At 74.0% G+C, this 56,048-nt stretch carries 51 protein-coding genes; 28 read left to right on the top strand and 23 right to left on the bottom strand.

Annotation, left to right across the window (positions count from 1 at the left end; all coding sequences use genetic code 11):
- Positions 1 to 3: 3 nt before the first annotated feature.
- From ABTX81_RS30105 to ABTX81_RS30080, 6 genes are all read left to right on the top strand, one after another.
- Positions 4 to 1,254, top strand: coding sequence for a glycosyltransferase (locus tag ABTX81_RS30105; protein ID WP_350552026.1), 1,251 nt, complete (start codon positions 4 to 6; stop codon positions 1,252 to 1,254).
- A complete protein-coding gene (locus tag ABTX81_RS30100) occupies positions 1,254 to 1,907 on the top strand; it encodes a D-sedoheptulose-7-phosphate isomerase (protein WP_350552023.1) in 654 nt (217 codons plus the stop codon). Before ABTX81_RS30105 ends, ABTX81_RS30100 begins: the two co-directional genes overlap by 1 nt.
- Positions 1,908 to 1,977: 70 nt before the next feature.
- The gene (locus ABTX81_RS30095; protein ID WP_350552020.1) at positions 1,978 to 2,976 is read left to right on the top strand and encodes a glycosyltransferase family 9 protein; all 999 of its coding nucleotides are present in this window, start codon (positions 1,978 to 1,980) and stop codon (positions 2,974 to 2,976) included.
- Positions 2,973 to 3,875, top strand: coding sequence for a glycosyltransferase family 2 protein (locus ABTX81_RS30090; RefSeq protein ID WP_350552017.1), 903 nt, complete (start codon positions 2,973 to 2,975; stop codon positions 3,873 to 3,875). Before ABTX81_RS30095 ends, ABTX81_RS30090 begins: the two co-directional genes overlap by 4 nt.
- Entirely contained in the window at positions 3,872 to 4,786 is a 915-nt protein-coding gene (locus ABTX81_RS30085; RefSeq protein ID WP_350552015.1) for a glycosyltransferase family 2 protein, read from the top strand. The genes ABTX81_RS30090 and ABTX81_RS30085 overlap by 4 nt, the downstream gene beginning before the upstream one ends.
- Before the next feature lie 451 nt (positions 4,787 to 5,237).
- Positions 5,238 to 6,443: an MFS transporter gene (locus tag ABTX81_RS30080; RefSeq protein WP_350552012.1), complete on the top strand. Its 1,206-nt coding sequence runs from the start codon at positions 5,238 to 5,240 to the stop codon at positions 6,441 to 6,443.
- Positions 6,444 to 6,505: 62 nt separating this feature from the next.
- Here the strand turns inward: ABTX81_RS30080 and ABTX81_RS30075 are convergent, their stop codons facing one another.
- Positions 6,506 to 7,219: a glycosyltransferase gene (locus ABTX81_RS30075; RefSeq protein ID WP_350552010.1), complete on the bottom strand. Its 714-nt coding sequence runs from the start codon at positions 7,217 to 7,219 to the stop codon at positions 6,506 to 6,508.
- 220 nt (positions 7,220 to 7,439) lie between these two features.
- On the opposite strand from ABTX81_RS30075, the gene ABTX81_RS30070 reads away from it, so the two are divergent.
- The 4 genes from ABTX81_RS30070 to ctaF all read left to right on the top strand — a co-directional run bounded on the left by ABTX81_RS30070 (position 7,440) and on the right by ctaF (position 12,058).
- A complete protein-coding gene (locus ABTX81_RS30070) occupies positions 7,440 to 8,402 on the top strand; it encodes a glycosyltransferase (RefSeq protein ID WP_350552008.1) in 963 nt (320 codons plus the stop codon).
- Positions 8,399 to 9,823: a PfkB family carbohydrate kinase gene (locus ABTX81_RS30065; protein ID WP_350552005.1), complete on the top strand. Its 1,425-nt coding sequence runs from the start codon at positions 8,399 to 8,401 to the stop codon at positions 9,821 to 9,823. The genes ABTX81_RS30070 and ABTX81_RS30065 overlap by 4 nt, the downstream gene beginning before the upstream one ends.
- 223 nt (positions 9,824 to 10,046) lie before the next feature.
- Positions 10,047 to 11,672, top strand: a complete 1,626-nt coding sequence (gene ctaD / locus ABTX81_RS30060; protein WP_502892893.1) for an aa3-type cytochrome oxidase subunit I — start codon at positions 10,047 to 10,049, stop codon at positions 11,670 to 11,672.
- Positions 11,669 to 12,058 carry an aa3-type cytochrome oxidase subunit IV gene (gene ctaF / locus ABTX81_RS30055; RefSeq protein ID WP_350552003.1) on the top strand — a complete coding sequence of 130 codons (390 nt, stop codon included), beginning with the start codon at positions 11,669 to 11,671 and terminating at the stop codon, positions 12,056 to 12,058. Before ctaD ends, ctaF begins: the two co-directional genes overlap by 4 nt.
- Positions 12,059 to 12,084: 26 nt before the next feature.
- On the opposite strand, the gene qcrB is transcribed toward ctaF, so the two are convergent.
- The 13 genes from qcrB to ABTX81_RS29990 form a co-directional block, all read right to left on the bottom strand.
- Positions 12,085 to 13,722, bottom strand: a complete 1,638-nt coding sequence (gene qcrB / locus ABTX81_RS30050; RefSeq protein ID WP_350552000.1) for a cytochrome bc1 complex cytochrome b subunit — start codon at positions 13,720 to 13,722, stop codon at positions 12,085 to 12,087.
- Between the two features lie 200 nt (positions 13,723 to 13,922).
- Positions 13,923 to 14,108 carry a CsbD family protein gene (locus ABTX81_RS30045; RefSeq protein ID WP_350551997.1) on the bottom strand — a complete coding sequence of 62 codons (186 nt, stop codon included), beginning with the start codon at positions 14,106 to 14,108 and terminating at the stop codon, positions 13,923 to 13,925.
- 29 nt (positions 14,109 to 14,137) lie between these two features.
- A complete protein-coding gene (locus ABTX81_RS30040; RefSeq protein ID WP_350551994.1) occupies positions 14,138 to 14,473 on the bottom strand; it encodes a gas vesicle protein K in 336 nt (111 codons plus the stop codon).
- Positions 14,474 to 14,547: 74 nt separating this feature from the next.
- On the bottom strand, positions 14,548 to 14,793 hold the full coding sequence (locus tag ABTX81_RS30035) for a gas vesicle protein (RefSeq protein ID WP_350551991.1): 246 nt from the start codon (positions 14,791 to 14,793) through the stop codon (positions 14,548 to 14,550).
- Positions 14,790 to 15,590, bottom strand: coding sequence for a GvpL/GvpF family gas vesicle protein (locus ABTX81_RS30030; RefSeq protein ID WP_350551989.1), 801 nt, complete (start codon positions 15,588 to 15,590; stop codon positions 14,790 to 14,792). Before ABTX81_RS30030 ends, ABTX81_RS30035 begins: the two co-directional genes overlap by 4 nt.
- Positions 15,587 to 16,036 carry a gas vesicle protein gene (locus tag ABTX81_RS30025; RefSeq protein WP_350551987.1) on the bottom strand — a complete coding sequence of 150 codons (450 nt, stop codon included), beginning with the start codon at positions 16,034 to 16,036 and terminating at the stop codon, positions 15,587 to 15,589. Before ABTX81_RS30025 ends, ABTX81_RS30030 begins: the two co-directional genes overlap by 4 nt.
- A gap of 9 nt (positions 16,037 to 16,045) precedes the next feature.
- The gene (gvpO, locus tag ABTX81_RS30020) at positions 16,046 to 16,510 is read right to left on the bottom strand and encodes a gas vesicle protein GvpO (protein WP_350551985.1); all 465 of its coding nucleotides are present in this window, start codon (positions 16,508 to 16,510) and stop codon (positions 16,046 to 16,048) included.
- Between the two features lie 4 nt (positions 16,511 to 16,514).
- Positions 16,515 to 16,766: a gas vesicle protein GvpG gene (locus ABTX81_RS30015; RefSeq protein WP_350551983.1), complete on the bottom strand. Its 252-nt coding sequence runs from the start codon at positions 16,764 to 16,766 to the stop codon at positions 16,515 to 16,517.
- Entirely contained in the window at positions 16,757 to 17,566 is an 810-nt protein-coding gene (locus ABTX81_RS30010; protein WP_350551981.1) for a GvpL/GvpF family gas vesicle protein, read from the bottom strand. The genes ABTX81_RS30015 and ABTX81_RS30010 overlap by 10 nt, the downstream gene beginning before the upstream one ends.
- Complete coding sequence (gvpJ, locus tag ABTX81_RS30005; RefSeq protein WP_350551979.1) at positions 17,563 to 17,991, bottom strand: gas vesicle protein GvpJ; 429 nt, start codon at positions 17,989 to 17,991, stop codon at positions 17,563 to 17,565. Before gvpJ ends, ABTX81_RS30010 begins: the two co-directional genes overlap by 4 nt.
- 6 nt (positions 17,992 to 17,997) lie before the next feature.
- A complete protein-coding gene (locus tag ABTX81_RS30000) occupies positions 17,998 to 19,185 on the bottom strand; it encodes an SRPBCC family protein (protein WP_350551976.1) in 1,188 nt (395 codons plus the stop codon).
- 5 nt (positions 19,186 to 19,190) lie between these two features.
- Entirely contained in the window at positions 19,191 to 19,994 is an 804-nt protein-coding gene (locus tag ABTX81_RS29995; protein WP_350551974.1) for a histone protein, read from the bottom strand.
- Positions 19,995 to 20,360: 366 nt separating this feature from the next.
- Entirely contained in the window at positions 20,361 to 20,750 is a 390-nt protein-coding gene (locus ABTX81_RS29990) for an STAS domain-containing protein (RefSeq protein WP_350551972.1), read from the bottom strand.
- Between the two features lie 311 nt (positions 20,751 to 21,061).
- Between ABTX81_RS29990 and ABTX81_RS29985 the strand changes: the two genes are divergently transcribed.
- The 3 genes from ABTX81_RS29985 to ABTX81_RS29975 are packed head-to-tail and all read left to right on the top strand — an operon-like array spanning position 21,062 to position 24,735.
- A complete protein-coding gene (locus ABTX81_RS29985; RefSeq protein ID WP_350551969.1) occupies positions 21,062 to 22,357 on the top strand; it encodes a glutamine synthetase family protein in 1,296 nt (431 codons plus the stop codon).
- Between the two features lie 4 nt (positions 22,358 to 22,361).
- Positions 22,362 to 23,546, top strand: a complete 1,185-nt coding sequence (locus tag ABTX81_RS29980) for an amidohydrolase family protein (RefSeq protein ID WP_350551966.1) — start codon at positions 22,362 to 22,364, stop codon at positions 23,544 to 23,546.
- Positions 23,539 to 24,735 carry a M20 metallopeptidase family protein gene (locus ABTX81_RS29975; protein ID WP_350551964.1) on the top strand — a complete coding sequence of 399 codons (1,197 nt, stop codon included), beginning with the start codon at positions 23,539 to 23,541 and terminating at the stop codon, positions 24,733 to 24,735. The genes ABTX81_RS29980 and ABTX81_RS29975 overlap by 8 nt, the downstream gene beginning before the upstream one ends.
- Positions 24,736 to 24,797: 62 nt before the next feature.
- Here the strand turns inward: ABTX81_RS29975 and ABTX81_RS29970 are convergent, their stop codons facing one another.
- Both ABTX81_RS29970 and rocD read right to left on the bottom strand, forming a co-directional pair.
- Positions 24,798 to 25,655, bottom strand: a complete 858-nt coding sequence (locus ABTX81_RS29970; protein ID WP_350551961.1) for a MurR/RpiR family transcriptional regulator — start codon at positions 25,653 to 25,655, stop codon at positions 24,798 to 24,800.
- 115 nt (positions 25,656 to 25,770) lie between these two features.
- Positions 25,771 to 27,045, bottom strand: coding sequence for an ornithine--oxo-acid transaminase (gene rocD, locus ABTX81_RS29965; protein ID WP_502892892.1), 1,275 nt, complete (start codon positions 27,043 to 27,045; stop codon positions 25,771 to 25,773).
- Between the two features lie 211 nt (positions 27,046 to 27,256).
- Here rocD and ABTX81_RS29960 point away from each other — a divergent pair, with 211 nt between their 5' ends.
- From ABTX81_RS29960 to ABTX81_RS29950, 3 genes are all read left to right on the top strand, one after another.
- Positions 27,257 to 28,603, top strand: coding sequence for a M20 family metallopeptidase (locus ABTX81_RS29960; protein ID WP_350551958.1), 1,347 nt, complete (start codon positions 27,257 to 27,259; stop codon positions 28,601 to 28,603).
- A 149-nt stretch (positions 28,604 to 28,752) separates the two neighbouring features.
- A complete protein-coding gene (locus ABTX81_RS29955) occupies positions 28,753 to 30,198 on the top strand; it encodes a purine-cytosine permease family protein (protein WP_350551955.1) in 1,446 nt (481 codons plus the stop codon).
- Positions 30,199 to 30,428: 230 nt separating this feature from the next.
- Positions 30,429 to 30,887: a hypothetical protein gene (locus ABTX81_RS29950; protein ID WP_350551952.1), complete on the top strand. Its 459-nt coding sequence runs from the start codon at positions 30,429 to 30,431 to the stop codon at positions 30,885 to 30,887.
- A gap of 13 nt (positions 30,888 to 30,900) precedes the next feature.
- Here ABTX81_RS29950 and ABTX81_RS29945 read toward each other — a convergent pair whose 3' ends face one another.
- The 3 genes from ABTX81_RS29945 to ABTX81_RS29935 form a co-directional block, all read right to left on the bottom strand.
- Positions 30,901 to 33,840 carry a tetratricopeptide repeat protein gene (locus tag ABTX81_RS29945; RefSeq protein WP_350551948.1) on the bottom strand — a complete coding sequence of 980 codons (2,940 nt, stop codon included), beginning with the start codon at positions 33,838 to 33,840 and terminating at the stop codon, positions 30,901 to 30,903.
- A gap of 105 nt (positions 33,841 to 33,945) precedes the next feature.
- Entirely contained in the window at positions 33,946 to 35,025 is a 1,080-nt protein-coding gene (locus ABTX81_RS29940) for a hypothetical protein (RefSeq protein ID WP_350551945.1), read from the bottom strand.
- 13 nt (positions 35,026 to 35,038) lie between these two features.
- Positions 35,039 to 36,175, bottom strand: coding sequence for an S-adenosylmethionine:tRNA ribosyltransferase-isomerase (locus ABTX81_RS29935; protein WP_350551942.1), 1,137 nt, complete (start codon positions 36,173 to 36,175; stop codon positions 35,039 to 35,041).
- Positions 36,176 to 36,724: 549 nt separating this feature from the next.
- Here ABTX81_RS29935 and ABTX81_RS29930 point away from each other — a divergent pair.
- Both ABTX81_RS29930 and ABTX81_RS29925 read left to right on the top strand, forming a co-directional pair.
- A complete protein-coding gene (locus ABTX81_RS29930) occupies positions 36,725 to 38,050 on the top strand; it encodes a DUF6271 family protein (protein WP_350551939.1) in 1,326 nt (441 codons plus the stop codon).
- Positions 38,047 to 38,544, top strand: a complete 498-nt coding sequence (locus ABTX81_RS29925) for a GNAT family N-acetyltransferase (protein ID WP_350551936.1) — start codon at positions 38,047 to 38,049, stop codon at positions 38,542 to 38,544. Before ABTX81_RS29930 ends, ABTX81_RS29925 begins: the two co-directional genes overlap by 4 nt.
- A gap of 32 nt (positions 38,545 to 38,576) precedes the next feature.
- Here the strand turns inward: ABTX81_RS29925 and ABTX81_RS29920 are convergent, their stop codons facing one another.
- Both ABTX81_RS29920 and ABTX81_RS29915 read right to left on the bottom strand, forming a co-directional pair.
- Positions 38,577 to 39,641, bottom strand: a complete 1,065-nt coding sequence (locus ABTX81_RS29920) for a substrate-binding domain-containing protein (RefSeq protein ID WP_350551933.1) — start codon at positions 39,639 to 39,641, stop codon at positions 38,577 to 38,579.
- A gap of 145 nt (positions 39,642 to 39,786) precedes the next feature.
- Complete coding sequence (locus ABTX81_RS29915; protein WP_350551931.1) at positions 39,787 to 41,586, bottom strand: glycoside hydrolase family 35 protein; 1,800 nt, start codon at positions 41,584 to 41,586, stop codon at positions 39,787 to 39,789.
- Between the two features lie 286 nt (positions 41,587 to 41,872).
- Here ABTX81_RS29915 and ABTX81_RS29910 point away from each other — a divergent pair, with 286 nt between their 5' ends.
- Entirely contained in the window at positions 41,873 to 42,976 is a 1,104-nt protein-coding gene (locus tag ABTX81_RS29910) for a substrate-binding domain-containing protein (RefSeq protein ID WP_350551928.1), read from the top strand.
- A 188-nt stretch (positions 42,977 to 43,164) separates the two neighbouring features.
- Positions 43,165 to 43,548, top strand: coding sequence for a hypothetical protein (locus tag ABTX81_RS29905; RefSeq protein WP_350551926.1), 384 nt, complete (start codon positions 43,165 to 43,167; stop codon positions 43,546 to 43,548).
- Positions 43,549 to 43,594: 46 nt separating this feature from the next.
- Here the strand turns inward: ABTX81_RS29905 and ABTX81_RS29900 are convergent, their stop codons facing one another.
- Positions 43,595 to 44,377 (bottom strand): sugar phosphate isomerase/epimerase family protein, encoded by a 783-nt coding sequence (locus tag ABTX81_RS29900; RefSeq protein WP_350551923.1) that lies wholly within the window; start codon positions 44,375 to 44,377, stop codon positions 43,595 to 43,597.
- Positions 44,378 to 44,726: 349 nt separating this feature from the next.
- Positions 44,727 to 46,655 (bottom strand): DUF2264 domain-containing protein, encoded by a 1,929-nt coding sequence (locus ABTX81_RS29895; RefSeq protein ID WP_350551921.1) that lies wholly within the window; start codon positions 46,653 to 46,655, stop codon positions 44,727 to 44,729.
- Positions 46,656 to 46,980: 325 nt separating this feature from the next.
- On the opposite strand from ABTX81_RS29895, the gene ABTX81_RS29890 reads away from it, so the two are divergent.
- From ABTX81_RS29890 to ABTX81_RS29855, 8 genes are all read left to right on the top strand, one after another.
- Positions 46,981 to 48,333 (top strand): ABC transporter substrate-binding protein, encoded by a 1,353-nt coding sequence (locus ABTX81_RS29890; RefSeq protein WP_350551918.1) that lies wholly within the window; start codon positions 46,981 to 46,983, stop codon positions 48,331 to 48,333.
- Positions 48,330 to 49,274: a carbohydrate ABC transporter permease gene (locus ABTX81_RS29885; protein ID WP_502892891.1), complete on the top strand. Its 945-nt coding sequence runs from the start codon at positions 48,330 to 48,332 to the stop codon at positions 49,272 to 49,274. Before ABTX81_RS29890 ends, ABTX81_RS29885 begins: the two co-directional genes overlap by 4 nt.
- Entirely contained in the window at positions 49,271 to 50,176 is a 906-nt protein-coding gene (locus ABTX81_RS29880) for a carbohydrate ABC transporter permease (protein ID WP_350551915.1), read from the top strand. Before ABTX81_RS29885 ends, ABTX81_RS29880 begins: the two co-directional genes overlap by 4 nt.
- Before the next feature lie 113 nt (positions 50,177 to 50,289).
- A complete protein-coding gene (locus tag ABTX81_RS29875) occupies positions 50,290 to 51,270 on the top strand; it encodes a hydroxyacid dehydrogenase (protein ID WP_350552084.1) in 981 nt (326 codons plus the stop codon).
- Positions 51,271 to 51,340: 70 nt separating this feature from the next.
- Positions 51,341 to 52,492 (top strand): Gfo/Idh/MocA family protein, encoded by a 1,152-nt coding sequence (locus tag ABTX81_RS29870; protein ID WP_350551913.1) that lies wholly within the window; start codon positions 51,341 to 51,343, stop codon positions 52,490 to 52,492.
- A 99-nt stretch (positions 52,493 to 52,591) separates the two neighbouring features.
- On the top strand, positions 52,592 to 53,749 hold the full coding sequence (locus tag ABTX81_RS29865) for a dihydrodipicolinate synthase family protein (RefSeq protein WP_350551910.1): 1,158 nt from the start codon (positions 52,592 to 52,594) through the stop codon (positions 53,747 to 53,749).
- Entirely contained in the window at positions 53,746 to 54,600 is an 855-nt protein-coding gene (locus ABTX81_RS29860) for a sugar phosphate isomerase/epimerase family protein (RefSeq protein WP_350551908.1), read from the top strand. Before ABTX81_RS29865 ends, ABTX81_RS29860 begins: the two co-directional genes overlap by 4 nt.
- Positions 54,597 to 55,679 carry a glycerate kinase gene (locus ABTX81_RS29855; RefSeq protein ID WP_350551905.1) on the top strand — a complete coding sequence of 361 codons (1,083 nt, stop codon included), beginning with the start codon at positions 54,597 to 54,599 and terminating at the stop codon, positions 55,677 to 55,679. The genes ABTX81_RS29860 and ABTX81_RS29855 overlap by 4 nt, the downstream gene beginning before the upstream one ends.
- The last annotated feature ends 369 nt before the right edge of the window (positions 55,680 to 56,048 follow it).

Genomic DNA, 56,048 nt, shown 5'->3' with positions numbered 1-56,048 from the left:
ACGGTGAACCGGCCCCTGACCGTCGCCCTGGTGTCCGAACACGCCAGCCCGCTCGCCGTGCTGGGCGGAGTGGACGCCGGAGGTCAGAACGTCCACGTCGCCGCACTCGCCGGCGCCCTGGCCGACCTGGGCCACCGGGTGGTCGTCCACACCCGGCGCGACCGCGCCGGATCGGCCGAGGAGGTCGTGATGCGCCCGGGCGTCGTCGTCCACCACGTGCCGGCCGGACCGCCCCGCCCGGTCCCCAAGGACCAACTCCTGCCCTACATGAGCGAGTTCGGTGACCATCTGGCGCGCTACTGGACCCGCCGCAGACCGGACGTCGTGCACTCGCACTTCTGGATGTCGGGGCTGGCCGCCCTGCGCGGAGCACGGCACCTGGGCATACCGGTCGCCCACACCTATCACGCACTCGGTACGGTCAAGCGTCGGCACCAGGGCCACGAGGACAGCAGCCCCGCCCAGCGGATCGCGCTGGAGTCGCACCTCGGCCGCACGGCCACGCGCGTGATCGCCACCTGCAGCGACGAAGTGGCCGAGCTCCTCGCGATGGGTGTGCCCACCGACCGCATCAGGATCGTGCCGTGCGGTGTCGACCCGGACCGGTTCACCCCCCAGGGTGACGTGGCACCCCGCTCGGCGCCGCACCGGCTGCTGATGGTCGGGCGGCTCGTCGCGCGCAAGGGCGGTGCCACCGCGCTGGAGGCACTCGCCCGGCTGCCCGACACCGAGCTGGTGGTCGCCGGCGGTCCCCCGGCCGATCGGCTGGGCACCGAGCCGGAGTGCCGGCGGCTGCGCGCGCTGGCCGTCGACCACGGCGTGGCCGACCGGCTCGTCCTGCTGGGCGGCGTGCCCAACACCCGGATGCCGGCGCTCCTGCGCAGCGCCGACCTCGTGGTCTGCCCCGCGCGCTACGAGCCGTTCGGCATCGTCCCGCTGGAGTCGATGGCCTGCGGCGTGCCGGTGGTCGCCACCGCGGTCGGCGGGCACCTCGATACGGTCGCCGACGGCCGGACGGGCCTGCTGGTGCCCGCCGGGTCCGGTGCGGCACTGGCCGCCGCAGCCGCCAGGCTGCTCGGTGACCAGCGGCTGCGCCGTGACTTCGGGGCGGCCGGGCGCCGGCGCGTCCTCGCCTTCTACGGCTGGGACCGGGTCGCGGCGAGCACCGAGAGGATCTACCGGGAGGCGGTGCGCCCCCACCCGGTGGCCCTCGAACCGCCGACCCGTACCGCGGCGCCGTCGGGAGGACTGTGATGAGCGCCCACTTCCACGAGTCGGCGCACGACCTCGCGGAGGCCGAGCGGCACTGCACCGCGCTGGAGGACGCGGTGCGGGCCCTGCGCGGCGGGCAGCTTCCGCTGCTCACCGGCTGGGGCCAGGCCCTGGCCGGCCTGCTGCCGGCCGGTGGGCGCCTGCTCGTCGCGGGCAACGGCGGCAGTGCCGCGCAGGCCCAGCACCTCACCGCCGAACTCGTCGGCCGCTACCGCGTCGAGCGGCCCGCGTTCTCCGCGCTGGCCCTGCACGCCGAGACGTCCGCACTGACCGCGATCGGCAACGACTACGGCTTCGAGGAGGTGTACGCACGCCAGGTGGCCGCGCACGGAAGGCCCGGCGACGTCCTGGTCCTGATGTCGACCTCGGGACGCAGCGGCAACCTGCTCAGGGCCGCCGACGCCGGCCGCGGGTCAGGTCTCGGGGTGTGGGCGATGACGGGCCCGGCACCCAACCCGCTCGCCGAGCGGGCCGACGAGACCCTCGCCGTCGCCTGCGAGGCGACCGCCACCGTCCAGGAGGTCCACCTGATGGCGCTCCACCTGATCTGTGAGGCCTTCGACGCGGCGCTGACCCGCCGCACCGTCGGGCACGCCCCGGCCGACGGCGTCCAGCCGGCGGGTGAGGTCGCGTGAACGGGCCGCTCGTGGTGGTGGAGCGGGCCGCCGCCGGCTGCGGCGGGCCGGGATCCGCGCGGGCGGGCGCGTGAGCGCCGCCGACGGCCGGCCGCGACTGCTCGTCCTGCGCGCGCTGGGCCTCGGCGACCTGCTCACCGGGATCCCCGCCGTACGGGCACTGCGCCGCCACCACCCCCGCCACGAGCTGGTCCTGGCGGCGCCCGGCCGCCTGGCCCCGGCGGTGGCGGCCACCGGCTGCGTCGACCGGCTGCTGGCCACCGACGCCACCGGGCGCCGGGTGCCGGGCGAACTGCGCTGGGACGGGCCGGCGCCGGCGCTGGCGGTCGACCTGCACGGCCGCGGCGAGGAGAGCCTGGGACTCCTGCGGGCCCTGGAGCCCCGCCGGCTCATCGGATTCGCGGCAGGTGGGGCCGGCAGCGCCAGGTGGCACGCGGACGAACACGAACGGGACCGCTGGTGCCGGCTGCTGCGCTTCCACGGCATCCCCGCGGACGCCACCGACCTGCTGATCCGACGACCGGCGGTTCGTTCCCCCGCGCCCGGAGCAGTGGTGCTGCACCCGGGCGCCGACGCGGGGGCACGCCGGTGGCCGGCCGCCCGCTTCGCCGCGGTGGCCCGCGAACTGCGTCGCTCCGGCCGGCCGGTGGTGGTCACGGCCGGCGCGGGCGAGGCGGAGCTCGCCTGTGAGGTGGCCGCCCTCGCCGGCCTGCCCGCGGGATCGGTTCTCGGCGGGACCGCGGACGTGCCGTTCGAGATCCTCGCGGCGCTGGTCGCCGAGGCGAGCGCCGTGGTCGCGGGGGACACCGGCCTCTCCCATCTCGCCACAGCCCTCGGCACCGCCTCGGTCACCCTCTTCGGCCCGGTGTCGCCCCGCCTCTGGGGACCGCCCGCCGACGACCGCCACCGGATCCTGTGGCGGCCCGAGCGCCTCGACGACGGCCGACCCGGCGACGCGCACGGCGAGGCCCCCGACCCACGGCTGCTGCGGATCGGTCCGGACGACGTCCTGTCCGAACTCCGCACCCTCCTCGCTCGCGTGAAGGACGGAGGTGACGGCAGCCGATGAAGGGCCCGCGCCCCGCCCCCGCGGCCCGCATCGGCGTCGTGGTCATCACGCGCAACCGCAGGGAACGCCTGCTGCACACCCTCGACCGGCTCCAGAACCTGCCCGAGGCCCCGCCCGTCCTCGTCCTGGACAACGCCTCCGCCGACGGCACGGCGGCCGCCGTGCGCGACCGCCACCCCGCCGTGGCGGTGCGCGTCCTGCGTCGCAACCGGGGCGCGGTGGCCCGGAACGTGGGCGTCGAGCAGCTCGGCACCCCCTACGTCGCCTTCAGTGACGACGACTCGTGGTGGCGGCCGGGGGCGCTGTCCCTGGCGGCCGGGCTGTTCGATCGGCACGGGCGGCTCGGGCTGCTCGCGGCGGCCACCCGCGTCGGGCCCGGCGGCCGGGCCGACCCCATCGACGACCAGCTCGCCGCTTCCCCGCTCGGGGTGGCTCCTGATCTGCCGGGGCCTTCGGTCCTGGGCTTCCTCGCCTGCGCGAGCATCGTCCGCCGGAGCGCGTTCCTGGAGGTGGGAGGGTTCCACCCGGTGCTGCACTTCGGCGGGGAGGAAGCCCTGCTGGCCCTCGACCTGGCCGCGGCGGGGTGGGGAGTCGCCCACTGCCCCCAGATCGTCGCCCATCACCACCCGGACCCCGGCCCCCGACCCGGACGGCTCGTGCGCATGCGCCGCAACGAACTGCTCACCTGCTGGCTGCGCCGGCCCTGGCCCCACGTGGTGCGGCGGAGCGCCGGCCTTCTGCGGGAGGCCGCGGGGAGCCCCCAGGCCGCCCGCGCACTGGTCGGGGCGCTCCCCAGGATCCCTGTCGCGCTCGCACTGCGCCGACCCCTGCCTCCGGAGGTGGAGGAGTCCGTGGCCCTTCTGGAAGAGGTCGGCGCGATCGACGGGACGGCCCGATGACCGAGCAGCGCATCGCCGTCGCCGTCATCACGCACAACCGCCGCGACGACCTGCTCCACACCCTCGCCCGGCTCACGCTCCTGCCCGAGAAGCCGCCCGTCGTCGTCGTGGACAACGCCTCCGCCGACGGCAGTCCGGCCGCCGTCCGGAGGTCGCACCCCGAGGTCCGCCTGCTCACCCCCGGCCGCAACCTCGGCGCCTGTGGTCGCAACCTCGCCGCCCGCGAGCTGGAATGCCCCTACCTGGCCTTCAGCGATGACGACACCTGGTGGGAACCCGGCTCACTGCGCGCCGCCGCCGACCTGCTGGACGCCCATCCGAACGTCGCCACCGTCACCGCACGGATCGTGGTCGAGGATCCGGCCGCGCCGGACCGGCCGCCGGCGGAGGACCCCATCGTGGCCGAACTGCGCGATTCCCCCGTACCGGCCCCGCCGGGTCTGCCCGGTCCCGCCCTCGGCTCGTTCCTGGCCGGAGCCACGGTCATCAGACTCTCGGCCTTCCGGGCGGCCGGCGGCTTCTCACCGCGGCTCTGGCTGGGTGGTGAGGAGGAACTCCTCGCCCACGACCTCGCGTCGCAGGGCTGGTGGCTCGTCTACGCCGCCGGTCTCACCGTCCACCACCGGCCGTCACCCCTGCGCGACCCGACACTGCGGCGCCGCCACGGGATCCGGAACACCCTGTGGACGACCTGGCTCCGGCGTCATCCCGCCACCGTCGTGCGACGTACCGCCCACCTGGTGCGCACGGTCCCCCGCGACGCCGTCTCCGCCCGCGCCTTCGCCGAGGCCGCCGCCGGCCTGCCCTGGGTCCTGCGTGAGCGCCGGCGGCTGCCGACCCGGGTCGAACAGGCCCTGCGGCTGCTGGAGGAGCCCCAGCGGTCGTCGACCGCACGCCGCTACGTCGGTTGATCACGCGCCACCGGGGCCGGCCGCACCGGCCCGGTCGCGGAGCGTCAACACCCCACCGGACCGCGTGAACGGCCGACGCGCTGTGACAAACGCCACCGCGCGCGCGACGCCGCTGGTCACGACGGTGTGACGACTCCCGTCCCGGCGGTGTGACGCGATCGTCGGTTCGCGTTCCCGCCGCGACCGGTCAGGATGGACGGCGCCGCTCCGTCGCCCCGGCGTCCGAGCCGCCCAGGCTCCCGTCCGGCGATCATCCGCCCGGAGCCCTCCCCGTGCCCACCCGATCCAGATGTGAGACGTGCTGCCCACCACCAAGGCGTCGCCGGCGACCCAGAACACCCTCCTCCCCGCACAACGAAGCGGCCCCGACCGTCCTGCCACGGGTCCCGCCGTCCCCCCGACCGTCCCGTCCGGATCGCGCGCCCCGTGGCGCTCCCTGCGCCACCGGAGCATGCGCTGGTGGTCGCTGGCGAACCTGGTCTCGAACGTCGGTGCCTGGATGCAGCTGACCGTCCAGAACCTCCTGGTCCTCCAGCTGACCGGCTCGGCCGCCGTCACCGGACTGTCGCTCGCCCTCCAGGTCGCCCCCGGCCTGCTGCTCGGACTCGTGGGCGGAGCCGCGGTCGACCGCTGGCCGCGCAAGCTCACGGCGACCGTCAGCCAGGCGGTGCTGGCCGCGATCGCCTTCGCCACGGCGGCCCTGGTGGCCCTCGGGGCGCTCAGCGTCCCGGCCCTGATGGTGCTGGCCGTCCTCACCGGGCTCGTCGCCACCGTCGAGGGGCCGGCCTGCGCCCTCCTGGGCAACGATCTCGTGCCGCCGGAGGACGTCCCCTCGGCGATCTCCGTCGGCTCGGTCGTGCACAGCGTCGGAAGGCTGGCCGGTACCGCGTCGGCAGGCGTCGTCGTCGCGCTGTTCGGGATGGCGAGCGCGTACGTGGTCAACGGCATCTCCTTCGTCCTGGTGGCGGCGGTCATCCCGTTCCTACGGCCGGCTGCGGGCGCGGTCGTGGCCGACGCGCCACGGCCGCCGGCCGGGGCACAGGGTGTCAGGGACGGCGTCGCCTTCTTCTGCAGCAGGCGCCGCCTGGTCGCGCTGGCGGGTCTGACCGGCCTGGGCTCGATCCTGGGCCGCAACTACGGCCTGACGCTCGCCGCGCTGGTCACCGGCGCCCTGCACGGCGGAGCGGAGGAGTTCGGGGTGATCGCCACCGTCCTGGCCGCCGGCGGGATCACCGGGGCGGTGCTGGCCGGGCGGCTGCGCAACCCCTCCGTGCGGATGGTGGCCGCCGTGACGGCGGCCGGCGGCGTGCTCCAGTGCTTCGCCGCGTTCTCCCCCACGCTGCTGTTCCTCGCCCTGTTGGTCGTCCCGATGGCCGTGCTGGAGTCGCTGAGCGACACCGCCGTCTCGACGATCCTCCAGACGGACCCGCCGGCCCATCTGCGAGGACGGGTCCTGGGCGCCTGGCGCAGCGTCAGCACCGTGTGGGGCCTGGCGGGACCGCTGGTGCTCGGGGTCTCCATCCAGGCGCTGGGGGCCCGGGGCGCGCTGCTGTCCGGCGGGCTGGTGGTCGGCGGGGCGGTGGGCGGAGCCGCCGCGGTGCGACGCCGGTCGGCCGGTCCGGTGGCAGCCGCGGAGCAGGTCTCCGTCGCGGCCTGAGGCCGGCCCCGCACAAACGGAGTGCGGCTCCCGGCGGCCCGCTGCCGGACCCGGACGTCCCGCTACAGGTGCCCTCGGCGGGGCGATCGGGTTCCCAGCGCCTCCCGGTAGACCAGCTCGGTGAGCGCGGCGTCCCGGTCGCGGCCGCGTCGGGCCGGGAGCTGCGAGCGGCGCCGCACCGGGTGGTCCCCGTCGCGCGGAAGGAGTCGGATCCGCTCCTCGGCGACGCCCATGGCCCTCAGGACGCAGAGCTCGTCCCGGCCGCCCGCGAGGACCCGGTCGGCCTGCCGCCCCACCGCGGTCTCGATGGCGATCCGGCCGGCCGCGCTCACGCCCCGACCGTCGTCGCGGCCGCGTACCGCGCCGCCGCCGAGTGCGTGGAAGGTCTGCACCAGGGGGATGCCCAGGTAGTGGGCGCCGGGCAGACCGACCAGCCCGGAGGTCCAGAAGTGCGCGTGCGCGATCGTCGGCGGGTGGTGGATCCAGTAGTCGGCGAGCCGCTCACCGAAGTCCGCCATGCGGCGCAGCACCTCCTCCTCGGAGGTGCCGAGGGCCAGGCACTCGCCCACGTGGTGCACCAGGACGCCCGGGCAGAGCGGAACGTGCTCGCCGAGGCCGGTGCCGTCCCGCCGGGTGTGCACGGTGACCTGGTGGCCGCGGCGGGCGAGGGCCTGGGACAGGGCCGCGATGTGGGCGCGCAACGGGTCCGCGTCGCCGCCGGGCGGTGCGAGGGGGCTGACACTTTCGGACACCAGTGCGATGTGCAGGGAACTCATCGGCGCCTCACCTCCCGGTCACTGCGGCCCAGCCCTTCGGAGTACGCCGGCCGGCGCCGGCACCGGCCCTCGAGCCAGGATCACCCGAGTGGCGGCTGACCGCCACGCGTCGGCGACCGCCGCCGTACCGCGGCGCGACACCGGTCGGACACCCCCGCCGGGAACGGAGCACCGCCGGCTCCGGTCGCGGGTCCGGGAGCCGGTCGCCGATCCTGCCTTCGTGAACATCCTGCTGTGGCACGTGCACGGATCCTGGACGACGGCCTTCGTCCAGGGACCGCACCGCTACCTCGTCCCGGTCCTGCCGGACCGCGGGCCGGACGGCCTCGGGCGGGCCCGGACCTTCGACTGGCCGCCCTCCGTCGTCGAGCTCTCCCCCGACGAGCTGCGCGGCGCGGACATCGACCTGGTGGTGCTCCAGCGACCGCACGAGCAGGACCTCGCCGAGCGCTGGCTCGGGCGCCGTCCCGGCCGGGACGTGCCGGCCGTCTACCTGGAGCACAACAGTCCCCACGGGGGCATTCCCGACACCCGTCATCCGATGGCTGACCAGGACCGGGTGCCGATCGTGCACGTGACCCACTTCAACCGGCTGTTCTGGGACAACGGGCGAGCCCCGGCCACCGTCGTGGAGCACGGCGTCGTCGACCCGGGCCACCTGTACACCGGCGAGTTGGAGCGGGCCGCCGTGGTCGTCAACGAGCCCGTGCGGCGCGGGCGCACCGTCGGCTGCGATCTGCTGCCCGCGCTGTCGGCCGCCGCTCCGCTCGACGTCTTCGGCATGCGCACCGAGGGCTTGGCCGACCACCTCGGTCTGGCCGGGGAGCGCTGCCGGACGTTCGAGCTGCCGCAGGCGCGCCTGCACGCCGAACTCGCGCGGCGCCGTGTCTACCTGCACCCCGTCCGTTGGACGTCCCTGGGACTGTCGCTGCTGGAGGCGATGCACCTCGGCATGCCCGTGGTGGCGCTCGCCACGACCGAAGTGGTGCGGGCGGTCCCGCCCGGTGCCGGAGTGCTCTCCAACCGGCCGGAGGCGCTGGCCGAGGCGGCCCGCCGATACCTGCACGACCCCGCGGCGGCCGAGACGGACGGCCGACAGGCCCGCCGGGCCGCGCTCGAACGCTACGGCCTGAAGCGCTTCCTGGACGACTGGCAGCACCTGATCGAGGAGGTGGCCCGATGACCACGAGGCGTCCGGACCGGCACGGTCCGCTGGTCGTCGTCGGGGACAGCGTGCTCGACTGCGACATCGACGGGGAGGCGACCCGGCTCGCCCCCGACGCGCCCGTGCCGGTGGTGGAGATGACGGGTGAGCGGCACCGGCCCGGTGGCGCCGCACTGGCCGCCTGGCTGGCGGCGAGCGGCGGCCGTGAGGTCGTCCTGGTGACAGCGGTCGGCGGCGGCGAGGCCTCGACCGAGCTGCGTCGTCTGCTCGCGGAGCGGGTCACCCTTGCCGCGCTCCCCTTGGACGGCGACCTGCCCGTCAAGACCCGGGTCCGCGCCGGCGACCGGCCGCTGGTACGGATCGACCGGGGCGGCGGCGCGCCCGGCGCGCCCGGGGACGCCGTCCGGACGGCGATCGCGGCCGCCGGGGCGGTGCTGGTCTCCGACTACGGCGGGGGAACCGCCGACCGGCTGCGGCCGATGCTGGCCGCGGCGACCGACCGCATCCCGCTGGTGTGGGACCCGCACCCTCGCGGTGGTCCGCCGGTGCCCGGTGTGCGGCTCGCCACCCCGAACGCCGCCGAAGCCCGCCTGTTCAGCGCCGTGCTCGCGCCCGGCGAGCCTCCGGGCGAGGACCTTCCCGCGCACACCCGCCGAGCCGCCCTGCTCACCCGGCACTGGCGGGCCGCCGGTGTCGCGGTGACCCTCGGGCCCCTCGGCGCCCTGCTCAGCCGCGGTCCGGACAGCCCGATCCTGTTGCCGGCCCCGTACGAGGCGGCGGGCGACGCCTGCGGGGCCGGGGACTGCTTCGCCGCCACCGTGACCGCCGCGCTCGCCGACGGCGGTCTCCCCGAAGAGGCCGTGCACCGCGGCGTCACGGCGGCCGCGGACTTCGTCGCCCGCGGCGGCGTGGGCGATGCCGCGCTCTGGAACCAGGCGTCCGCGTCCGACCGCGTCCCGGCCCACGGGGCCGTGTCCGACGCCGCGCGGCTGGCCCGGTCGGTCCGCGCCCGGGGCGGCACGGTGGTCGCCACCGGCGGCTGCTTCGACCTGCTGCACCCCGGGCACGTGGCCCTGCTGGAATCCGCCCGGCGGCTCGGCGACTGCCTGGTCGTGTGCCTCAACTCCGACGCCTCCGTCCGTCGGCTCAAGGGCCCCGGACGGCCGATCAACGCCGCCGGGAACCGGGCGCGGGTCCTGGCCGGCCTCGGCTGCGTCGACGCGGTGGAGATCTTCGACGAGGACACCCCGGACCGCGTGCTCGGGCGGCTGCGGCCCCACCTGTGGGTCAAGGGCGGCGACTACACCGCCGAGACGCTGCCCGAACGGGCCGTCCTGCGCGGCTGGGACGGCCACGCTGTCGTCCTGCCCTACGTCGACGGGCACTCGACCACCTCGCTCGCCCGGCGGGCGGCCACGGCGACCGGCAACGGTCCGTGACCGGCGGGGCGGCGACCGGCGGAACCGAGCCGGTGGTCGGCCGGCGCTCTCCACCACCGCGCGCCGGGTGATCCCCGGGCGAGTGAGCGGACCTCCGGCGGGGCACCCGCACCACCGCCACCAGGGGTGATTCCATGGTGACGCCCAGTGGAACCCGCCTTTCCGAGGAGCCGCGGTGACGGACACGACCAGCCTGTCCACGGAGGCCGCGGTCGCGACACGGATCCGCCGGGGGCGGGCGGTGCTCCGCTGGGTGAGCACCACGGACCACAAGGTGATCGGCAACCTCTATCTGGTCACCGCCTTCTGCTTCTTCCTCTTCGCCGGCCTGCTGGCGATGGTGATGCGCGCCGAACTGGCCCGTCCAGGTCTCCAGTTGGTGGGCAACGAGATGTACAACCAGCTGTTCACCGTCCACGGCACGGTGATGATGCTGCTGTTCGCCACGCCGACGTTCGCGGGCTTCGCCAACGCGGTGATGCCGCTGCAGATCGGCGCCCCCGATGTCGCCTTCCCACGGCTGAACGCCTTCACCTACTGGGTGTACCTGCTCGGTGGCCTGATGGTCGTCAGCGGCTTCCTGACCAACAACGGCGCGGCCTCCTTCGGCTGGTTCGCCTACGCGCCACTGAACGGCGCCGTGCACAGCCCGGGAATCGGCGGGGACCTGTGGACCATGGGCCTGGCCGTGGCGGGGGTGAGCACGATCCTGGGCTCGGTCAACTTCATCACCACCATCGCGTGCCTGCGGGCCCCGGGCATGACCATGTTCCGGATGCCGATCTTCACCTGGAACGTGCTGTTCACCTCGATCCTGGCGCTGCTCGCCTTCCCCGTGCTGACCGCCGCGCTGCTCGCCCTGGAGGCGGACCGCAAGTTCGGCGCCCACGTGTTCGAGGCGGAGAGCGGCGGTGCGATGCTGTGGCAACACCTGTTCTGGTTCTTCGGCCATCCCGAGGTCTACATCGTCGCGCTGCCGTTCTTCGGCATCGTCACCGAGGTGCTGCCGGTCTTCAGCCGCAAACCGGTGTTCGGGTACTACGGTCTGATCGGGGCGACGATCGCCATCACCGCGCTGTCGGCGGTGGTGTGGGCGCACCACATGTTCGCCACCGGACAGGTGCTCCTGCCGTTCTTCTCGCTCGCCTCCCTGCTGATCGCGGTGCCCACCGGGGTGAAGTTCTTCAACTGGGTGGGCACCATGTGGGGCGGGTCGCTGTCGTTCGAGGCACCGATGCTGTTCGCCATCGGCTTCCTGGTGACCTTCCTGCTCGGCGGGCTGACCGGTGTGCTCGTGGCCGCGCCGCCCATCGACTTCCACGTGACGGACAGTTACTTCGTCGTGGCACACCTGCACTACGTGCTGTTCGGGACGGTGGTGTTCGCGATGTTCGCCGGGTTCTACTTCTGGTGGCCCAAGATCACCGGAAAGATGCTCGACGAACGCCTGGGCCGAGTGCACTTCTGGCTGCTGCTGCCCGCGTTCCAGGCCACCTTCCTCGTTCAGCACTGGCTGGGCGCCCAGGGCATGCCCCGCCGCTACGCCGACTACCTGGCCTCGGACGGGTTCACCACCCTCAATACGATCTCCTCGATCGGCTCCTTCCTGCTCGGCGCTTCCACCCTGCCGTTCCTCTACAACGTCTGGCACACCGCGCGGTACGCGCCCCGGGTCACCGAGGACGATCCGTGGGGCTACGGACGGTCCCTGGAATGGGCCACCTCCTGCCCGCCGCCCCGCCACAACTTCCACACACTGCCGAGAATCCGCTCCGAGTGCCCCGCGTTCGACTTCCACCACCCCGAGCACTCCCGCGAACTCCTCGACGCCGAGAAGGACGCCCGATGAAGGCCGAGGCCTACCTGTTCGCCGGCGTCGCCACGTTCTTCGCCGTCACCGCCGGCATCTACGGCTGGTTCGCGAAGGAGCCCGCGGGCAAGGCCGCGCTGATCGTCGCCTGCATGATGTCGACCCTGGTGGCGCTCTTCTTCCAGAGCCAGCACGTGCGGCGCGGACGCCGGCCGCAGGACCGCACCGACGCGGAGATCGCCGCCGGCGCCGGCCTGGTGGAGTTCTTCGCGCCGCGCAGCTACTACCCGGTGCTCACCGCCGTCGGCGTCACCCTGCTGGCCTGCGGCCTGGTGTTCGCCCTGTGGCTGGGCCTGGTCGGCGCCGGCGTCACCGCCGCCGGAGTGATCGGGGCGACCTTCCAGTACGCCGGCCGCGAGGACTGATCCCACGGTCGTCCGCGGACCGCACCTCATCGGCGGCCGGCACCGGTGCGGTCGGCCTCCCCGTTCCCACTCGCCTCACGGGCGGCGATCTCCGCGCCGGACGGCAGATCCACCCGATCGCGGTGGAACCAGACGCTCAGCCGGTGCCGCAACCGCTCCCGGCGGGTCGCCCCCGGACCGGGCACGGGCAGCGGCGCGGACACGTCCCGCACCATCAGCGTGTACCGGCGCTCCCTGGGCAGCGGCTCGTGGTCCTGGCCGAAGCCGCCCTCGATCGCCTCCCGGACGAAACCGGTCTCCTCACCCTTCGTCAGCAGCTCCCGCTCGTGGGCCTGGAGGGCCAGCGCCAACCGCTTCGCGAGCCAGAACGCGACCAGCGGGCCCACGAAGACCAGCACCCGCAGCAGGCGGTTCAGGGCCTCCACGGGCACGTCCAGCGTCAGGGCCACCACGTCCTGGCCTCCCGCGACCAGCAGGACCACGTAGAAGACGAACCCGGCGACGCCGATGCCGGTGCGGGTGGGGCGGTCCCGGGGCCGGTCGCACAGGTGCCGCTCACCGCGGTCCGCGGTGACCCACTGCTCCATGAAGGGGTAGGCGTACAGGGCGACGAAGAAGAGCAACGGGAACAGCACGGCGGGAATGAGCGGGTTCCACGAGACGGTGTGCCCCCACAGGCTGGTCTCAGCGCCCGGCATCAGGCGCAGCGCGCCCTCGATGAACCCCATGTACCAGTCCGGCTGCGCGTCGGTGGACGCCTGGTCCGGGCGATACGGCCCGTACAGCCAGACCGGGTTGATCTGCGCAACCGCCGCGCCCAGGGCCAGGACGCCACAGACCATCGCGAACAGCGCGCCGGTCTGCACCGTGAACGCCGGCCACAGCGGCTTGCCGACCACGTTCCGGTTGTTCCTCCCCGGGTGCGCCCACTGGGTGTGTCCCAGGTAGAAGACCAGGATCAGGTGCGCGGTGATCAGGGCGAGCAGCGCGCCCGGAAGCAGCAGGACGTGCACGCTGTACAGCCGCGGGACGATGGCGTCGCCGGGGAACTCCCCGCCCCACAGGAAGAGGCTCAGGTAGCTGCCGACCAGCGGCACCGACAGGACGAAGCCCTCCGCGGTGCGCAGACCCGTCCCGGAGAGCAGGTCGTCGGGCAGCGAGTATCCCGCGAAGCCTTCCAGCAGCGCCAGCTGGAACAAGGTCAGACCGATCAGCCAGTTGGCCTCGCGCGGGCGCCGGAACGCCCCGGTGAAGAAGATCCGCAGCAGGTGGGCCCCGATCGAGGAGGTGAAGAGCAGGGCGGCCCAGTGGTGGATCTGGCGGATCAGCAACCCGCCCCGGACATCGAAGCTGATCGCCAGGGTGGAGGAGTACGCCGCGCTCACCCGGACACCGTCGAGCGGCGCGTACGCCCCGTGGTAGACGGTCTCGGCCATGGACGGTTGGAAGAAGAACGTCAGGTACACGCCGGTGAGCAGCAACACGACGAAGCTGTACAGCGCCAGCTCGCCCAGCAGGAAGGACCAATGATCGGGGAAGACCTTGCGGACCAGACCCTTGAGGCCGTCGAACAGCGGCAGGCGCCCGTCCAGCGCCACCGCCGTGGACTCCACCGCCTGCCCGGCCCGCCGCCGCATCCGGTCTCGGGCCCTCGACAACAGCATCCCGCCCTGCCCTCCGCTCCGGTCCCGGCCAGTCCGTCAGGCATAGCGCGCGGTGGCCGCGGCCGCCCCGCGGCACGCCCTCGAACGGGTACCGTCACCCGAACGGAGCGCCTGTGGTGCTCCGTCCGTCCCGAGGCAGCGACGTCCGCCCGTCGGCGGCAGGCAGCACGGCGGGCGGACGACACTTCACGGGTGGATTGTCAGTGGCCGGTGAGGTCCTTCACCGCGTCCTTGGTCTTTCGGCCGGCCTGAGCGGTGGCGCCCTTGACCTGCTCTGCCTTGCCCTTGGCGATGAGTCGCTCGTTGCCGACCGACTTGCCGGTGGATTCCTTGATCTTGCCCTTCGCCGCAGTCGCGGTGTGCTTGGCCTTCTTGCCTGCACTCATGGGTTCTCACTCCTTCACGGAGTCGGGGTTCAACGGGGCGTGTGCCCCGGGCCGTGGCGTCCACGCGTGTGGCCGGCGGCTCCTCGGGGGCTGACGGCGGGCTGGTCGGGCGCCAGGAGGGGACCGAGCGGGCCGAGGTCGATGTTGAGGTCGTCCGGGGTGAGGTCGAAGTGTTCGCGCAACTCGTCGATGCGTTGTTCCAGGGCCATCAGGGTGAGGCCGAGCGCCTCGATCCGTTCGTCGTCGAGGTCTCCCTGGTCGATGCGGCGCAGGGCCTGGCGTTCCATGAGCTGGTGGACGAGTTCGACCAGGGCCAGGACCAGGCAGGTGAGGTCCCGGGCGACCGTTTCGGGCTCCAGCGGCACACGGCGGTCGCCGGCCGGCCGCCGCGGGTGAACAGGGGCGCGGTCGGCCGGCGACGCTGCGTCCGGTCGTCGGCTCACACCGGTTCCCCGTTCTCCCGGGCGCCCTCGACGGGATCGAGGGCGGCGCGTACGGAGGCGATCATGGCGCGCAGGCTGATCCGGACCAGGTCGATGTCGGCGATGGACAGGGTGATCTCGCCGGCGATCACCACGCCGCCGGCCAGCAGGCGGTCGAGCAGGTCGACCAGGGCCAGGTTCCGCTCGGACACGGCGGGCGGGAGCCCGGGGCCGGCCGGGACGAGCGGGGCGTCGGCGGTCATGGCGGATCGCCCCCGAAGTCGGAGACCGCGGTGAAGGAATAGGGCGGCCAGGGCCCGGTCGTCTCCAGGCGCAGGCCGGGGAAGCGGGTGGACAGTGCGACGACGGCCTCGTGGAACGCGGCGGTGAGGGTCTGTTCGACGAGGTAGGCCCCGTTGAGGAGCATCGGCTCGGCGGAGCCCGTCGCCCCGGACTGCTGCAGGGGGTGGCACACAGCCGAGGCGGCCGATCGGGCGAGTGCGGTGTGGACCCTCAGGGCGTCGTTCGCGGCCTGCTGGTGGGCCTGCTCCTGCCGGCGGTGACGGGCTTGGCGGCGTAGGAGGTAGGCCGTGCCGGGACGGGTGGACGGATCCTGCCGCGGATCGCCGCCATCGACGTCGGGCGGCGGGTCGGCGGGCCCGAGGTAGGCCTTGACGCCCCATTCGACGCGGCCGGCGATGCGCCGGAGCGCGGCGGTCAGCTCGTCGCGGCGCTCCATGAGCATGGCGGCAGCCCGCTGGTCGTCGCGGTAGAGGACGGCGAACCGCAGGGGGAGCACCGGGGCGGTGCGGGCGAGGCTGGAGACCACGTGGTGGTGCGCGCGCACGGCGTGCTCCAGCCAGACGGCGTCCTCCAGGTGCGTACGGACGGGTCCCTCGTCGAAGTCCGACCGGGGCACCGCGCCCGCCAGTGCGGTCAGGCCGGGTCCGGAGACGGCGTGCAGTGGTTCGCCGGCCACACCGGTCAGACCGGGCGGTGCGCTGCGGCCGGCTTCGGTGATCACGTAGAGCCAGGTGTTGGTGGGCGGGTGAGCGCTCATGGGAGGCCGGTCCGGGGAGAACGCCGGGTGCGGGGCGTCGTGCGGGCGGGCGGGGTGTCGCGGTCCGGTGCCTCCGCCGGGTCGTACTCCTCGGCGTCTTCCGGGACGGCGGGCGCGCGGCCGGAGGTTTCGAGGCGGGCGATCCGTTCACGCAGGTGCTGGTTCTCCAGGGCGAGGTCCCGCCGGTTCGAGGAGAGGCTCGGATCGTGTTCCCACCAGTCGATGCCCATCTCACGAGCCCGGTCGACGGAGGCGATGAGGAGTCGGATCCTGATCGTGAGCAGCTCGATGTCCAGGAGGTTGATCCGGATGTCGCCGGCGATGACGATCCCCTTGTCGAGCACGCGCTCGAGCAGGTCGGCCAGATTGGCGGGCTGCGGCGCCGCGGACGTTCCCGGCAGGTGCGACAGAGGGCCGGAGCCGCCGTAGCCGCTCAGCTCACTCATGACGAGTCCTCATGACAACTCCTCGTTCGCCCGTCCACGGTGGTAGCGGCGCTCCCTGCGGTAGGAGACGAGTTCGCCCTCCTGGTCCAGCGCGACCTGGTAGACGGCCAGGATGTCGGTCGAGTCGGGGATCCGGCGGGTCTCCAGCACCTCCACCCCCACCCGCCAGCCGTCCGTTTCGCGGCTGAGCGAGGTGATGCCCTCCGCGCTACGCCCGGTCATCTCCTGGACACAGACGACCGCCTTCGCCGCGGCCGTCTGCGCGTCGAGCCGAGCGGGCTCGGCACGGTGCGTGGCGGAGGGCCGGCGGCCGGCGGCGGTGGTGTGCGGCTGCGGGTCGGACGACCGGCGCCGTGCGCCCGGAGGCTTGCTCTCGGAACCGGACGGTGTCCGTGGACGCCGCCGGGCCGGTTCGGGGTCCTCCGTACGGCGGGCCGGTGCGGCACGGCGGGGGCGCGGCTCGTTCTCGGGCACGGATCTACACCTCCAGACCGCCGTCGGCGTCCTCGCTCTGCCACAGGAGCCGTACGAGTTCGTTCTCCTGCGCGGTGGCTTCCTCCTCGCTGATCGCGCCACTCGCGCGTGCCGCCTCCACCTCCGCGAGCCGGGCGCGGATGGCCGTGGCATCGGTCAGCTCCCGGCGGGCCTGCGCGTAGAGCTGCTCGGCCACCCAGACCACCCCGCGCACGGGGGCCAGCGGCAGGGTCAGCAGGCCGGTGATCAGCCCCATGGCCGCCCGGCCCCTTCGGTGCGCCGGGCCTCCACGGCGTCTCCGGCGAAGTCGTACGGGGCGAGCGGGCCGAGCAGCCGCAGTCCGACGCGCCCCGCCCACCGGCGGGCCAGGCCCTCCGCGGCGGTCCCGAACGCGTCCCAGTCGCCCTTCCCGACGAGGAATGACGCGCTCACCGCCCGGTCGGCGGGTGCGTCGGCGCTGGGAGACGCCTTGACGGCCACCGCGAGCGGCGCCAGGCGTTCCAGCGCCTCCAGGGTGTCGGCCTCCCGGCGGGCGGCGATCTCGAGCGCGATCATCTCACCGAGACGCACCCGCTCGTAGTAGGTCGCCTCCTGCGGGAGGGCGGCGACATCCGTGTGCAGCCGCGCGATGTCCTCCCGGTCGGCGAGCACCTGCCGCAGGACGTGCTCCTCCTCGTAGGCGCCCCGCAGCGTGAACTGCGCGGTGCCGCGCAGGTCTTCCAGCGCACGCAGGAACGCGTCCTCGTGGGGGGCGAGCAGCTCGTCGACCACGGCTCCGAGGTCGCGGACCACCCCGCCGAACCGCATCGGCAGCACCGGGCCGTGGGCGACCAGGGTGTCCAGGACCCGGGCGTGAGCTCTCAGGTCGGCCGCGGTGCCCAGCGGACCGTTGACCACCACGGCGCTGACCAGCGCGGCGAGGCCCCGGTGCGGCACCAGCCCCACCCGGGCGGGCGGGTCGCCGATCCCTTCCAGCCCCGAGGGGTCGACACCCGTCGGGACGATCCCGTACACGTAGCAGGCCCGCTCCTCGGTCGGGGTACCACGGCCGTTCATGACTCACGCTCCTTGTGCGGGGGGCGTGAGCGGGACCGGGGCCGTTCCTGGCGCTCGGGCTCCTCCTCCTTGTCGCCCTTGACCCGGTCGATCACTTCGCCGACCGACTCCTTGACGCCTTCGAGCGCCCCTCTCGTCTTGCTCCGGGCTCCGCCCTGGCGCATGTCGTCCACCAGTTCGGGCAGCCCCTTGGTCTTGTCCTCCCGCAGGTCCAGGCGGTTGACCGCCTCGGCGAACCGCAGGTACGTGTCGACACTGGCGACCACGATCCGCGCGTCGATGGTCAGCAGCTCTATGCCGACCAGCGAGACCCGGATGTAGATGTCGATGACCAGACCCTTGTCGAGAATCAGGTCGATGACGTCGACCAGACCGCTCGAAGAGGGCCGGTCGAGGTAGTGGCTGGGGCGTTGGGCGACGGTCATGGCGGCTCACCTCGCCCGCGCCGGGGCGCGCCCGCGGGATCGTGAGGCGGTACGTCCGCCGGTGTCCGACTCCTCGTCCTCGGCGTCCTCCTCGTTCTCGGCGTCCTCCTCGTCCTCGGCGTCGCCGTAGTCGTCCTCGTCGTAGTCGTCCTCGTCGTCCTCGTCGTAGCCCTCGGCCTCCTCCTCGTCGTCGTAGTCCTCCGGCTCGTCTTCCGAGCCTTCCTCGGGCTCCTCCTCGTCGTCCGCGCCCTCCGGCGACTCGTCCTCCCAGTCCTCGTCCGCGGCGTCCTCGTCTTCGTTCTCGTCCTCGCCCTCGCCCTCGTCGTAGTCGTCCTCGGCGCCTTCCTCCTCCATGGCGTCCTCATGGGATCGCACGACGTCACCGTCGCGGATCTCGCCGCGCCAGCCCTCGACCGAGTCCGGGTCGAGGATCGTGTGGGTCATCACATGGCGGCGGAAGTGCTTGAGCTCCAGACGCGTCCGCCGGCCCTGGGCCCGCCACAGGTTGCCCATGCGCTCGACCAGGCCCTGCGGGTGGTACTCGAGCACCAGGAGGATCTTGGTCAGATTCGGCGTCAGCTCGTGGAAAGTGACCGTGCCGTCGACATAGCCCTTGTCCCCCTTGGACCGCCAGACGATCAACTCGTCCGGGACCTGCTCGATGATCGACGACTCCCAACTGCGGTGGGAGAGAAAGATCCCGGCCTTCCAGGCGAGCTTCTCGTCGGACTTCTGCTCCACGCTCTCAAGCCGCTTGGTGAAGCGGGGGAAGTCCTGGAACTGGGTCCACTGGTTGTAGGCCACCCGCACGGGGACCCCGACCTCGGTCTCCTCGACGATGTTCGTCACCTTGAGCTTGCCGCCCTTGCCGCCTCCTCCGCCGCCGCCTCCGGTGAGCTTGTTGCCGACCATCTGCTTCACGCCGGCGGCACCGGCCGCCAGCATCAACCGCATCGGCGACGTCCCGCCGCCCTCACCGTCGCCGCGGTCGCCCGGTCGGCCGCCGCCGCGTTCCGCGTAGTCGGCGAGCCGGCTGGTGGTTCCGGCGATCTTGTCGGTCGCCGCCGCCACGGCCCGTTCTCCCGCGGCTGCTGCCAGATTGCGCGCCTGCTGCATCAACGCGTCGGTCGGCAGGGCCTCCATCACTTGGCCCAGCCCCAGCGGGCCCTGGTCCTTCTTGGTCTGCTCGGCCATTGTCGTCACCCTTGCTTGCGCGCCGACGAGGCACGCGTGCTCGTGGTCCTGCGCGCCGCACCGGCGTTCTTCGTCGAGGTCGCGGCACTCTTGCGAGCGGAGCCCGCGGACGCCGCGGCCTTGCGGGGCGCGGTCGAAGCCGTCTTCTTCGCGGAGGCCGTCTTCTTCGCGGAGGCCGTCCTACTCGGGGAGGCCGTCTTCTTCGCGGTTGCCGTCCTACTCGCGGATGCCGTCTTCTTCGCGGTTGCCGTCCTACTCGGGGAGGCCTTCTTCGCCGGGGCCTTCGACCCGCCCGACCTGTCCGCCGACCGCCCGGAGGCGGCCTTCGAGCGGGAGCCGCTCTGCCGGGAGCGGGCCGGCCGCTTCCCGTCACCGCCTCCGTCACCGTCCAGGTCCTCCTGGTCCTGTCCCTCGGGGTGCTCCTCCTCGGGCGGTTCTTCCTCGGTGTCCTCGGTGTCCTCGGTGTCCTCGGTGTCCTGCGCCTTGTCCGGGTCCTCGTCACTACGGGGCATCCCCGCGCGCAGACCCTCGGCCCGCCGCTGCAGCTGGTCGGTCAGCGCGCTGACCCGGTTGCTCGCCGCAGCGGTGACCGCCTTCGTCCCCGCCTTGGCCAGTTCCCCGCTCACGTTCCCGGCCAGCTGACGGAGCTGGGGCGATGATTCCAGCGCCTGCCCGAGGAGCACCCCGGGATTGGCACTCAGACGTTTGCCCGCCGCCATGCCTGCGAGAGCCAACGCCCAACGGGCCTTGTGCATACGCCCGAGGAGGTAGCCCCCGCCCACGGCGACGGCAAGCTTGGCATTGTTCATGATCGATGTCCCTGGAAGAGTGCCTGGGCGGCCCCCGCCTCTCCACTCGGGAAAGCCACTCCACGGCCCGGCTGTCTACCCCAGCCGTTTCCGGACAAACAACCGAGCGTGACTGTATTGGTCCGACCTCATAGCGTTCGCCGGGAGTCGTCCAAGGTCAGCGAGGCTTCGCAGGCGCGCCGCACATCGGCAGCCCGCCATCGCGTAGCGGAAAGTCATCGAGATGTCGCTCTTCGGCGTATCGGTCCCGCGTCACTGCCAGGAGCATCTGGAGGGCGACATGGCCGCGGGCGGACTCCGTAGCCACCACCCTGCCCGCCCGCGGCCCGATGCCCTGACCGCGCCAGGGGTCATCCCGGTGCGTCGTCAGCCGCTGCCCGAGAGTGCGGCGCGGACGCTGGGCCGGATGGTGAACACCTCGTCCGCGCCGGTCGCGTCCAGCAGCCGGCGGGCCTGCGCGGGGACGTCGGCCAGGACCAGCGCGGTCCCGGCGGCCTCGGCGGTGAGGCGTATGCGCAGCAGTTCGTTGAGGCAGGTGGAGTCGCAGAACAGCAGGTGGGACAGATCGATGACCATCAGGGGCGGTCGCTCGGCCAGTACCCGGTCGAGAGCGTCGTGCAGCCGGGCGCGCTGGTCGTAGTCCACGGTGCCGTCCAGGCGCACGACCTCAGCTCCGCCGGGGAAGCGGGCGGTGGAAATCCGCAGCAGCGGACCGGGCGCGGCGGTGGCGGCACGCAGGGGATGCCGGCGGGTCACGAGCGGGCCTCCTTCGGTGCAGGAAGCTGTCCGCCTTCGAGCCTGCCACCCTGCGGCGTTCTCGCGCCACCGCGCGGCGCCGCCGGGCCCGGCCGCTCAACCGCCCCCGGCGGCGTCTTCACGCCCGACCCGGGTCGCCCCGGAGCACCCCACAGATCCGGCCACGGGGCGGCGGGCGTCGATGAAATGAAGATTCCATACCTGGCACCCTTGACCAGGTATGAAATGTTTGTAACTCTCGATGTTCCCGCGGCCCGCCCGCGCCCGCGTGGCCCTCAGCGCGGCAACGCAGCCCGATCGAAGAGGTAGGCATGAGTTCTTCATCCACGGTGTTCGTGGCGACCAACGACCTGTCCGGATTCACGCGTGGGCGTGCCGCGCCGGGGAACGCGGCCGACGGGGTGTTGCGCCGTGGGGTGGGATGGGTCCCGGCCGATCTCGCGGTGACGGCGTTCGGGGAGCTCGCGCCGAATCCGTTCGGGTCGACGGGTGATCTGAAGCTGCTGCCGGCCGAGTCCACCGGGGTGGACATCCCCGCCCGTGGCGAGGTGCCGGGTGTGCGGCTGTACCTCGCCGACCAGGTGCTGCCGGACGGCACGCCGTGGGAGAACTGCCCGCGCACCTTCGCCCGCAGGGCCCTCGACGACTTCCGGAGCGCCACCGGGCTGGAGGTGGTGGCCACCTTCGAGCACGAGTTCATGATCCCCGGACTCGACAGCGGCGCCCCGTTCTCCTTCGCCCGGTTCCGGTCCGCCGAGCCGTTCGGCAGCGAGCTGGTGTCGCTGCTGGACCGGATGGGGCTCGAACCGGAGACCTGGCTGCCGGAGTTCGGCACCGACCAGTTCGAGATCACGCTGCGCCCCTCCGACGGCATGACCGCCGCCGACCGCGCGGTCGTCCTGCGGGAGGTGGTTCGCGACCTGGCCTCCCAGCACGGACACCGGGCCACGTTCGCGCCGCTGCCGCACCCCGACGGCAGCGGCAACGGCGTGCACGTCCACCTCTCCCTGCGCGACGCGGAGACCGGACGGCCGGTCCTCTTCGACGGCTCCCGTCCCGGCGGGCTCTCCGAGCTGGGCGGGCGGTTCAGCGCGGGGATCCTCCGGCACGCCCGGGCGCTGCTCTCGTTCACGGCGGGCAGCCCCAGTTCGTACCTGCGGCTGACACCCCACCGCTGGAGCTCCGCCGGGGTGTTCCTGGCCGAGCGCAACCGGGAGGCCCTGCTGCGGATCTGCCCGACGAGCAGCCTGGGCGGCGGTGTCGCCGCCGACCAGTTCAACCTGGAGTACCGGGCCGCGGACGCGACCGCCAACCCGTGGCTGGTCCTCGGCGTCCTGGTCCGGGCCGGACTGCAAGGAGTGGAGGCGGACTACCCGCAGCCGCGGGTCTGGCCCGAGGAGACCGGGGAGGCGGACCTCGCGGAGGTCCCCGCCCTGCCCGGCGGCCTGGAGGAGGCCCTCCTCGAACTCGACAAGGACGAGGTGGTGTCCGGCTGGTTCTCCCCCGAACTGCTGGAGACCCACCGCTCGGTGAAGCGGTCGGAGCTGGCCGCGGTCGCCGGCCTGGACGAGCGTGGCGTGTGCGGGCGGGTCGCCGATGTCTACTGAGCCGATGCCCGCCAAGCCGATGCCCACCGAGCCGATGCCCACCGAGCCGGCGTCCACCGGACTGCGCCGCCACATCGCCGCGCTGCCGCTGGTCGACCACCACGTCCACGCCTCGCTCGCCTCGCCGGTGACCCGGGGACAGTTCGAGACGCTGATCACCGAATCCGACCGCCCACTCCCGGCCGGGGTCACCCAGTTCGACTCCCAGATCGGGTTCGCGATCCGCCGGCACTGCGCACCGCTGCTCGGTCTGCCCCCGCACGCGTCGGCCGACGCGTACTGGGCCGCGCGCTCCGAGCGCACCCCGGAAGAGCTGTCGGACCTCTTCCTCGCCGCGGCCGGCGTCTCCGACTGGCTGCTGGACACCGGTTTCAAGAGCGACGAGCTGCTGTCGCCCGACACGCTGGCCGAGCGCCTGCCCGCCCGGTTCTCCGAGATCGTGCGCCTGGAGACCGTCCTGGAGGGCGTCGCTCCGAGCAGCAGCGCCGCGCGCCTCGCCGACGACTTCCGGACGGCGCTCGCCGGGGCCACCGCATCGGCGGTCGGCCTGAAGTCGATCATCGCCTACCGCTACGGCTTCGACTTCGCCCCCGCCCGCCCCTCCGCCGAGGAGGTGGAACGGGCGGCCGGCGCCTGGCTGCGCGACATCGCGGCGGGCGCCCCCGCCCGCGTGACCGACCCGGTGCTGCTGCGGATGGCGCTGTGGACGGGCGTGGACACCGGCCTGCCCCTGCAACTGCACGCCGGGTACGGCGATCCCGACCTGGATCTGCGACGGTGCGACCCGCTGCTGCTGATGCCCTGGCTCAAGGAGATCGAGGGCAGCGGAACCGATGTCGTGCTGCTGCACTGCTACCCGTTCCAGCGCAACGCCGGCTTCCTCGCCCAGGTGTTCCCGCACGTCTACTTCGACGTCGGTCTCGGGGTGAACTACACGGGCGCCGCCTCCACCGCCGTCGTCGCCGAGAGCCTCGAACTGGCCCCCTTCACCAAGGTGCTGTACTCCTCCGACGCCTGGGGGCCGCCCGAGCTCCACCACCTGGGCGCCGTGCTCTGGCGGCGCGGCATGTCCCGGGCGCTCGGCGGCTGGGTCGAGGAGGGCGAGTGGTCCGAGGCCGACGCCGTCCGCGTCGCGACGATGATCGGACGCACCAACGCCCAGCGACTCTACGGGCTGCCCGATGCCTGACCCGAACCCGCACGCGGCCCTGTGGTCCGCCCTGGACCGGCACCTGCCCGCGGCGCTCGACCTGAGGCGCCGGCTGCACCGCGAACCCGATCTGTCGGGTGACGAGGCGTCGACCCGGGACATGGTGCTGGCCGCGCTGCCGGCGGCCGGTGCGGCGGTGAAGACCGCCGAGACCGGTGCCGTGCTGCGCATCGGCGGGCCGGGACCGGCGATCGGTGTGCGCGGGGAGATGGACGCGCTGCCCGTCACCGAGGACACCGGTGTCGCCTGGGCGTCGGCCCGGCCGGGCGTCATGCACGCGTGCGGTCATGACGCCCACCTCGCCGCACTCGTCGCCGTGGCGGGAGCCCTGGCCGAGACCGGGCCTCCGGTCCCCCTGCTCGCCGTGTTGCAGCCGCGCGAGGAGACCTATCCGTCCGGGGCCCGGGACATCACCACCAGTGGCGTCCTCGACGCCGAGCGGTGCGCCGCCATGGTGGGCGCCCACGTCCAGCCGCTGCTGGCCCGGGGCGAGGTGGCGTGCACCGCGGGGGGCGTCAACGGTTCGTCCGACGAGTTCGAGATCGTCGTACGGGGCCGGCCCGGACACGCCGCGTATCCCCATCTGACGAACGACGCGCTGCTGGCGATGTCCGAGATCGTCGTCGCGCTCCAGAGCGTGGTGAGCCGGTCGGTCGATCCGATGGCTCCCGCCGTCGTGGGGGTGTCGTCGTTCTCGGCGGGCAACGCCGCGAACGTGATCGCCGGCACCGCACGGGCGACCGGCACCGTCCGGGCGCTGGCGTCCTCGACCCGGCTGCTGCTGCACCGGCGGATCACGGAGGTCGCCGAATCCGTCGCGCGGGCCCACGCCTGCACCGCGTCGGTGACCCTCACCCACGGGGAACCCGTGCTCGAGAACGACCCGGCCCTGGTGCGGAGCATCGCGCGCGAACTGGACCGCCGGGGGCTCCCGGTCTCCGGCGACCTGCGCTCCCTGGGCTCGGACGACTTCTCGTACTTCTGCGAGCGCGTGCCCTCGGCCATGCTGTTCGTCGGCACGGGGACGTCCGAGCCGTTGCACTCCTCGCGCTTCCTGCCCGACGACGCGGACGTGCGCGCGCTCGCCATCGCTCTGATGGCGGGGTACCTCGGAACGGCCGCCGCCCTGGAGGAGCGCGCCCGCGCCCCGCAGGCGTCGGCCCGATAGCGGCCCACCAACGGCCCGGGGGCCGGGTCCCGCCGCGACGGCGGGACCCGGCCCCGGGCCGTTCAGGCGCGCTCGATCGCCGTCTCGAACCGCTCCATGCGCTCCCGGCCCGCCGCGCCCACGGCGTCCGTCACCGCCGCCACCAGGCTCTCGCTCAGGGCCATCGCGGCCACCAGGGAGTCGAACGGCGAGGCGGACTCCACCCGCGCCGGGAGGACGACCTTGGCCAGCTTGGCGATCGGAGAGAGCCAGTTGTCCGTCATCAGGCACACGGTGGCACCCCGGGCCGCCATCCCCTCGCTGAAACGGAGGCTGGACTCGCTGTAGCGGCGGTAGTCGAGGACGAGGAGAACCGTGTTGGCGTCGGCGTCGGCGAGCGCCCGGCGGCGCTCCATCTCCTCCTGGCCGATCACGTCGACGTCCTCGCGCAGCTGCCACAGGTGGATGACCAGGTACTCGGCGAGCAGCCGGCTGAACCGGCCCCCGGTCACCCGTACGCTCCGGCCCGGGTCGCCGAGCAGCCTGACGAGGGTGGCGAACTCCGACTCCGGCAGCTCCGCGTAGGTGGCCTCCAGCAACTGCGCGAAGGCCCGGTGCGTCTCCGGGAGCACCCCCTTCGCGGAGACCGGCGCCTTCTCGGCGTACTGCTTCAGCGGGGAACCCAGCTCCCCGTTCAACTCATGGACCAGGGCGCGCTGGAAGGCCGGGAAGCCGGCGAAGCCGAGCCGGGTGACGAATCGGACCACCGTCGCCGAACTCACACCGGCACCGGCGGCCAGGTCCGCGACGGTGGTGAGGCCGGCCGTGGGGTACTGGGCCAGCACCGCGCGGGCGACCTTGCGTTCGCCGTTGCTGAGTCCGTCCATGGCGGAGAGCAACAGCTTCCGCACCGACGTGTGTCCCCCCGGTATCGTCTCCATGTTTCAAGGCTACCAAGACAGGGCGCGCTGAAACGTTCGTTACATCCGATCGCGCCGAGGCCGGGGCGGCGAGGAGGCCACCGCCCCGTACAGCAGAGTCCCCGTCGACGCGCCGTCAGCTCCGCGCCTCCGCGAGGACACCGGCCAGGGCGTCCACGAGCAGATCGATCTCGTCCTCGGTCGCCACCAGCGGCGGGGCGAACCGCACGGTCGAGCCGTGGGTGTCCTTGGCCAGGACGCCGCGCCGCATCAGGCCCTCGCACGCCTCGCGGCCGGTCATCAGCGCGGGGTCGATGTCGACGCCGGCCCACAGCCCCCTGACCCGCACCGCCAGCACCCCGGCGCCGACCAGCTCCCACAGGCGGGACTCCAGCCGCTCGCCGAGGACCCGGGCGCGCTCCTGGTACTCGCCCGTCGACAGCATCGCGACCACCTCGTGGCCGATCGCGGCCGCCAGGGGGTTCCCGCCGAACGTCGAGCCGTGGGTTCCGGGAGCGATGACGCCGAGCACGGCGTCATCGGCGGCCACGGCGGACACCGGGTAGAGACCGCCGCCCAGGGCCTTGCCGAGGACGTAGACGTCCGGCACGACGTCCTCGTGGTCGCAGGCGAAGGTGCGGCCGGTGCGGGCCAGGCCGGACTGGATCTCGTCGGCCACCATCAGGACGTCGTGCCGCGTGCAGAGTTCACGCAGTTCCCGCAGGAACCCGGGCGGCGGGACGACCACACCGCCCTCGCCCTGCACGGGCTCGAAGAGGACCGCGACCACCGTGTCGTCGATCGCGTCGGCGACGGCCCGGACGTCGCCGTACGGCACCCGCACGAAGCCCGGCGTGAACGGCCCGTAGTGGTCGGTGGCGACCGGGTCGTCGGAGAAGCCGACGATCGTGGTCGTCCGCCCGTGGAAGTTGCCGCTCATCGTGATGACGGTGGCGCGGCCCGCCTCCACGCCCTTCACGACGTATCCCCACTTGCGGCTGACCTTGATGGCCGTCTCCACCGCCTCGGCGCCGCTGTTCATCGGCAGGACGCGCTCCTTCCCGGTGAGCCGGGCGAGCGCCTCGGCGAACGGGCCGAGCTGGTCGTTGTAGAAGGCGCGGCTGGTGAGGGCCAGCCGGTCGAGCTGCTCATGGGCGCGCCGGAGCAGCCGCGCCGGGCGGTGACCGAAGTTCAGGGCGGAGTAGCCCGCCAGGCAGTCGAGGTAGCGGCGCCCGTCCACATCGGTCACCCACGCGCCGTCCCCGGAGGCCAGGACGACGGGCAGGGGGCGGTAGTTGTGCGCGGCGAAGCGCTCCGTCTGCTCGATGTGTTCCCCCGCCGTCCGCGCGGGGGCCGGCGCGCCCGTCCCGCTCGCATCGGGGGTGTTCGAAATTGCAGATTCATGCGACATGGTTGACACCTAACATGAAACATCCATTTCATTCAAGGGGTGCGCAAGGGTGCGGCACGGGCGCCATGGTGATCCCCGAATGTAACGTCTGTTTCGAAATCGCCTATTGACACATGAAACCTACCGCCTGTTTCATTCTGGCCAAGCGGCGAGGCCCGGCACCGAGACGGTCGCGGGCGCCGCACTTCCCGAGCGCGCCAGTGGAGGCGTCATGAGCTCCCCCGAAGAAACTTCCCGGTTGAACCGCCTGCTGTCCGTCGTCGACGGACTGCGCGACGAGATGACGGCGAGCCTGCAGGAGCTCGTCCGGATCCCGTCCGTGAGCCCGAAATACCCAGGAGTCGAGTACAAGGACCACGTCGGCCGGGAAGGCGAGGCGACCGCGCTGCTCAGCGACCTCTACCGCCGCGCCGGGGCGTCCGTGGACGTCTTCGCCGTGGAGGAGGGACGTGACAACGCCGTCGGCCGGATAGCCGGCAGGGGCGGGGGCAACTCGCTGATCTTCAACGGCCATGTGGACGTCGTCCCCGGCGGTGATCCGGCCGGGTGGGCCAAGGCCCCGCCGTTCTCCGGGGAGGTGATCGGTTCCCGGATGTACGGCCGCGGGACCACCGACCAGAAGTCCGGTCTCGTCGCCCAGGCCTACGCCGCGATCGCCCTGCGCGAGGCCGGGATCGAGCTCGGCGGGGAGCTGCAACTGCAGTGCGTGGTCGGGGAGGAGACGGGGGACCACGCCTGCGGGACGGGCGCGGTGGTCGAGCGCGGGTACGTCGCGGACGCCGCGGTCGTCTCGGAGCCGAGCGCGCCGCCGACACCGCTGTCGATCGTGGTCGCCAGCCCCGGACTGCTGTGGTTCTCGGTCACGGTCGAGGGCAAGAAGGTGCACGGCTCCATGCGGGGCGCCACCATCCACCCCGCCCACGACGGCGACTCGATCGGTGTGAACGCCATCGACAAGGTCTTCCTCCTCTACCGGGCGCTGCGCGAGCTGGAGGACGAATGGGCCCGCACCCAGCGGCACGACCTCTGGTACAACGGCCACTTCTCCCTGCTGCCCGGTGCCATGCGCGGCGGCCCCGGCGACCTGACCGTCCCGTTCGCCCTGTCCGACACGGCCACCATCGAGTACGGCGTCATGTACCACCCCGAGCGCTCCCCCGAGGACGTGATGGCCGAGATCCAGGCCGTCATCGACCGTGCGGCGGACGCCGATCCCTGGCTGCGCCACCACCGCCCGCACTGCGAGTGGAAGCTCAACTGGGACCCGTTCGTCACCTCGCCCGACGACGGCATCAGCCAGTCCGTCGCCGGCGCGTACCGGACCGCCGCCCAGGGCACCGCCTTCTCCGACCAGCCGTCCTACACCGGGCTCTACGGCGTGTGCGACGCCACCGTGTTCACCCGCACCGGTGTGCCGTCCGTCGTCTTCGGCCCCGGCGACCTGCGCGTCGCCCACGGCAACGACGAGTACGTCGACCTCGACGAGGTCTGGCTCGCGGCCCGCACCTACGCCGTCCTCGCCACCCGGTGGTGCGGCACCGCCTCCCCCGTGTCCTGACCCGGACCGGTCCCCCTCCTCGCCGGGCCGCGCCCCCGCCCCCCGCCCGCGCCCCAGCCCGCGCGAGACACCCCGGTCGTGCGCCCCGGACCCCGGTCCGGGGCGCCCAGGTGACCCTCCCCCACCACCCCAGAGACCAGAGGCCCCCCATGCCCACTGACGTTCCCGGCACGCAGAGCCCCGACGACGGCTCCTCCGAGGCCTACCGCCAGCCGAAGGGAGTGGAGCGGTACGGCATCGAACCCGTACCGGACGAACAGCGCACCGTGCGCTGGTACGACCTGTTCCAGATCATCTTCAACGTGATGCTCAACCCCGGCCTGATCCTCATCGGCGGACTGGCGGTGGTCTCGGGGCTCTCGTTCTGGGCCGCGGTCACCGCCCAGGTGCTGGGCATCCTCATCGCCTTCTGCGCCTACACCGTCATGGCCACCGTCGGCGTCGACTACGGCCTGCCCGGGATCGTGTCGACGCGGGCGTTCCTCGGCATCGCGGCCTCCCGCTGGCTGGTCTCCCTGCTGCGCGCCGTCAGCTCGGCCTTCTGGTTCGCCTTCCAGACCCTGGCCGGCGCCATGGGCATCCTGGCCGTCCTCGACGCGTGGCTCGGGGTGAAGCCGCCGCTCATCGCCGTCAGCCTCGCCTTCGCGGTGCTCCAGGCCTCCGTCGCCCTCTTCGGGTACGGATCCCTCAAGTGGCTGTCGAAGGTGGCCTTCCCGGTCAAGCTGGTGATCCTCGGCTACCTCTTCTGGCTGCTCGCCACCCACCAGGCACCGGGATTCGCACCGAGCGAGGTGTTCTCGTACGCCGGTTCGGCCGGCTGGAAGTGGGCGGTGTTCGCGGTCTGGGTGAACGCCGTCGCGGCGGCGTGGTTCAGCCAGGTGACCGACGCGGCCGACTACTGCCGCTACTCCCGGTCCCGCAAGGACATGTGGATCGGCACGATGGCGGCCGCACTGCTCGGAACGGCCGGAGCCGCCTTCTTCGGCGCCTACGCCGCCGCCGCGACCCTCGGGAAGGAGGCGAACGCCTTCGAGGTGATCCCCGGCCTCGGCGTCGGCCCGGTCACCCTGATCCTCGTCCTGGTGGTGCTGCTCCTGGACAACTGGACGGTCAACGTGCTGAACGTCTACACGGGCGGCCTGGCGCTGGCGAACCTCGCCACCCGGCTGGGGCGCTTCTGGTCGACCATGGTGGTCGCCGCCGTGGGAACGGCCCTGGCCGCCTTCCCCGCGCTCATCGACGGGTTCAACGGCTCCATGTCGGCGATGGGCAACGTCTTCGCCCCCCTCGTCGGCGTGATCCTGGCCGACTACCTCGTCGTCAAGCGCGGCCGCATCGACGTGCCGGCCCTCTTCGACCCCCACGGACCGTACCGCTACACCGCCGGCGTGAACGTCCTCGCCCTCGCTTGGACGGCCCTCGGCGCCCTCGCCTTCCTCGCCCTGCCCGACACGGTGCTGCCGACCCCGCTCGTGGCCCTCGCCAGCGGCGCCGGCTACGCCCTGACGGTCAGGATGCTCCCGGCCCGACCGCACGCGACCGCGCCCCGCCTGGACGCGCCCGGCGAGCTCCGGCTGCCGGCGGGCCGAACCTGACCGGCCGTCGCGCCCGGCTCCGCCGCGGGCCGTCGGTGACGTGCCGCCTCCGGCCCCGGTGGGCCGCGGGCGGCACGTCAGCGACGTCTCGGGCTCCTGCCGTGGTCACGGAGGGGTTTGCCCCACGCGCGGCGACGGGCAGGAACGCCCTGGGGGGTGCGCCGCACCCGGGAGTGCTCCGAGGGTCCACCGACGGCGTTCGGTCCCCCGGGGCGGAGGAGGGGGTTTCCATGGATCCAGCCACGCTCGCGGCCCTCGCGGGTTCCTCGCTCGTCGGGGCGATGGCCACCGACGCCTGGCAGCACGCGCGGGACGGGGTGGTCGCCGTGTGGCGCCGGTTCCGTCCGGAGCGTGCGGAGCTGATCGGCGAGGACCTGGACGAGCTGCGCCGGGAGGTGCTGGTGGCCGAGGAGCAGGACGACGAGCGCCTGCGGGAGGCGCTCGCCGCGGACTGGCAGCAGCGGCTGTCCGAGCTGCTCCGCCGGCAGCCCGAGCTCGCGGGGGAGCTGGAGCGGGTGCTGGACGAGGTGATCGCTCCGTCGCTGCCCGAGGAGGCGCGGACCCGAGTCTACAAGCAGACCAACATCGCCCACGGCAACGGACGCGTCTTCGGTGTCCAGGGCGGGAACCTGATCTACCACGAGGGCAAGGAGCAGGGCGGCGGCAGCCCTGAGGGGGCCGCCGGCTGAGGTCCCGGGCCGGTCAGCCGGCGAGTTCCGCGCGCAGCATGTCCCGGACGGCCTCGAAACGCCTCAGGTCGGCCGTGAACGCCGCGGGGTTCGCCGGCTCCAGCTCCCGCTGGATCCCGATGGCCTCCTCGACCAGCGCCAGGCCCTTGCGGACGAAGCCGACCCGGGCCCAGTGGGCGCCCAGATTGGCGAGCGAGCGGGCCACCGCGGACCGGTAGGCCGACGGATGTTCCTCGGCCAGGGCGCGGAAGACGCCGACGGCGGCCTCGGACGCGTTGACGGCCTCCACGACGCGGTCCATCGCGGCCAGGCGGTTGCCGAGGTTGTTCAGGGCCATGCCGAGGTTCTCCCGGTTGACGGCCTTGCCGCTCCTGGCGTGGCCGCGGTGGATCTCCACGGCCTCCTCGGTGGCCGCCAGCGCCGCCGCCGGCCGGTCGAGGGCGGCGAGCCGGTTCCCGAGGTTGGACAGCGCGGCGGCCAGGAACTCCTCGTGCAGGACGGGATTGAGCGCGGCCAGTTCGCGCCACTGGCCCACCGCCTCCTGGCTGGTCTCCAGCGCCTCGGCGGCGCGGCCCGCCGCCCACAGGTAGACGCCGAGGGCGGTCAGTGACCGGGCGAGGGCGGGCCGGAAGGCGTCCGGGTTGACGGTGGCCAGCCGGCGGCGGATGCCCACGGCCACGGTGGCGACGTCGCAGGCCTCCTCGCCGCGTCCGATGCCCCACAGGTGGTTGGCGACGGTGATCAGTGCGGTCGCGTACCGGGGTTCGTACTGGTCGGGGTCGGCGGAGGCCAGCTCCAGGAAGAGGCTGAGCGCGGCGAGGCCGGTCTCGACGGCGTCGGCCCGGCGCCCCAGCTCGTACAGCGCGATCCCGGCGTTGACCAGCGCGCGGGCGAGGTCGGGCCGGTGACCGTCGGGGTCCGCGTCGAACAGCTCGCCGTACAGGTGCGCCGCTTCCAGGGCGGTGTCCACGGCCTCCTGGAGGCGGTCCGCCTCCAGGAGCTGGTGGACCAGGTTGCTCAGGGGGCGGGCCAGATCGGCCGGCGGCAGGTCGGGGTACTCGGCGGCGTGGCGGCGGGCCAGGCGTACGGCCTCCTCGGTGACGGCCAGCGATTCGGGGAGCCGTCGCATCGCCGACAGGCAGACGCCGAGGTTGGCCAGCGCGCCGGACAGGCCCGGCAGGTGCTGCGCGGGGTCCTCGGCGGCCGGGCCGCGCCGCCATTCGACCGCCCGCTCGCTGGCGTCGAGCGCCTCCTGATCGAAGCCGGCGTGGGACTGGCGGACCGCCAGGGTGGTACAGAGGCGAGAGCGTTCGGCCGGGTCCTCGGTGAGGCCGAGGCGGTGGGCGGTCAGGACCGCGGTCACCGCGGCGATGCCGGGGTCCAGGTCGGTGTGCTGCCCTTCCGGGAAGTGCGCCTCCACGGCTTCCAGGACGGCGACGACGTCGGGCAGGCCCGCGAGGACGGTCAGGGCCGCGCTCCCGGCGTCGACCGCCAGCCGGGGGTCCGTCAGCAGCAGCGGGTACAGGTACCGCGGGCCGAGGTGCTTCCAGTGCTGGGCGGCGGACAGCAGGAAGGTGACCGCGCGGGCGGTCCAGGGCACGGGGGCGGGCGCGGCGCCGGGCCCGGCGCCGGACCGTTCGAGCAGGGCGGAGGCGTCGGCGGCCGCCCACGGCTGGTCCGGGTAGGCGAACCGGTGGCCCGGCATGGTCAGGGCGAGGAAGTCCTCGGCGAGGCGGTCCGGGTAGAGCGGTTCCAGGACCTGGTCGGCGCCGGGTTCGGCCGGCGGGTAGCAGGACGTGTGGTCGTCCAGCACCTCGGGGGCGTCCGCCACCCGGAGCCGGCCGAGGACCGTCGTGCCGGCCGTTCGGGAGAGCGTTCCGGTGAGGACGGCGGCGTACACGGTCCGGTTCATGACCTCGGGCGGCGTCCGGAAGCCGTTCCCGTCCTGCCCGGCGTTGGCGCCGTCGCCGTACAGCCGCGCCCAGTGCAGCCGCTCGCGGTCCAGGAGGTACATGGTCAGGCCGGGCCGGTCGGTCGGCACCACGGCGCGCGGTGCGGACTCCGCCGCCGCGCCGGTCCCGGGGCCTGCGTCGGTACCCGCTTCGGTGACCGCCGTGTGGACGTCGACGGCGACTAGGGCGGCCATGTGGACGGCCAGGGTCAGCCCGAACTCCGCTCCCTCCAGCGTCGGGGGTGGCTGGATCACGGCCGCGTCGCGGAGCCGGTAGATCCCGGCGAAGGCGTCGCGGGCGGCCGCGAACATCGCGCCGCGGCCCTCCCCGCCGGGCGGCAGGGCCTCCAGGGGCTGAACGGACACGTCTGCCTGGTAGGTGTCCAGGATGCCGCGCAGCTGCGGCAGTTCGTTCATCGTGCGCCCCAGCATCAGCACCCGGGTGGTGACGCCGGTCCGGTGCAGCAGGGCGTTCTTCAGCAGCCAGGTCAGGCTGGTGGTGAGCCACCGCTCGGCGTAGTCGACGATCAGCAGCAGGCCGGCCGTGCCGTCGGGCCGCAGGTCCTGGCTGCCGGGCTCGATCGGGTCGGCGTCCGGCCCGTGGTAGGCGACGGCGACCGTCCAGCCCGCCTCGGCGGACTCGTCGGCGAACCGGGCGGCGAGCCGGCTCTTGCCCTGACCGCCCGGCCCGTACAGCCACCGGACGCCCAGCCGCCCGCCGCCGTCCCGCCACTGCCGCAGCTCGTCGAGCTCCTCCCCGCGGCCGGTGAAGGGGACCACGGCGCGGCGGGCGTTGAGCATCCGGCTCGGCAGCTTGCGCAGCCAGTCCTGGTCGGTGTCCGCCGCGCGCTGCCAGGCCCCGAGGAGGTAGAGCGGCAGCCCGCTGGCGCCGTGCACGTGGATGTCGGCCCCGATGGCGCCGAACGCGAAGCCGTTGACGGCGATCACGTTCTGCACGTACAGCGGCTGCGAGTCGGCGGCGTTGCGGTCGGCTTCGCTCACGAGGCACCTGCCCTGCTCGGCATGTGACGGGTCGTCGGGACGACCCTAGCGGGGCCGGGCCGGCCACCGGGAGGGAAGCGGACAAGTCCGCCCGCCGCCCGACGGTCACCGCAGTGCGTGCTCGGCCGCGTCGGCGATGTCGTGCCGGCCGCGCTGTCGGGCGTCCTGGGCCAGCTCGCGCATGGAGACCCGGGCGTCCTCCGACTCCACCGGGACGGTGCGCAGCCGGTGGAGGTCGAGCACCCGGGGCAGGGTGCGGCAGCGTCGCAGCGCGCCGGCCAGTTCCAGGGCGGCCATGGTCCGCAGGCACTTCTCGCACGCGCCGCAGTTGTGGCCGGGCCGGCTTCGCCAGCACACTCCGAGGTTGTCCAGCGCCAGCGCGGAGCCGGAGAGCCGGCGCTCCACCTTGCCCGTCCGGGTGGCCTCGGCGCCGTCGTGGACAATCTCCAGGCGCTCGGTGGACCAGAGGTGGTCCAGGAGCGGGTGCGAGCCCAGCGGGGGCAGATGGCGGTACTGGTCGCTGGCCGCGATCAGGCAGCGGCCGAGCAGGCCCTGCAGTGCCAGTGCGACGCCACCGAGCGCCGCGCCGTGGTAGGCCTCCCACGTGGTCAAGGGCTCGGCGAAGGAGCGGATGTTGGTGTCCACCACCACGGCCCGGCAGCGGCTTCGGGCGGCCACGTGCCCGATCCGGGCGACCAGTCGGTCGTGGTCCGTTCCGGAGTCCTGTTCGAAGTTCGCGAACAGCAGATCGGTGACCGGCTGGTGGTGGGGTTCGGTACGGCGTTCGCCGTCCTTGAGCAGGCTGTAGAAGCAGTCCACCCCGGTGGTGAAGAACAGCCCGACGGCGTCCTCGCCACCGGCCGGGACGGCGGTCTCGGTCGCCGTCAGCCGGACCTCGCCGAACCGCTCCCACCAGGCGGAGTAGATCTCCATCGCGGTACGGGCGGATCTGAGCAGCCGGGCGGAGACCGGGGCGTCGACCAGCAGGTCCTCGCCGAGGCTCATGGCCGGCATGACGAGCGCGGCGAGGAAGGCGTCGCCGCGCTCCGGCACCCAGTCGGATCCACCGCCGCGTACGGTGAAGTGCAGCCGTTCCACGTCCGGCGCGGCCTTGGCCCGCACCCGTGCGGACAGCTCCCAGCCCCGCGCGGTCCCGGTGCGCCTGACGTCCTCGACGATCAGCACGGTCGCCCCCGGTTCAGACGATCAGCATCGAGTCGCCGAATTCGTGGAAGCGGTACTCCCGGGGGATCAACTCCCGCCGGTAGACCTCCAGCAGGGGCGCCCGTCCGGTGAACGCGGAGGTGAGCAGCAGCTCGGAGCTCTTCGGCCGGTGCAGGTTGGTCAGGAACCCGTCGCAGGCGCGGAAGCGGTGGCCCGGGACGATCCGGAGCCGGGTGAAGCCGGTGGCCGCCGGGACGCGGCCGTCCTCGCCGGTGACGCTCTCCAGCGTGCGCAGCGCGGAGGTTCCGCACACCATGATCCGCCCGCCGCGGGAGCGGCGTTCGTTGATGGTCTCGGCGGTCCCGGCGGTGACCTCGTAGCGCTCGGCTCCCGGGAAGTCGAACCCCTTGACCCGGGTGGCGCGGTCGACCCGGTCCTCGGCCTCGGTGTCGCCGACGCCGCCGGCGGCGACCTGCTGCTGGAACAGCTGCCGGACGAAGTGGTGCGACCGTGCGGCGAGCAGCAGGGTCACCTCGGCGACGGCCACGCCGCGGGCCCGCAGCTCGTCCAGGACGGCGGGGGTGAAGTGGCGTCCGGCCGAGGGGAAGAGGACCGCGCCGGGGCGCGAGGCGTAGGTGGTCTGGTAGTACTCCGGGTCGGCGGGAGCCTGCTTGAGGTAGCCCGGGTAGATCGGTTCGGCGAGCCGGTAGAGGGTGTCGCCGTCGGCCGGGTCGAGCTCGATCCGCCAGACACCCGGGTCCGCCTCGGCGAGCAGGCGGCCGGTGACCTGGCGCCCGGGGCCGAGCACGAACCGGGCGCCGGGCCGGCAGACCGCCTCGGGTGCCACCAGGCAGTGCCAGGTGCCGTCCTCGTTCGGCGAGTGGATGCTCACCGCGACCACCCGGCCGTCCTGGTCCTCGCCGTGCAGCAGGGTCGGCACCACCCGCGCGTTGTTGACCACCAGGACGTCCAACGGCTTGAAGTACTCGGCGATTTCGTGGAAGCCGCGGTGCTCCACCTGGTCCGTGCCGCGTCGCAGCACGGCCAGGCGGGCATCGCTGCGCCGCCCGCCGCGCGCCTCGGGCGGTTCCTGCGACACCAGCCCTGCGGGGAGGTCGAACTCGTAGTCCCCGGGGTTCTCCGTGTTCTCCACCGTGGCCTCGCAGCTCATGAAGGACGTATGCGGACCGGTCGAAGGTATCCCGGGCGACGGTGCCGATCGCGCTGTGACACACGGTCGGGCGCGTCGACGCGTCCGCCCGGAGGTGCCGGACCGCGAACTCGTCGCCCGCAGCGGGTCGCGTTCCGCTCGCGGTCCGGGGGTCCCCGGCGTCACCCGCACGGCGGGTGGGACCGGCCGGTCTGCCCCCGGGACCGGACGGCGACCGCCGGTCCGGGCGGGCGCACGGGCGGTGCTGACCCGTCATCAGGCCGGGGCACCGGCACCTGCCCGATCGGGCACTGTCGGCGCGTGCCGCCCGTTCCCCGGAAGCATCTCGTTGACACCGAAGTTGGTCTAGTCCACCGTGGTGACGCAGGTCATCCACAGGAGTCCGGCGGCGCTCGCCGCGACCCGGCACCGACACCGCGCGGGACTCACGGGATCCCTCGACTCGAGTACTCCGCCGTGGCTTTGAGTGAGTCATGCGGTCTTGCCGCACCTCGGCCCTCGGACGGGCTGCTGTAACGAATTTGACGATCAGCTGGAGAATCCCGAACCATGCAACGAGTCTGCCTCGCCCTGCCCACCATGCGTCCCTGCCCCGGCACCATCGTGGACCTCGCCGAGGAGGCGGCCTACGCCGTCGCGAACTTCGAGGTCGAGGTGCACCTGCTCATCCTCGACACCACGGGCGCCGACGAATTCGCGCGGAACGCCGAGGCCGTGGCCGCGCTGGACCCCGTCCCCGGCGTGTTCGTGCACCACCTCGGCGAGGCGCAGCAGCGGGAGTTCTTCCGCCGGGTGACCGAGCGCTCCGGCGCCGCCGACCCCGAGCTGCTGCTCGAACTGATGGTGCCGGGGGACGTCGCGTACGGGTCCTGCGTCAACCGGATCTTCCTGGGCGCGGCCGCCCTGGGCTGCACCTCGGCGCACCTGCGCAACGACGACGCCGACTTCCAGGTCCTCGACGGGCGGAAGGTCTTCCCGATCCACCACGAGCTGCTCTCGATCGGCCGGCCGGCCGGCGAGGCGGTGGCCGGGGTGACCCGCTCCGAGCTCGACCCGGCCGACGCGGACAAGCCGGTGATGCTGGTCAGCGGCTCCTTCATGGGCGAACTCAACGTGGACATCGGCGAGATCCGCGAGCTGGACCCGGAGGTCTACCGCGACGTGGTGCGCCTGTGGACCCCGCCGGTGTGGCCGGACGAGGACCGGGACGCGATGGTGGACGTCTCCTTCAAGGGCACCGGCACCGAGCCGTTCACCGCCGACCACTCGGTCCTCGGCGTGCCCGACATCTGGGACGTCTTCATGTGCAACGTGGCCCTGGACCACCGGGGTTACGAGGTGCTGCCGCTGCTGCCCTCGGTGCGGACCCTCGGCTGCGACTACGCCCTGCTGCACTCGCTGGTCCACGCCAAGCTGCCCGGCGTCGTCCACAACCGCCACATCGTCAACTACTACACGCCCGAGCGCCGCACCGGGGCCGGCTTCGTCCCCTACCAGATGGGCTTCGTCAAGCTCCTGCTCTCGATGCTGTACCTGTACCCGGTCTACGGCGGGATGATCGACCTCGGGCCCAAGCTGCTGGACGAGCAGTACCGGCTGAAGGTCGAGCCGATCCTCGAACTGGTGCGGGGCACCATCGACTGGGACCAGGCCGGGAACGAGCACTGCCTGGACGTCCTGGACCGTTCCTACCGCAAGCTGGGCGGCAAGTACGCCGAGCTCGCGGACGTGGTGGCCGGGCGGCGGCAGCAGCTCCTGGACGAGGCGCGGGAGGACGCCCGGCGCTGGGCGGTGCTGATCGAGGCCTGGGCTGGCCTGGTGGCCGCGGCCCGCGCCGAGGGCCTGCGCCCCGGCGTGGACGGGGCGGCCGGGTGAGCGAGGACCTCGTGATCCGGCGGCTGGCCGAGGACGACTGGGACGCCGTGGTCGCGCTGGAGCACGACGCCTACGCGGCCGACGGCCTGTCCGAGGGGCGGGAGGCGCTGGAGTCCCGCGCCCTCGCCTCGCCGGAGACCTGCTTCGTGCTGGAGCAGCATGGCACGGTCCGCGGCTACCTGCTGAGCCTGCCGTACCCGCCGCTGCGCTGCCCGGACCTCGCCCTGGCGGAGGGCGCCGCGCACGAGTCGGTCAATCTGCACGTGCACGACCTGGTGATCGCCGAGGACCTGCGCGGCCGGGAGGTCGCGCTGGGGTTCATGCGGTACTTCCGGGCGCGGGCGGAGGAGCTGGGCTACGAGCGGATCTCGATGGTCGCGGTGCGCGGGGCGGACATCCTGCTGCGGCTGATCGGCTACCGCTCGCACCGGGAGGTGGCGGTGCCCGCGTCCTACGGGCGGCGGGCGGTCTACATGTCGATGCCGCTGCGCTGACTCCCCCGGCTGCGCCGCTCCCCCCGCCGCGGTCAGCCTCCGGAGGACTCGCGCACCGTCAGGTCCGGCAGCAGCTCCAGGTGGTGCACCGGCAGGCCGCTCCCGCCGGCGGCCAGCCGCCGCAGCAGGAGGTCCACCGCGGCGGCGCCGACGGCGCGCTTGGGCGGGGCCACCGCGGTCAGCGGCGGGGCGCCGAGGGCGGCGAACACGTCGTCGTAGCTGACCAGGGCGAGGTCCTCGGGGACCCGGACGCCCCGGGCCCGCAGCAGGGGCAGCAGTTGCAGGGCGTCCTTGTCGTTGTGCACCAGCGCGGCCGCGACCCCGTCGGCGACCGCCTCGGCGAGCCGGCCGGCCACGTCGTCGACGCCGACGGCCGGGGTGCGGATGTCGATGACGGGCTCGCCGGGCAGGCCGAGCGTCCGGCAGGCCTCGCCGTAGCCCTGGCGGACCTGGTGGGCGGTCCAGGTGTCGGTGCGGGCCGCCAGCGCCACCCGCCGGTGGCCGAGGGCGGCGAGGTGGCGCAGGGCGAGCAGGACGCCGTGCCGGTGGTCGGAGCCGACCGCGTCGAGCGCGGCGGCGGGGCTTCCGGGGTCCGGGCGGCGTTCCAGCAGGACGGCGGGGACGGGGAGTCCGGCCACCCAGGCGTGCGCCTCGGGACGGTCGGCGGCGCTCCAGTTCGGGGCGAGCAGCAGGCCCTGGACGCCGGAGGCGAGGAGCTGGTCGACCTGGACCCGGTCGGCGCTGGCCTCGTACGAGGAGATGCCGAGGACCAGGTGGGCGCCGGCCTCGGCGGCGGCGGTGCGCGCGCCGGCGATCACCTCGTCGAAGTACTGCACCACGGCGGGGACGAGCAGGCCCAGGGTGAGGGCCTCGGCGGGGCGGTCCGGCACGGGGGCGGGCGCGGCCGCGGGGCCGGCGGACGAGACGGAACCGTGGGTGCGGCGGAGCAGCCCGGCGTCGGCGAGGGCCGCGACGTCCCGGCGGACCGTGACGGCGGGCAGGCCGAGCCGCTCGGCGAGGTCCACCACCCGGACGGTGCCCAGGCCGCGCACCGTGTCGAGGATGCGGGCACGGCGATCGTCCGCCGGGATCGGCATGGCACTCCCTGTCGGTGGGGCCGGTCTGTCGGAGGTCCGACGACGATCTGTCGAAGATCTGTCGAAGTGGACAGAACCTACCACTCGGTCACCGGACGGCAGGAAGGCGGCGGACCCCGGCGGATCCCGGCGGAGGCGGCCGGCGTCAGGAGCCGTAGCGCTCCTCGGGGACGACCGGGCCGAGGTCGGGGGCCTCGACCAGTTCGACGTGGTCGCCCGGGCGGTGGAGTTCGAGGACCAGCAGCTCGTTGGCGCCGGCCCGCCAGAGCGGCGCCGGGGCGTAGAGGGTGCGCTGCGGCCCGCGGTCCCAGTAGCGGCCGAGGGCGAACCCGTTCAGCCAGACCATGCCCTTGGTGAAGCCGGGCAGGGCGAGGAAGCCGTCGGCGGGGGTGTCCACGGCCAGTTCGGCGCGGTGGAAGGCCGGCCCGTCGGCGGTGGAGGGCGCACCGAGGACGAGCGCCGTCAGGTCGTCGAGCGGCAGCGGGCGCGCCTCCCAGCCGAACTGGTACTGCCGGTCGATCCGGACGCCGCCGGTGATGCCCTTGGGATCGTGCAGCAGCGGTCCGTAGTTGATCCGGCCCAGGTTCTCGACGAGCAGGTCGAGCACGGCGCCGCCCTCGGGCACGCTCAGCGGCAGGGCCCGCTCCGGGTGGTTGCGGTCGAGGACGCCGAGGGATTCGCCGTCGAGGAAGACCTGGGCGCGGTCGGCCAGGCCGTCCACCCGCAGCTCGCCGTGGGCGAGCGGGCCGCGCAGGCGGGTGCGGTAGTGGATGAGGCCGACGTTCTGGCCGAGCCGCTCCATCGGGCGGGGCTCGGGGAGGTGGTGCGCGGTGGAGAGCTCGCCGAGGGCGCCGTCGGCGCCGAGCAGCGGGCGGCTCGCGGTGACGGGGGCGGTGCGGGGGGCGAGGCGGGCGGGCAGCGGGGGCAGCGGGTGGGGGTTGGGGCCGAGATGGCGTTCGATCACCTCGCGGAAGCGGTGGAACTTCTCGGTGAGTTCACCGGCCTCGCCGACCGGGGCGTCGTAGTCGTAGCTGGTGACGTCCGGCTGGTACTCGGTGCCGTCGTGGTTGGCGCCGTTCCACCAGCCGAAGTTGGTGCCGCCGTGGCCCATGTACAGATTGACCGAGGCGCCGGCGGCGAGCTGGGCGTCGAGCACCGCGGCGGCGTCCTCGGCGTCGCGCACGTGGTGCGGGGTGCCCCAGTGGTCGAACCAGCCGCACCAGTACTCCATGGTGACCAGCGGGCCGACCGGCTGGTGGCGGCGCAGGCAGGCGAGGGACTCCTCGGGGCGGGAGCCGAAGGTGCCGGTGGTGAGGAGTCCGGGCACCCGGCCGCCGAGCTGGAAGCCGTCCTCGGCGCCGTCGGCGGTGAACAGCAGCACGTCGACGCCGCGGGTGACCAGGGCGTCCCGCAGGTGTTCGAGGTAGGCGGTGTCGTTGCCGTAGCTGCCGTACTCGTTCTCCACGGCGACGGCGACCACCGGGCCGCCGCGGGAGGAGAGCAGCGGGAGCAGGACGGGCACCAGGTGGTCGAACCAGGCCTCCACGGCGGCGAGGAAGGGCGGGTCCAGACGGCGCAGCCGCATCGCGGGGTCGGCGAGCAGCCAGGCGGGGAGGCCGCCGAACTCCCACTCGGCGCAGATGTACGGGCCGGGGCGGACGATGACGTCGAGGCCGAGGTCGCCGGCGGCGCGGACGAAGCCGGCGAGGTCGCGGTCGCCGGTGAAGTCGGCGTGCTGCGGCGTGGGCTGGTGGAAGTTCCAGGCGACGTACGTCTCGACGGTGTTGACGCCCATGGCGCGCAGCCGGGTGAGGCGGTCGGTCCACTGTTCGGGGCGGATGCGGAAGTAGTGGACGGCGGCGGAGACGATCCGGTGCGGACATCCGTCGCGCAGGAAGGTGTCGCCGTCGGTGGTGAGGACGGGGTGGGGGGCCTGATCGGCCATCGGATCCTCCGCGGGAAGGGGCGGGAGTGAGGCGGGAGTGAGGGGCGTGGGACCTGGGCGGGTCCGGGCGCACGGCCGCGCGGGTGGCTGCGTCTGGTCGGCGGCAGGCCGGCGGCTCGGCGGCCACCGGGGACAACCCTAGGAGTTCGGTGATCGCACGGTCAATCGATCGGCGATCACCGGCATTATTGATCAATTTTCGATCGAACGATACTCTTCGATCGGAATATCACCGGCGGACCGCTTCCGGACGACGCTTCGGCGGGCACGACATGGGGAGGCCAGGATGGCGATTTCGGGGGAAGAGCGCCGCCGGCTGATCGTGTCGGCCGTCGGCGAGCTCGGCGGACGGGTCCGGCTCACGGAGCTGGCCGACCGGCTGGGCATCCCGGCCGTGACGGTCCGCCGCGACATCGCCGCGCTCGCCGACGCCGGCCGGCTCTCCCGCTCGCACGGCTTCGTCTCCCTGGAACGCCCCGACGCCTCCGGAGCGCCGACGCTCCCCGGCCCGGGCGAGGGCCGCGCCCTCGGCCTGCTGGTACCCTCGGTCGGCTCCTACTTCGACGAGGTGATCGCCGGGGCCCGGGCCGCCACCACCGCCGCCGGGGCCCGGCTGGTCCTCGGCATCGCCCCGTACGGGGAGGGCGGCGACCGGCTGCAGGCCGAACGCCTGCTGGAGTCCGGCGCCGAGGGCCTGCTGCTGGCCCCGGGACTGCTCCCCGGCCGGCCGGCCGAGGACTACACCTGGCTGGACACCCTGCCGGTGCCCGCCGTCCTGGTGGAACGCCGCTCCCCCACCCCGGCCGGCCCCGGCTCCGGGCTGGACACGGTGGCCTCCGACCACCGCCACGGGGTGCTGAGCGCCCTGCGCCACCTGGCCGGACTCGGCCACGAGAGCGTACTGCTGGCCGCCCGGGGCGACTCCTGGACGGCCGCCGAGGTCCGGGCCGGCTACCACGAGGGCACCCGGCTGCTCGGGCTGCCCGCCCTGCCGGCGCTGGACACCCTCGGGCCCGGCAACGTCCCGACCGACCCCGAACTGCTGGCGGCACGGGTCGCCGAGGCCGTGCGGTCCGGGACGCGGGCGGTGCTCGTCCACAACGACCAGGACGCCCTGCGGCTGCCGCCACTGCTGCGCGCGCACGGCCTGGCGGTGCCCGCGGACGTCGCGCTGGTCGCCTACGACGACGTCTTCGCCGCCCTCGCCGCACCCCCGCTGACCGCCGTCGCCCCGCCCAAGCACGCGGTCGGCGCGGCCGCCGTCGACCTCCTGCTGCGCCGCCTGACGGCCGGCTCCGAACTCCCGGTGCACCGCACGGCCCTGCTCCCGGCCCTGCGCGTCCGCGCCTCCTGCGGAGCCGACCGGGCCGGCACCGTCCTTCTGGCCTGACGCCCTTCCCGCCCGGGGGGCGCCCGCCTGTCGGTGGGCGCCGCTAGGATCCGGGAGACGTCACGGCACGGCGCATGGAGTCAGGACATGGACGGCGCGGACGAGCCGGCGGTCAAGCGGAAGTCGGGGACCCAGGCCGGGCGGAACGCCTCCACGGACCAGGTGTTCAAGGTGCCGGGCGGCGGGTCGTGCTGTTCGTGACCGACGAGGGGCGGGCGCGGGACCTCGTCGAAGCGGCGTCGGCGGCGCACCCGGGCATCCGGACCTCCTACACCGTGATCCGGAAGTGCCGGTACTCACGCGGGACCGTCGACCCGGCGATCAAGCTGATCGGGGAAGCGGCGGAGTCGGACAAGCTCCCGGCCCCCGTCCATTCCGCCGCCACGCTCCCGGACGGGTCCGGCATCAAGGTCACCACCACCAAGGCGGGGACGACGTCCAGGGAGCTCAGAGACGCCATCGCCGGGCTGGTCGGCGGCATCCACGTCTCGTACGAGGAGGGAGAGTCGCTCAAGAGCCTCGACGGCACCGCCACGACGGGCCCCCCGGGCAGCGCTCCGGCACCGGGCTGAGCAGGTCGGAACGGACTCCGGGCCTGCCCGCGCCCGGGCTTCCGGGTCAGCCCCGCAGCAGCGCCGACAGGTGACGCGCCCCGGGGCCCAGCTGCGGGGCGAGGGGCGCGGCGCGCGGGTGCCAGGGGGCCTCGTACTCCCAGGCCGCCCAGGCGCCGGGCGGCAGCAGGTGCAGGCAGTCGGCGATCGGCAGCACGCCCGCGCCGAGTGGCAGCGGGGTGAGGTCGTCCGCCGAGGCGACATCCTTGACCTGGACGTATCCCAGGTGGGGGCCGAGCGCCCGGTGGGTCTGCGCCGGGGTCTCGGCGGCCAGCCAGGTGTGCAGCAGGTCCCAGAGCGCGCCGACGGCGGGGTGGTCCACCCGGTGCAGCAGCGGCGCCAGCGCGGCGCCGGAGCGGTGCGAGTCGTGGGTCTCGACGAGGATCCGCACCCCGAGGGCCGCCGCCTGCGGGGCGGCCCGGCGCAGCCGGCGGACCGCGCGCCCGTCCGCCTCGGCCGCGGGTCCGGGGCCGCCGTGCGGGAAGACCCGCAGGTACCGGCAACCGAGGTCGGCGGCCAGCCGCAGGTGGGCGGTCAGCTCGGAGAGCACCGGCGCGTCCGGCCCGGGGGCGGCGACGCCGACGTAGGAGGCGAGCGTCAGCGGGAGCACCCCGGCCCGGGACAGCAGCCCGGCGGCCCGCCGGCGTTCGTCCGCGTCCAGCCCGGGGCGGACGGGCTGGTCGTCGGCGCAGCGCAGTTCGAGGCCGTGCCAGCCGTGCTCGACGGCGAGGGCGGCGGCGCGGTCGAGCGGTAGGCCGGGCAGGCCGAGGGTGGCGAGGGCGAGAGGCACGGCGGTTCAGTCCTGTTCAGCGGGGCGGACGGCGACCCTGCCCGCCCCGGCCGCCCCTGCGGACGCACGGCAGCGGCGAGGGCGAACGGGCGGGCGGCAGCCTGGGCGGGCCGCGGGTGGAGAGGGGCACCGGCGAAACGGACGGTCAGCACGGCGGCCCGGGCAGGTCGGAGGGGGCGAGGAGCATAGCGGCTCAGCCCTCCTCCGCAGGGTGGACCGTCAGCACGACGACCGCCCGATCCCGCTCGTCGGGCCGGGCCTCCGCGGGTGAGGGCGTCGACGAGGACAGGCGGGCGGGGCGGCGGCACGGGCGAGCGGTGGCCCGGGCGGGACCGAGGGGCACGGCGTGTCAGTCCTGTTCAGCGGCGAGGACGGTGACCTCGCCCGGTGCCAGGCGGATCCGCCGGGGCGGGGCGCCGGTGGGACGGACGGTCAGCAGGACGGCCGTCGGATCCCCGTCGTCGGGGCGGGCTTCCAGGGTGATGGTGTCGGCGAGGGCGGGTGGGTGGGGGGTGGCGGTGAGGCGGGCGGCGCAGGCGAAGAGAGCGGGGCCGGTGGCGGGGAGTTCCCCGGTGAGGCGGGGCAGCGCCGCCTCGGGGCCGAAGGCGGTGCCGCCGGGGACCCGTGCGTCGTCGGCGGCGGTGAAACCGTGCAGGGCGTGCAGTTCGGAGGCGAGCCGCCCGTCGGCCCGGACGCCTGCCGCCAGTTGCTCGGTGCGGGTGCCCGCGACGGCCCAGCCGGTCTGGGTGACCGGGGTGCCGGCCGGCCCGCCGGTGACCAGGTGGGCCCGGACCTCCTCGGCGCCGTGGGCGAGGGTGAGCGAGGTGACGGTGACGCCGGGCAGCCGGTGACCGCCGACGCGCGGGTGCCAGCGGGAGGCGGCCCAGCCGGGACCGGTGCCGAGCGGGTGGACGCGGCCGCGTTCGGTGGGTCCGGCGTCGGTCAGCAGGGCGAGGTGGTTGTCGGCGGGGCCCTCGAAGGCCGGCCCGGTGGCGGTGGAGTGGGCGAGCCGGGCGTAGTGCGGGTCGTCCGGCCCCACGGCTTCCGCGGGCTGGTCGTCGCTGCCGTGGTTGTGCAGCCGGACCAGGCCGTCGGCGGCGGTGGACTGCACCAGCCAGCCGGGCCCGGGCAGGGCGAGCACGGTGTCGCGCTCCTCGACGGGGGCGGGCCCCTCGGGGGCGGTCCACACCGGGTGGCCGGGCGGGAGCAGCAGGCCGAGGAAGGCGCTGCCGGCCCAGTACGGGGAGGCGGGGCCGGAGTAGACCTGGACGAGCCGGAGGTCGGGGCCGTGCCACCCGAGGGTGAGCAGGCCCCGGTCGTCGACGGCGCCGCGGTCGAGGAAGTGGCGCAGGGCGCCGGAGGCGAGCCGGCGGGTGGTGCCGGGGGCGAGCGGGGTGTGGCCGGTGAGGGCCCCGGCCCAGAGCGGCGCGGTGGCGGCGAAGCGGTAGGTGAGCGAGCGGCCCTGGTGGACGGGGGCGCCGTCGGCGCCGAAGGTGTGGGCGTAGCCGGCCAGGTGGGCGGCGAGGCGTTCGCCGTACACGGCGCGCAGGGGCCGGTCGTCGGCGAGGTGGGCGTGCAGGACGGGGTAGAGGTGCAGGGCCCAGCCGTTGTAGTGGTCGAAGGCGCGGGGGCGGCCGTCGGTGTACCAGCCGTCGTCGAGGTACCAGCGGTCGATGTGCTCCAGGCCGCGCCGGACCGCCGCGCGGGCCTCGGGTTCGGCGATGCCGGCCTCGGCCAGGAAGCCGCCGACGGCGAGCGGGAAGAGCCGCCAGTTGTTGTCGTTGGGCGTGCGGTGCAGGGCGTCGGTGAGCCAGCGGCCGACCCGGTCGCGGACGGGTCCGGAGAGCCGGTCCCAGAGCCAGGGGCGGGTGAGGCGCAGCGCGAAGGCGATGGAGGCGGCCTCGACCATGGCCTGGCCCCGGTCGGTGATCAGCGGCCAGGACTCGCGGTCGCCGTCGGCGAGGTCGCGCTCGCCGGTGGGGGCGCGGGTGCCCGCGTCGAGTCCGGCGGCGTAGCGCTCCAGCAGGCCGTGCGGATCGGCGCCGCCCGCGCCGGCCACCCGCAGGGCGGCGGGCAGGAAGGTGCGGGCGAATCCCTCCAGGCCGTCGGAGCGGCGCCCGGACCGGCTGGGGCGGGGGCCGGGCAGGTCGATCAGCGCCCCGGCGGGACCGGCGTACGGGCGGACCGCGGTCAGCAGGGTGTCGGCCACCGCCTCCCAGTGCGCGCGGGTCCAGCCGGTGCGCGGGCTGAGGTCGCGGTCCTCCGGGGGCAGGCGCATGAGGTCCTCCGTGATCGGGTGGTGAGCCGGAATCTAGGCAGCGCCTGATCATTCGTCAAGCTGAAGCGATCAAATGAACGGCTTGATCGGATTGTGATGTTGCCTCCCCGGCGGCCCATTGCCCGGAATTTTCGGCATTTCCGGTGGTCACGGCGGCCACGGGAGCCCCCGTCCACACCGATCAGGTTGGATCATTTGATCCAAATCTCTTGACTCCGATCGCCGACCTGCTCAGGATGACAGCCAATCGCCCCCACCCCCTGCGGGTTCCGGTCGGAGCCGACCGTCCCGGGGCCCGCGCACCCTCGCCGTAAGGAGCCCACCCATGCGCTCGACCCCCCTCTCCCGGCGCAGAGCCCTCCGCGTCGCCGCCGCGGCCACCTCGGCCGCGCTCTGTGTCACCCTGCTCGCCGCCTGCGGCAGCGACGGGGACGGGGCCGGGACCGCCGCAGCGGAGGACGGCAAGCCGGTCAGCCTGACCTTCTGGGGCTGGGCGAAGGGCACCAAGGACGTGGTCGCCGCGTTCAACGCGAGCCACCCGGACATCCAGGTCACCTTCGAGGAGATCCCGGCGGGCGCCGCCGGCGGCTACGCCAAGCTCTCCAACGCGGTCAAGGCCGGCAACGCCCCCGACGTCTTCAACGTCGAGTACCCGCAGCTGCCGGACTTCGTCAGCCAGGGCGCCGTCCAGGACATCAGCAAGCTCGTCGGCGCCGACCTCAAGGCCAAGTACCTGCCGCAGGCCGTCGAGCTCACCTCGCTCGGCGGGCGGACCTGGGCGCTGCCGCTGGACGCCGCTCCCCAGGTCTTCTACTACCGCAAGGACCTCTTCGCCAAGGCCGGCATCACCGTCCCCAGGACCTGGGACGAGTTCCGCACCGCGGCGCAGCAGCTGAAGGCCGCCCAGCCCGACACCCGCATCGCCACCTTCTTCCCGGACGACCCGACCACCTTCGAGGCGATGGCCTGGCAGAACGGCGCCCACTGGTTCACCGCCGCCGACGAGGCCTGGAAGGCCGACCTGACCGGCCCGGAGACCCGCAAGGTCTCCGAGTACTGGCAGAAGCTGGCCGACGAGGACCTCGTGCGCGTCATGCCGTCCTTCAGCCAGCAGTGGACCGCGTCCCTGCAGAAGGGCGAGACGGCCGGCTACCTCGGCGCCACCTGGGGCGGCGGCGTCCTCAAGGCCAACGTCGGCACCACCCCCGAGGTCAACGGCACCTGGGCGGCCGCGCCGATGCCCAGCTGGGACGGCACCCCCGCCAGCGGCATGCTCGGCGGCACCACCTTCGCGGTGTCCAAGGACAGCAAGAAGGCCAAGGCCGCCGTCGAGTTCGCCACCTGGGCGACCACCACCGCCGACGGCTTCAAGGCCCGGATCTCCTCCGGCACCTCCTCCGCCTACCCGGCCGCCACCGAGCTGGTGCCGGTCGCCAAGCAGGCCTTCAACACCGACTTCTACGGCGGCCAGGACCTCTACGCCCTGTACGCGGACGCCGCCAAGTCGATCAAGCCGGGCTGGACCTGGGGCCCGGCGATGGGCCTCACCAACGGCTCGCTGAAGGACTCCTTCGGCAAGGTCGCCGACAGGAGCGGCACCATCGACCAGGCGCTCGACACCGCGCAGCAGGCCACCGTCGCCGAGTTCAAGAACCGCGGACTGAAGGTCGCCCAGTGACCACCGGCACCCGTCCCGGCCGTACCGCCCGCGCCGCCGCCGGTCGGCGGGGCGGGCGGTACGGGGCACCGGCCGTGCTGCTCGCCCCGTTCCTCCTGCTCTTCACCGCGTGCACGCTGATCCCGATCGGCTACGCGATCCGGCTCAGCCTGTTCACCGAACGCCGCGACGGCCTCGGCTTCGGCGACGCCGAGACGGTCTTCACCGGGCTCGGCAACTACACCCGGGCCCTGGGCGACGAGGCGTTCCGCGGCGGCTTCCTGACCGCCGCGCAGTACTGCCTGCTCTACATCCCGCTGATGACCGGCCTGGCGCTGGTCCTCGCCCTGCTGCTGGACTCCACGCTGGCCCGCGCCCGGCGCTTCTTCCAGCTGACGCTGTTCATCCCGCACGCCGTGCCCGGCATCATCGCCGCCCTGCTCTGGATGTACCTGTACACCCCGGGCATCAGCCCCGTGCTGGACGCGCTGGAGACCCTGGGCACCCAGGCCGATCCGCTCGGCCACCCGCTGCCCGCCGTCGTCAACATGGCGCTGTGGCAGTGGACCGGGTACAACCTGGTCATCTTCTACGCCGCCCTGCAGGCGATCGACCGCACCGTGCTGGAGGCCGCCGTCGTCGACGGTGCCGGACCGCTGCGGACCGCCCTGAGCATCAAGGTGCCGCTGATCCGGCCCTCGATCGCCATGGTCGGCCTGTTCACGGTGATCGGCTCGCTCCAGCTGTTCACCGAGCCGATGATCCTCTACGGCACCTCGCCGGGCGTCACCTCGTCCTGGACCCCGAACATGTACGCCTACACGGCCGCCTTCGAGCGCCACGACTACGGGCTCGCCGCCTCCGCCTCGGTGCTGCTGGCGCTCGCCGCGGCGGGGCTCTCCTTCGCCGTCACCCGGCTCACCCGGGGCCGCTCCGAACGCCGGCGGGAGGCCGACGCATGACCACCACCGCCACCCGCCCCAGCGGCGCCCCGCCCCGCCGTCCGGCCCGGGCGGACCGGCCGCGCCGCCCCTGGACGCTCTCCAAGGCCGCCGTCAACGGCACCCTGGTACTCGCCACCGTCTACACCCTGTGGCCGCTCGGCTGGCTGCTGACCGCCTCCGCCAAGAACACCGCCGACCTGCTCGGCGGGAACGCCCTGGGCGCCGACAACTTCCGGCTCGGGGAGAACCTGCACGACCTGGCCACCACCGGCGACGGCATCTACTTCCGCTGGTACCTCAACTCGCTGCTGTACGCGGGCATCGGCTCGCTGCTCTGCGCCCTGGTGTGCGTCGCGGCCGGCTACGCCTTCCACGTCTACCGCTTCCCCGGCAAGGAGAAGCTGTTCGGCCTGGTGCTGCTGGGCGTACTGGTCCCGACCACGGCGCTCGCCCTGCCGATGTACCTGCTGGCCTCCGAGCTCGGCATCGTCAACACCTTCTGGGCGGTCTTCCTGCCCTCGCTGGTCAACCCCTTCGGCGTCTACCTGGCCCGGGTGTTCTGCGCCGGCTACGTGCCGAACGAGGTCCTGGAGGCCGCCCGGATGGACGGCGCCGGGGAGCTGCGGACCTTCTGGTCGATCGGGCTGCGGATGGTGATGCCCGGCTTCGTCACCATCCTGCTGTTCCAGTTCACCGCGATCTGGAACAACTTCTTCCTGCCGCTGGTGATGCTCTCCGACAGCCGGCTCTTCCCGGTCAGCCTCGGCCTGTTCAGCTGGAACGCCCAGACCAAGGCCTTCCCGGAGTACTACCCGCTGGTCATCACCGGCTCGCTGCTCGCCGTCGTGCCGCTCGTGCTCGCGTTCGTGCTGCTCCAGCGGCACTGGAAGGCCGGGCTGACCGCGGGGAGCGTCAAGTGAACCCGAACCCCGCCGCCGTGAACGGCGCTTCCACCGCCACCGCCCCTACCCCCGACCGGGAGACCACCGTGCCCGACGGCCGGCCCGCCTGCCGCCCCCGCGCCGTCCTCGCCATGCACCGCGAGCTCGCCGGCCGCCTGATCGACCCGCACACCCTGGCCCGGCTCACCGCGCTGGCCGACCTCGACCCGGCGCTCGTCCTGGACGACTTCAGCACCCCCGAGGCCCGCGCGGCGCTCGCCGACGCCGAGGTGATCGTCTCCAGCTGGGGCTGCCCGCCGATCGACGAGGAGGTGCTGGCCGCGGCCCCGAGGCTGACCGCCGTCATCCACGCCGCCGGCTCGGTCAAGCACCATGTCACCGAGGCCTGCTGGCGCCGCGGCCTGCAGGTCACCTCCGCGGCCTGGGCCAACGCCCTGCCGGTCGCCGAGTACACCGTCGCCGTCGTGCTGCTCGCCAACAAGCGGCTGCTGCCGATCCGCGAGGAGTACCGGCGCCGCCGCGCCCCGTACGACTGGCAGCTGGCGTACGCCACCGCGGGCAACTACCGGCGCACCGTCGGCATCGTCGGCGCCTCCCGGATCGGGCGGCGGGTGCTGGAGCTACTGCGTCCGCACGACCTCGACCTGCTGCTGCACGACCCCTACGTCGACCCCGCCGAGGCCGCCCGGCTCGGCGCGCGCGCCGTCGGCCTGGACGAGCTCTGCGCCGCCTCCGACGTGGTGAGCGTGCACGCCCCCGAGCTCCCGGCCACCCGGCACCTGATCGACGGCCGCCGGCTCGCCCTGATGCGCGACGGCAGCACCCTGGTCAACACCTCCCGCGGCTCGCTGGTCGACCAGCAGGCGCTGGTGCGCGAGGTCGTCTCCGGGCGGCTCGACGCCGTCATCGACGTCACCGAGCCCGAGGTGCTGCCCGCCGACTCCCCGCTCTACGACCTGCCGAACGTCGTGCTCACCCCCCATGTGGCCGGCTCCCTCGGCGGCGAGCTGCACCGGATGGCGGCCGCCGCCGCGGACGAACTCGCCCGCTACACCGCCGGGCAGCCGTTCGCCCACCCCGTCCTCGCCGAGGACGTCCACCGCACCGCGTGATCCCCTGGCCCCCAGGACACCGCGCCCCCGCACCGCGCTCCCCGCACCAGCAACGAATCGGAGAACCCCCATGTCCCGCAGGGTGATCGGCATCGTCATGAACGGCGTCACCGGCCGGATGGGCTACCGCCAGCACCTGGTCCGCTCCATCCTGGCCATCCGCGACCAGGGCGGCCTGCCGCTCGGCGACGGCGAGACGCTCTGGCCCGAGCCGATCCTGGTCGGCCGCAGCGCCGACAAGCTCAAGAACCTCGCCGACCGGCACGGCCTCACCCACTGGACCACCTCGCTCGACGAGGCCCTCGCCCACCCGCTCGCCGAGATCTACTTCGACGCCCAGGTCACCCCCGCCCGGGAGGCCGCGCTGCGCACGGCGATCGCCGCCGGCAAGCACATCTACACCGAGAAGCCCACCGCCGAGTCGCTGGAGGCCGCGCTCGACCTCGCGCGCCTCGCCCGCGACGCCGGGGTCCGCAACGGCGCCGTGCAGGACAAGCTCTTCCTCCCCGGCCTGCGCAAGCTCAAGCGGCTGGTGGACGGCGGCTTCTTCGGCCGGATCCTCTCCGTGCGCGGCGAGTTCGGCTACTGGGTCTTCGAGGGCGACTGGCAGCAGGCCCAGCGGCCGTCCTGGAACTACCGCGCCGAGGACGGCGGCGGCATGGTCCTCGACATGTTCCCGCACTGGCGCTACGTGCTGGACGGCATCATCGCCCCGGTCCGCTCGGTCTACGCCCACACCGCCACCCACATCCCCGAGCGGACGGACGAGCGCGGAGGGGTCTACCGGGCCACCGCCGACGACGCCGCGTACGGCGTCTTCGAGCTGGAGGGCGGCATCACCGCCCAGATCAACTCCTCCTGGGCGGTCCGGGTGGACCGCGACGAGCTGGTGGAGTTCCAGGTGGACGGCACCGAGGGCAGCGCGGTCGCCGGCCTGCGCGAGTGCCGCTTCCAGCACCGGGCGGCCACCCCCAAGCCGGTCTGGAACCCGGACCTGCCGGCCACCGAGCCGTTCCGCGCGCAGTGGCAGCGGGTGCCGGACAACGAGGAGTTCGACAACGGCTTCAAGGCGCAGTGGGAGCTGTTCCTGCGCCATGTGACCACCGGCTCCCCGTACCACTGGGACCTGCTGGAGGGCGCCAAGGGCGTCCAGCTCGCCGAGCTCGGCCTGCGCTCCGCCCGCGAGGGGCGCCGCTTGGACGTCCCCGAGCTGTCCCTGTGACGGCCCGCCGGCCGCATCCCGGCCGGCCGCCCCGCACCAGGCCGCCGGGGAACCCCTCGCCCCGCCGCCGCCCGCCGACGAGACGATTGCGCTGACACCATGACCGAGATCGACCTGCCCGGCCACGGCCGGATCCGGCTGCGCGAGCCCGCCGCGCTGCCCGCCCCGCACCCCGGGCCGGCCGCCGCCCGCTCGCGGGTGGCCTTCGCCGCCGCCCATGTGGTCGCCGACCCGCTGGGCGACAACGCCCCCGGCGCGCCCGCCGCCGTCGACTGGGACGCCACCCTCGCCTTCCGCCACCACCTGTGGTCGCTGGGCCTCGGCGTGGCCGACGCGATGGACACCGCCCAGCGCGGCATGGGCCTCGACTGGCCGGCCACCCGCGAGCTGATCACCCGCTCCGGCGCCGCGGCCCGGGCCTGCGGCGGCCGGCTGGCCTGCGGCGTCGGCACCGACCAGCTGGCCCCCGGCCCCCACGCGCTGGACGCCGTCCGGGCCGCCTACCAGGAGCAGCTGGCCGTGGTCCAGGGGGCCGGCGCCCAGCCGATCCTGATGGCCAGCCGCGCCCTGGCCGCCGCCGCCCGCGGCCCGGAGGACTACCTGGAGGTGTACGGCGGGCTGATCGCCGACTCCGAACGGCCCGTGCTGCTGCACTGGCTCGGCGAGATGTTCGACCCCGCGCTCGCCGGCTACTGGGGCTCCACCGACCTCGACGCGGCCGCCGCCACCGTGCTGGAACTGATCGGCGCGCACGCCGACCGGATCGAGGGCATCAAGGTCTCGCTGCTGGACGCCGACCGGGAGATCGCCCTGCGCCGCGCGCTGCCGGCCGGGGTGCGGATGTACACGGGCGACGACTTCCACTACCCCGAGCTGATCCGCGGCGACGAACTCGGCCACAGCCACGCCCTGCTGGGCGTCTTCGACCCGATCGCGGCCACCGCCGCGGCGGCGCTGCGGGCGCTCGACGAGGGCGACCTCGACCGCTACGACGCGCTGTTCGCGCCGACCGTGCCGCTGGCCCGGCACCTGTTCGCCGCGCCGACCTTCCACTACAAGACCGGGGTGGTCTTCCTCGCCTGGCTGGCCGGCCACCAGGACCACTTCACCATGGTGGGCGGTGCGCAGAGCGGGCGCTCGGTCCCCCACCTGGTGGAACTGTTCCGGCTCGCGGACGCGGCCGGGGTCCTCCCCGACCCGGACCTCGCGGCCGACCGGATGCGCCGGCTGCTGGCGGTCGCGGGGGTGACGGCATGAGCGCCGCCACCGCGCCGAACGGGCTCGCGAAGCTGTCCCTCAACCAGATCACCACCCGGGGCTGGAGCCTCCCGGAGGCCGTCCGGGGCTGTGTGGACGCCGGCATCCCGGCCATCGGGCTGTGGCGCGACAAGGTCGCCGAGACCGGCCTGGCCCGCTCCGCGAAGCTGTGCCGGGACGCCGGACTGGCCGTCAGCACCCTCTGCCGGGGCGGCTTCCTCACCGCCGACGGGCCCGAGCAGCGCCGGGCCGCGCTCGCCGACAACCTCCAGGCCATCGAGGAGGCCGCCGAACTCGGCACCGACACCCTGGTGCTGGTGGTCGGCGGCCTGCCGGCCGGCAGCCGCGACCTGGTCGGCGCCCGGGCCTCCGTCGCCGACCTGCTCGCCGAACTCGCGCCGCACGCCGGCGACTTCGGCGTACGGCTGGCGATCGAGCCGCTGCACCCGATGTTCTGCGCCGACCGGGCGGTGGTCTCCACCCTGGGCCAGGCGCTCGACCTCGCCGCCCCGCACCCCGCCCGGCAGGTCGGCGTCGTCGTGGACAGCTACCACGTCTGGTGGGACCCCGCGCTGCGCGAGCAGATCGCCCGCGCCGGGCGGGAGGACCGGATCGCCTCCTACCAGGTGTGCGACTGGACCCTGCCGCTGCCCGCCGACGCCCTGCTCGGCCGCGGCCACGTCGGCGACGGCCACATCGACTTCCGCTCCCTCACCGACCTGGTCACCGCCGCCGGGTACGACGGCTGGATCGAGGTCGAGATCTTCAACCAGGAGGTCTGGGACACCCCGGGCGAGCTGACGCTGCGCACCCTGATCGAGCGGCACCTCACCCACCTGGCCCGGCCGTGAGGGTCGTCGTCGCGCCCGACTCCTTCAAGGGCACCGTCACCGCCCGGGACGCCGCCCTGGCCCTGGCCGCGGGCTGGCGCTCGGTGCGGCCGGACGACGAGCTGGTGATCCGCCCGATGGCCGACGGCGGGGAGGGCACCCTCGACGCGCTCGCGGCGGCCCTGCCCGGCGCCGTCCTGCACCCGGTCCCCGGCTGCACCGGCCCCGACGGGCGACCGGTCACCGGACGTTACGCGCTGCTGCCGGACGGCACCGCGCTGGTCGAACTCGCCGACACCGGCGGCCTGCCGCTGCTCGGCGGCACCCTCGCCCCGCTCACCGCCGGCACCCGGGGCACCGGCCAGACCATCGCCGCCGCGCTGGACGCCGGCGCGCGGCGGGTGACCGTCGCGCTCGGCGGCTCCGCGTCCACCGACGGCGGCGCCGGCCTGCTGGCCGCCCTCGGCCTGCGGCTGCTGGACGACGACGGTGCCCCGCTCCCGGACGGCGGCGGCGCCCTCGCCCGGGCCGACCGGATCGACGCCTCGGCCCTGCGCGCCGCGCCGCCCGGCGGCGTCCGGCTGCTGACCGATGTCACCAACCCGCTGCTCGGCCCCACCGGGGCGGCCGCGGTCTACGGACCGCAGAAGGGCGCCGACCCGGCCCGGGTCGCCGTCCTGGAGGCGGGGTTGCGCCGCTTCGCCGATCTGCTCGGCGGCGACCCGGACCTCCCCGGCTCGGGCGCGGCCGGCGGCACCGCGTACGGCCTGGTGACCGCCTGGGGTGCCCAGGTGGTTCCCGGCGCGGCCGCGGTGGCCGAGCTGACCGGACTCGGCACGGCCCTCGCCGGGGCCGGCCTGGTGATCACCGGCGAGGGCCGCTTCGACGCCACCAGCCTGCTCGGCAAGGCGGTCGGCGAGGTCCTCGCCCGCGCCGAGCTGGCCGGCGTCCCCGCCCGGGTCGTCGCCGGCGAGGCCGCCGGCCCCGGCGCGCTCACCCTCACGGAGCTGTCCGGCGATCCGGCCGACGCCCGCGCCCGCGCCATCCACTGGCTCACCACCGCCGGCGCCCACCTGGCCCGCACCCACCCGGCGGGCTGACCCCCCGCGACGTCCGCACGGGCCACGCGACCTCGTCCCCCGACGTGACGCCGCTCCGTCCTCGCCAGCCCGCTTCCTCGACGCCCGGCGCACGGCCGGGATTCGTGGACTCCGTTCTACAGCAGGGCTGTTGGCACGCGGCCACCGCACTGTCAACCGGGCCTGCGCGCCGCGCAATGGCTGACGGGCTTCAACCGGCCGTCCCGGCCCAGGGTGGCGAGGACCGGCCCGCCCCGCCGTCGAGGTTCTTCAGGGACCGTGACGGAGAGCGCGGTGCCGCCCCGCCCGGGACTTCGGCCCCGGCCACCAAGAGCACGACCTCCCGCCCGACCACCGCGACCACCACCGGGTCGCCCTCCGCAGCGACAG

Origin of the sequence: Kitasatospora sp. NPDC097605 (assembly GCF_040302725.1) — a bacterium.
In the GTDB taxonomy this organism is placed as follows: Bacteria; Actinomycetota; Actinomycetes; order Streptomycetales; family Streptomycetaceae; genus Kitasatospora.
The sequence above is the reverse complement of the archived record's forward strand: the minus strand, read 5'-3'. Positions and strand labels throughout refer to the sequence as shown.

What these genes read in the sequence shown, in the direction of transcription:
- ABTX81_RS30090 (WP_350552017.1), top strand. Translation starts at nt 2,973, where the DNA reads ATGAAGGGCCCGCGCCCCGCCCCCGCGGCCCGCATCGGCGTCGTGGTC.
- ABTX81_RS30075 (WP_350552010.1), bottom strand. Translation starts at nt 7,219, where the DNA reads ATGAGTTCCCTGCACATCGCACTGGTGTCCGAAAGTGTCAGCCCCCTC.
- ABTX81_RS29915 (WP_350551931.1), bottom strand. Translation starts at nt 41,586, where the DNA reads ATGGCCGATCAGGCCCCCCACCCCGTCCTCACCACCGACGGCGACACC.
- ABTX81_RS29995 (WP_350551974.1), bottom strand. Translation starts at nt 19,994, where the DNA reads ATGAACAATGCCAAGCTTGCCGTCGCCGTGGGCGGGGGCTACCTCCTC.
- ABTX81_RS30030 (WP_350551989.1), bottom strand. Translation starts at nt 15,590, where the DNA reads ATGAGCGCTCACCCGCCCACCAACACCTGGCTCTACGTGATCACCGAA.
- ABTX81_RS29950 (WP_350551952.1), top strand. Translation starts at nt 30,429, where the DNA reads ATGGATCCAGCCACGCTCGCGGCCCTCGCGGGTTCCTCGCTCGTCGGG.
- gvpJ (WP_350551979.1), bottom strand. Translation starts at nt 17,991, where the DNA reads ATGACCGTCGCCCAACGCCCCAGCCACTACCTCGACCGGCCCTCTTCG.
- ABTX81_RS29870 (WP_350551913.1), top strand. Translation starts at nt 51,341, where the DNA reads ATGTCCCGCAGGGTGATCGGCATCGTCATGAACGGCGTCACCGGCCGG.
- ABTX81_RS29975 (WP_350551964.1), top strand. Translation starts at nt 23,539, where the DNA reads ATGCCTGACCCGAACCCGCACGCGGCCCTGTGGTCCGCCCTGGACCGG.
- ABTX81_RS30080 (WP_350552012.1), top strand. Translation starts at nt 5,238, where the DNA reads ATGCGCTGGTGGTCGCTGGCGAACCTGGTCTCGAACGTCGGTGCCTGG.
- ABTX81_RS29865 (WP_350551910.1), top strand. Translation starts at nt 52,592, where the DNA reads ATGACCGAGATCGACCTGCCCGGCCACGGCCGGATCCGGCTGCGCGAG.
- ABTX81_RS30025 (WP_350551987.1), bottom strand. Translation starts at nt 16,036, where the DNA reads ATGAGTGAGCTGAGCGGCTACGGCGGCTCCGGCCCTCTGTCGCACCTG.
- ABTX81_RS29920 (WP_350551933.1), bottom strand. Translation starts at nt 39,641, where the DNA reads ATGCCGATCCCGGCGGACGATCGCCGTGCCCGCATCCTCGACACGGTG.
- rocD (WP_502892892.1), bottom strand. Translation starts at nt 27,045, where the DNA reads ATGTCGCATGAATCTGCAATTTCGAACACCCCCGATGCGAGCGGGACG.
- ABTX81_RS29895 (WP_350551921.1), bottom strand. Translation starts at nt 46,655, where the DNA reads ATGCGCCTGCCCCCGGAGGACCGCGACCTCAGCCCGCGCACCGGCTGG.
- ABTX81_RS29960 (WP_350551958.1), top strand. Translation starts at nt 27,257, where the DNA reads ATGAGCTCCCCCGAAGAAACTTCCCGGTTGAACCGCCTGCTGTCCGTC.
- ABTX81_RS29930 (WP_350551939.1), top strand. Translation starts at nt 36,725, where the DNA reads ATGCAACGAGTCTGCCTCGCCCTGCCCACCATGCGTCCCTGCCCCGGC.
- ABTX81_RS29910 (WP_350551928.1), top strand. Translation starts at nt 41,873, where the DNA reads ATGGCGATTTCGGGGGAAGAGCGCCGCCGGCTGATCGTGTCGGCCGTC.
- ABTX81_RS30000 (WP_350551976.1), bottom strand. Translation starts at nt 19,185, where the DNA reads ATGGCCGAGCAGACCAAGAAGGACCAGGGCCCGCTGGGGCTGGGCCAA.
- ABTX81_RS29955 (WP_350551955.1), top strand. Translation starts at nt 28,753, where the DNA reads ATGCCCACTGACGTTCCCGGCACGCAGAGCCCCGACGACGGCTCCTCC.
- ABTX81_RS30015 (WP_350551983.1), bottom strand. Translation starts at nt 16,766, where the DNA reads ATGGGGCTGATCACCGGCCTGCTGACCCTGCCGCTGGCCCCCGTGCGC.
- ABTX81_RS29970 (WP_350551961.1), bottom strand. Translation starts at nt 25,655, where the DNA reads ATGGAGACGATACCGGGGGGACACACGTCGGTGCGGAAGCTGTTGCTC.
- ABTX81_RS29980 (WP_350551966.1), top strand. Translation starts at nt 22,362, where the DNA reads ATGCCCGCCAAGCCGATGCCCACCGAGCCGATGCCCACCGAGCCGGCG.
- ctaF (WP_350552003.1), top strand. Translation starts at nt 11,669, where the DNA reads ATGAAGGCCGAGGCCTACCTGTTCGCCGGCGTCGCCACGTTCTTCGCC.
- ABTX81_RS30045 (WP_350551997.1), bottom strand. Translation starts at nt 14,108, where the DNA reads ATGAGTGCAGGCAAGAAGGCCAAGCACACCGCGACTGCGGCGAAGGGC.
- ABTX81_RS30035 (WP_350551991.1), bottom strand. Translation starts at nt 14,793, where the DNA reads ATGACCGCCGACGCCCCGCTCGTCCCGGCCGGCCCCGGGCTCCCGCCC.
- ABTX81_RS30100 (WP_350552023.1), top strand. Translation starts at nt 1,254, where the DNA reads ATGAGCGCCCACTTCCACGAGTCGGCGCACGACCTCGCGGAGGCCGAG.
- ABTX81_RS30085 (WP_350552015.1), top strand. Translation starts at nt 3,872, where the DNA reads ATGACCGAGCAGCGCATCGCCGTCGCCGTCATCACGCACAACCGCCGC.
- ABTX81_RS29985 (WP_350551969.1), top strand. Translation starts at nt 21,062, where the DNA reads ATGAGTTCTTCATCCACGGTGTTCGTGGCGACCAACGACCTGTCCGGA.
- ABTX81_RS29875 (WP_350552084.1), top strand. Translation starts at nt 50,290, where the DNA reads ATGCACCGCGAGCTCGCCGGCCGCCTGATCGACCCGCACACCCTGGCC.
- ABTX81_RS29860 (WP_350551908.1), top strand. Translation starts at nt 53,746, where the DNA reads ATGAGCGCCGCCACCGCGCCGAACGGGCTCGCGAAGCTGTCCCTCAAC.
- ABTX81_RS30065 (WP_350552005.1), top strand. Translation starts at nt 8,399, where the DNA reads ATGACCACGAGGCGTCCGGACCGGCACGGTCCGCTGGTCGTCGTCGGG.
- ABTX81_RS29935 (WP_350551942.1), bottom strand. Translation starts at nt 36,175, where the DNA reads ATGAGCTGCGAGGCCACGGTGGAGAACACGGAGAACCCCGGGGACTAC.
- ABTX81_RS29890 (WP_350551918.1), top strand. Translation starts at nt 46,981, where the DNA reads ATGCGCTCGACCCCCCTCTCCCGGCGCAGAGCCCTCCGCGTCGCCGCC.
- ABTX81_RS30010 (WP_350551981.1), bottom strand. Translation starts at nt 17,566, where the DNA reads ATGAACGGCCGTGGTACCCCGACCGAGGAGCGGGCCTGCTACGTGTAC.
- qcrB (WP_350552000.1), bottom strand. Translation starts at nt 13,722, where the DNA reads ATGCTGTTGTCGAGGGCCCGAGACCGGATGCGGCGGCGGGCCGGGCAG.
- ABTX81_RS29880 (WP_350551915.1), top strand. Translation starts at nt 49,271, where the DNA reads ATGACCACCACCGCCACCCGCCCCAGCGGCGCCCCGCCCCGCCGTCCG.